This is a genomic window from Actinoplanes sp. NPDC051494 (assembly GCF_044454705.1).
Taxonomy (GTDB): Bacteria; Actinomycetota; Actinomycetes; order Mycobacteriales; family Micromonosporaceae; genus Actinoplanes.
Genome location: NZ_JBITDZ010000012.1, coordinates 234,718 through 283,274 on the forward strand (window position 1 = coordinate 234,718; position 48,557 = coordinate 283,274).

The 48,557-nt window shown below is 71.8% G+C and carries 46 protein-coding genes and 3 pseudogenes (1 of these 49 running past the window's edge); 25 read left to right on the forward strand and 24 right to left on the reverse strand.

All coding sequences use genetic code 11. The annotated features are described in order from the left end of the window. From ACIA6A_RS34060 to ACIA6A_RS34080, 5 genes are all read right to left on the reverse strand, one after another. A protein-coding gene (locus ACIA6A_RS34060) for a response regulator (RefSeq protein ID WP_396102084.1) crosses the window boundary here: on the reverse strand, positions 1–259 show its beginning. It extends 380 nt beyond the left edge of the window; 259 of the gene's 639 nt are visible here — the first part of the coding sequence; the start codon lies at positions 257–259; its stop codon lies off the left edge, out of view. Continuing rightward, positions 256–1,521 carry a sensor histidine kinase gene (locus ACIA6A_RS34065; RefSeq protein WP_396102085.1) on the reverse strand — a complete coding sequence of 422 codons (1,266 nt, stop codon included), beginning with the start codon at positions 1,519–1,521 and terminating at the stop codon, positions 256–258. Before ACIA6A_RS34065 ends, ACIA6A_RS34060 begins: the two co-directional genes overlap by 4 nt. 6 nt (positions 1,522–1,527) lie before the next feature. Next, entirely contained in the window at positions 1,528–2,268 is a 741-nt protein-coding gene (locus tag ACIA6A_RS34070) for an ABC transporter permease (protein ID WP_396102086.1), read from the reverse strand. 1 nt (position 2,269) lies between these two features. Next, positions 2,270–3,178, reverse strand: a complete 909-nt coding sequence (locus ACIA6A_RS34075) for an ABC transporter ATP-binding protein (protein WP_396102087.1) — start codon at positions 3,176–3,178, stop codon at positions 2,270–2,272. A gap of 83 nt (positions 3,179–3,261) precedes the next feature. Continuing rightward, positions 3,262–4,464, reverse strand: coding sequence for a glycosyltransferase (locus ACIA6A_RS34080; RefSeq protein WP_396102088.1), 1,203 nt, complete (start codon positions 4,462–4,464; stop codon positions 3,262–3,264). Between the two features lie 120 nt (positions 4,465–4,584). Here ACIA6A_RS34080 and ACIA6A_RS34085 point away from each other — a divergent pair, with 120 nt between their 5' ends. Together ACIA6A_RS34085 and ACIA6A_RS34090 are read left to right on the forward strand one after the other, a co-directional pair. Then, the gene (locus tag ACIA6A_RS34085; RefSeq protein WP_396102089.1) at positions 4,585–5,031 is read left to right on the forward strand and encodes an SRPBCC family protein; all 447 of its coding nucleotides are present in this window, start codon (positions 4,585–4,587) and stop codon (positions 5,029–5,031) included. After that, complete coding sequence (locus tag ACIA6A_RS34090) at positions 5,028–6,032, forward strand: SDR family oxidoreductase (RefSeq protein ID WP_396102090.1); 1,005 nt, start codon at positions 5,028–5,030, stop codon at positions 6,030–6,032. The genes ACIA6A_RS34085 and ACIA6A_RS34090 overlap by 4 nt, the downstream gene beginning before the upstream one ends. On the opposite strand, the gene ACIA6A_RS34095 is transcribed toward ACIA6A_RS34090, so the two are convergent. After that, positions 5,973–6,248: a Scr1 family TA system antitoxin-like transcriptional regulator gene (locus ACIA6A_RS34095; protein ID WP_396102140.1), complete on the reverse strand. Its 276-nt coding sequence runs from the start codon at positions 6,246–6,248 to the stop codon at positions 5,973–5,975. The genes ACIA6A_RS34090 and ACIA6A_RS34095 overlap by 60 nt on opposite strands. 52 nt (positions 6,249–6,300) lie before the next feature. After that, positions 6,301–7,890: a phytoene desaturase family protein gene (locus ACIA6A_RS34100; RefSeq protein WP_396102091.1), complete on the reverse strand. Its 1,590-nt coding sequence runs from the start codon at positions 7,888–7,890 to the stop codon at positions 6,301–6,303. Positions 7,891–7,973: 83 nt separating this feature from the next. Between ACIA6A_RS34100 and ACIA6A_RS34105 the strand changes: the two genes are divergently transcribed. The 3 genes from ACIA6A_RS34105 to ACIA6A_RS34115 all read left to right on the forward strand — a co-directional run bounded on the left by ACIA6A_RS34105 (position 7,974) and on the right by ACIA6A_RS34115 (position 9,702). Further along, positions 7,974–8,942, forward strand: coding sequence for a YihY/virulence factor BrkB family protein (locus ACIA6A_RS34105; protein ID WP_396102092.1), 969 nt, complete (start codon positions 7,974–7,976; stop codon positions 8,940–8,942). Continuing rightward, positions 8,939–9,403: an SRPBCC family protein gene (locus tag ACIA6A_RS34110; RefSeq protein WP_396102093.1), complete on the forward strand. Its 465-nt coding sequence runs from the start codon at positions 8,939–8,941 to the stop codon at positions 9,401–9,403. The genes ACIA6A_RS34105 and ACIA6A_RS34110 overlap by 4 nt, the downstream gene beginning before the upstream one ends. A 74-nt stretch (positions 9,404–9,477) precedes the next feature. Further along, positions 9,478–9,702, forward strand: coding sequence for a hypothetical protein (locus ACIA6A_RS34115; protein ID WP_396102094.1), 225 nt, complete (start codon positions 9,478–9,480; stop codon positions 9,700–9,702). 146 nt (positions 9,703–9,848) lie between these two features. On the opposite strand, the gene ACIA6A_RS34120 is transcribed toward ACIA6A_RS34115, so the two are convergent. Next, positions 9,849–10,646: a hypothetical protein gene (locus ACIA6A_RS34120; protein WP_396102095.1), complete on the reverse strand. Its 798-nt coding sequence runs from the start codon at positions 10,644–10,646 to the stop codon at positions 9,849–9,851. A 232-nt stretch (positions 10,647–10,878) separates the two neighbouring features. Between ACIA6A_RS34120 and ACIA6A_RS34125 the strand changes: the two genes are divergently transcribed. After that, entirely contained in the window at positions 10,879–11,097 is a 219-nt protein-coding gene (locus ACIA6A_RS34125) for a hypothetical protein (RefSeq protein ID WP_396102096.1), read from the forward strand. Positions 11,098–11,103: 6 nt separating this feature from the next. Here the strand turns inward: ACIA6A_RS34125 and ACIA6A_RS34130 are convergent, their stop codons facing one another. Further along, positions 11,104–11,520 carry a hypothetical protein gene (locus tag ACIA6A_RS34130; RefSeq protein WP_396102097.1) on the reverse strand — a complete coding sequence of 139 codons (417 nt, stop codon included), beginning with the start codon at positions 11,518–11,520 and terminating at the stop codon, positions 11,104–11,106. Between the two features lie 91 nt (positions 11,521–11,611). Here ACIA6A_RS34130 and ACIA6A_RS34135 point away from each other — a divergent pair, with 91 nt between their 5' ends. Then, complete coding sequence (locus ACIA6A_RS34135) at positions 11,612–11,968, forward strand: DUF6401 family natural product biosynthesis protein (RefSeq protein ID WP_396102098.1); 357 nt, start codon at positions 11,612–11,614, stop codon at positions 11,966–11,968. 1,178 nt (positions 11,969–13,146) lie between these two features. Here ACIA6A_RS34135 and ACIA6A_RS34140 read toward each other — a convergent pair. After that, a pseudogene (locus ACIA6A_RS34140) lies at positions 13,147–13,801 on the reverse strand (hypothetical protein); the annotation flags it as partial. A gap of 187 nt (positions 13,802–13,988) precedes the next feature. Between ACIA6A_RS34140 and ACIA6A_RS34145 the strand changes: the two are divergent. The 8 genes from ACIA6A_RS34145 (at position 13,989) to ACIA6A_RS34180 (ending at position 20,918) form a co-directional block, all read left to right on the forward strand. Further along, entirely contained in the window at positions 13,989–16,187 is a 2,199-nt protein-coding gene (locus ACIA6A_RS34145) for a SpoIIE family protein phosphatase (protein ID WP_396102099.1), read from the forward strand. Between the two features lie 16 nt (positions 16,188–16,203). Next, positions 16,204–16,866, forward strand: coding sequence for an HAD family hydrolase (locus tag ACIA6A_RS34150; RefSeq protein ID WP_396102100.1), 663 nt, complete (start codon positions 16,204–16,206; stop codon positions 16,864–16,866). Positions 16,867–17,023: 157 nt separating this feature from the next. Further along, positions 17,024–18,292, forward strand: a complete 1,269-nt coding sequence (locus ACIA6A_RS34155) for a cation:proton antiporter (RefSeq protein ID WP_396102101.1) — start codon at positions 17,024–17,026, stop codon at positions 18,290–18,292. Positions 18,293–18,461: 169 nt separating this feature from the next. Further along, positions 18,462–19,247, forward strand: a complete 786-nt coding sequence (locus ACIA6A_RS34160) for a VOC family protein (protein ID WP_396102102.1) — start codon at positions 18,462–18,464, stop codon at positions 19,245–19,247. Positions 19,248–19,288: 41 nt separating this feature from the next. Beyond that, entirely contained in the window at positions 19,289–19,498 is a 210-nt protein-coding gene (locus tag ACIA6A_RS34165; RefSeq protein WP_396102103.1) for a DUF3072 domain-containing protein, read from the forward strand. Between the two features lie 102 nt (positions 19,499–19,600). After that, a complete protein-coding gene (locus ACIA6A_RS34170) occupies positions 19,601–19,837 on the forward strand; it encodes a helix-turn-helix domain-containing protein (protein ID WP_396102104.1) in 237 nt (78 codons plus the stop codon). A gap of 1 nt (position 19,838) precedes the next feature. Continuing rightward, complete coding sequence (locus ACIA6A_RS34175) at positions 19,839–20,465, forward strand: Clp protease N-terminal domain-containing protein (protein ID WP_396102105.1); 627 nt, start codon at positions 19,839–19,841, stop codon at positions 20,463–20,465. A gap of 30 nt (positions 20,466–20,495) precedes the next feature. Then, positions 20,496–20,918: a hypothetical protein gene (locus ACIA6A_RS34180; RefSeq protein WP_396102106.1), complete on the forward strand. Its 423-nt coding sequence runs from the start codon at positions 20,496–20,498 to the stop codon at positions 20,916–20,918. Here the strand turns inward: ACIA6A_RS34180 and ACIA6A_RS34185 are convergent. Together ACIA6A_RS34185 and ACIA6A_RS34190 are read right to left on the reverse strand one after the other, a co-directional pair. Further along, positions 20,906–21,433 carry a GNAT family N-acetyltransferase gene (locus ACIA6A_RS34185; RefSeq protein ID WP_396102107.1) on the reverse strand — a complete coding sequence of 176 codons (528 nt, stop codon included), beginning with the start codon at positions 21,431–21,433 and terminating at the stop codon, positions 20,906–20,908. The two genes, ACIA6A_RS34180 and ACIA6A_RS34185, sit on opposite strands and share 13 nt — an antisense overlap. Continuing rightward, positions 21,424–22,593: an ROK family protein gene (locus ACIA6A_RS34190; protein ID WP_396102108.1), complete on the reverse strand. Its 1,170-nt coding sequence runs from the start codon at positions 22,591–22,593 to the stop codon at positions 21,424–21,426. Before ACIA6A_RS34190 ends, ACIA6A_RS34185 begins: the two co-directional genes overlap by 10 nt. Before the next feature lie 50 nt (positions 22,594–22,643). On the opposite strand from ACIA6A_RS34190, the gene ACIA6A_RS34195 reads away from it, so the two are divergent. Genes ACIA6A_RS34195 through ACIA6A_RS34210 form a run of 4 tightly spaced genes read left to right on the forward strand, consistent with a single transcriptional unit; the run spans position 22,644 to position 25,822 of the window. Further along, positions 22,644–23,249, forward strand: coding sequence for an HAD-IA family hydrolase (locus tag ACIA6A_RS34195; RefSeq protein ID WP_396102109.1), 606 nt, complete (start codon positions 22,644–22,646; stop codon positions 23,247–23,249). Further along, the gene (locus ACIA6A_RS34200) at positions 23,246–24,346 is read left to right on the forward strand and encodes an MFS transporter (protein WP_396102110.1); all 1,101 of its coding nucleotides are present in this window, start codon (positions 23,246–23,248) and stop codon (positions 24,344–24,346) included. The genes ACIA6A_RS34195 and ACIA6A_RS34200 overlap by 4 nt, the downstream gene beginning before the upstream one ends. 49 nt (positions 24,347–24,395) lie before the next feature. After that, positions 24,396–24,854 carry a MarR family winged helix-turn-helix transcriptional regulator gene (locus ACIA6A_RS34205; protein WP_396102111.1) on the forward strand — a complete coding sequence of 153 codons (459 nt, stop codon included), beginning with the start codon at positions 24,396–24,398 and terminating at the stop codon, positions 24,852–24,854. A gap of 11 nt (positions 24,855–24,865) precedes the next feature. Beyond that, positions 24,866–25,822, forward strand: a complete 957-nt coding sequence (locus ACIA6A_RS34210; protein ID WP_396102112.1) for a pirin family protein — start codon at positions 24,866–24,868, stop codon at positions 25,820–25,822. Positions 25,823–25,869: 47 nt separating this feature from the next. On the opposite strand, the gene ACIA6A_RS34215 is transcribed toward ACIA6A_RS34210, so the two are convergent. After that, positions 25,870–26,652, reverse strand: coding sequence for a transglutaminase family protein (locus ACIA6A_RS34215; RefSeq protein ID WP_396102113.1), 783 nt, complete (start codon positions 26,650–26,652; stop codon positions 25,870–25,872). A 59-nt stretch (positions 26,653–26,711) separates the two neighbouring features. On the opposite strand from ACIA6A_RS34215, the gene ACIA6A_RS34220 reads away from it, so the two are divergent. Next, positions 26,712–27,941 carry a phosphotransferase gene (locus tag ACIA6A_RS34220; RefSeq protein WP_396102114.1) on the forward strand — a complete coding sequence of 410 codons (1,230 nt, stop codon included), beginning with the start codon at positions 26,712–26,714 and terminating at the stop codon, positions 27,939–27,941. Then, positions 27,898–29,016 (forward strand): protein-L-isoaspartate O-methyltransferase, encoded by a 1,119-nt coding sequence (locus ACIA6A_RS34225; protein ID WP_396102115.1) that lies wholly within the window; start codon positions 27,898–27,900, stop codon positions 29,014–29,016. Before ACIA6A_RS34220 ends, ACIA6A_RS34225 begins: the two co-directional genes overlap by 44 nt. A gap of 3 nt (positions 29,017–29,019) precedes the next feature. On the opposite strand, the gene ACIA6A_RS34230 is transcribed toward ACIA6A_RS34225, so the two are convergent. Next, on the reverse strand, positions 29,020–30,285 hold the full coding sequence (locus ACIA6A_RS34230; RefSeq protein WP_396102116.1) for a hypothetical protein: 1,266 nt from the start codon (positions 30,283–30,285) through the stop codon (positions 29,020–29,022). A 55-nt stretch (positions 30,286–30,340) separates the two neighbouring features. After that, the gene (locus tag ACIA6A_RS34235) at positions 30,341–30,463 is read right to left on the reverse strand and encodes a hypothetical protein (RefSeq protein ID WP_396102117.1); all 123 of its coding nucleotides are present in this window, start codon (positions 30,461–30,463) and stop codon (positions 30,341–30,343) included. Positions 30,464–30,538: 75 nt separating this feature from the next. Between ACIA6A_RS34235 and ACIA6A_RS34240 the strand changes: the two genes are divergently transcribed. The 3 genes and pseudogenes from ACIA6A_RS34240 to ACIA6A_RS34250 all read left to right on the forward strand — a co-directional run. Then, the gene (locus ACIA6A_RS34240; protein ID WP_396102118.1) at positions 30,539–32,116 is read left to right on the forward strand and encodes a phospholipase D family protein; all 1,578 of its coding nucleotides are present in this window, start codon (positions 30,539–30,541) and stop codon (positions 32,114–32,116) included. A 70-nt stretch (positions 32,117–32,186) separates the two neighbouring features. Next, on the forward strand, positions 32,187–33,518 hold the full coding sequence (locus ACIA6A_RS34245) for a sensor histidine kinase (RefSeq protein ID WP_396102119.1): 1,332 nt from the start codon (positions 32,187–32,189) through the stop codon (positions 33,516–33,518). Beyond that, positions 33,515–34,179 (forward strand): annotated as a pseudogene (locus ACIA6A_RS34250) (response regulator); the annotation flags it as partial. The gene ACIA6A_RS34245 and the pseudogene ACIA6A_RS34250, both read left to right, overlap by 4 nt. 1,911 nt (positions 34,180–36,090) lie before the next feature. Here the strand turns inward: ACIA6A_RS34250 and alc are convergent. The 9 genes and pseudogenes from alc to uraD form a co-directional block, all read right to left on the reverse strand. Next, entirely contained in the window at positions 36,091–37,092 is a 1,002-nt protein-coding gene (gene alc, locus ACIA6A_RS34255) for an allantoicase (protein ID WP_396102120.1), read from the reverse strand. Then, positions 37,092–38,405: an allantoinase AllB gene (gene allB, locus ACIA6A_RS34260; protein WP_396102121.1), complete on the reverse strand. Its 1,314-nt coding sequence runs from the start codon at positions 38,403–38,405 to the stop codon at positions 37,092–37,094. Before allB ends, alc begins: the two co-directional genes overlap by 1 nt. 35 nt (positions 38,406–38,440) lie before the next feature. Further along, on the reverse strand, positions 38,441–39,595 hold the full coding sequence (locus tag ACIA6A_RS34265) for a DUF6986 family protein (protein WP_396102122.1): 1,155 nt from the start codon (positions 39,593–39,595) through the stop codon (positions 38,441–38,443). 2 nt (positions 39,596–39,597) lie between these two features. Further along, positions 39,598–41,139: pseudogene (gene aceB, locus ACIA6A_RS34270) on the reverse strand (malate synthase A); the annotation flags it as partial. A gap of 77 nt (positions 41,140–41,216) precedes the next feature. Further along, complete coding sequence (locus tag ACIA6A_RS34275) at positions 41,217–42,704, reverse strand: DUF1996 domain-containing protein (protein ID WP_396102123.1); 1,488 nt, start codon at positions 42,702–42,704, stop codon at positions 41,217–41,219. A gap of 165 nt (positions 42,705–42,869) precedes the next feature. Continuing rightward, positions 42,870–44,192, reverse strand: coding sequence for an 8-oxoguanine deaminase (locus ACIA6A_RS34280; RefSeq protein WP_396102124.1), 1,323 nt, complete (start codon positions 44,190–44,192; stop codon positions 42,870–42,872). Continuing rightward, on the reverse strand, positions 44,189–45,037 hold the full coding sequence (pucL, locus tag ACIA6A_RS34285; protein ID WP_396102125.1) for a factor-independent urate hydroxylase: 849 nt from the start codon (positions 45,035–45,037) through the stop codon (positions 44,189–44,191). Before pucL ends, ACIA6A_RS34280 begins: the two co-directional genes overlap by 4 nt. A 5-nt stretch (positions 45,038–45,042) precedes the next feature. Continuing rightward, positions 45,043–45,366 (reverse strand): hydroxyisourate hydrolase, encoded by a 324-nt coding sequence (gene uraH, locus ACIA6A_RS34290; RefSeq protein ID WP_396102126.1) that lies wholly within the window; start codon positions 45,364–45,366, stop codon positions 45,043–45,045. Then, positions 45,353–45,853 carry a 2-oxo-4-hydroxy-4-carboxy-5-ureidoimidazoline decarboxylase gene (gene uraD, locus ACIA6A_RS34295; RefSeq protein WP_396102127.1) on the reverse strand — a complete coding sequence of 167 codons (501 nt, stop codon included), beginning with the start codon at positions 45,851–45,853 and terminating at the stop codon, positions 45,353–45,355. The genes uraH and uraD overlap by 14 nt, the downstream gene beginning before the upstream one ends. An 86-nt stretch (positions 45,854–45,939) precedes the next feature. Between uraD and hrpB the strand changes: the two genes are divergently transcribed. Continuing rightward, on the forward strand, positions 45,940–48,414 hold the full coding sequence (hrpB, locus tag ACIA6A_RS34300) for an ATP-dependent helicase HrpB (protein ID WP_396102128.1): 2,475 nt from the start codon (positions 45,940–45,942) through the stop codon (positions 48,412–48,414). The last annotated feature ends 143 nt before the right edge of the window (positions 48,415–48,557 follow it).

The window sequence follows — 48,557 nt, forward strand, 5'->3', positions numbered from 1 at the left end:
CCCCGTCGTACGTGGTCAGCACCAGCACCCGGGCCCGGAAACCCTGGTCCCGCAGGGCCCTGATCGCGGTCACCCCGTCCGTCCCGGGCATCCGCAGGTCCATCAGCACCACGTCCGGGTCGACCGCACGCGCCACCACGAGCGCCTCGGCCCCGTCCGCCGCCTCGCCGAGCACCGCGAACCGCCCGTCCCCGGCGAACATGCCGCGCAGCCCGTCGCGCACCACCGGGTGGTCGTCGACGATCAGCAGCCCGATCACGCCGCCGCCTCGAGACGCAGCGCCGGCACGCACGCCGAGATCGCCGTCCCGGCCCCCGGCTCCGACTCGATCTCCAGGGTGCCCGCGATGCGCCGGACCCGTTCGCGCATGGCGGTCAGGCCGTAGCCACCGCCCCCGTGCGAAGCCGGGCCGCCTCGCGGGGCACCCGGGTCGAAACCGGCCCCGTCGTCGCGTACGTCCAGGGTCACCAGATCCTCCATGTACGACAAAGTGAGCGCGACCCGCCCGGCCGCCGCGTGCCGGGCCACGTTGGTGAGCGCCTCCTGCGCCGTGCGCAGCAGTGTCGCCTCGATCTCGGGCAGCAGCGGCCGCGGGTCGCCGGTGGTGATCAGCTCGGCCCGTACCCCGTGCCGGCCGGCCCAGCCGTCCACCACCTCGCGCAGTGCCTCCGGCAGCTCCGTCGTGTCGAGCTGCGCCGGCCGCATCGCCCGCACCGAGCGGCGGGCCTCGGTGAGGCTGTCCCGGGCCAGCCGCCGGGCCGCGCCGACGTGCCGCCGCCGGTCCGCGGGCCGGTCCTCCGCCTGCTCCGCGGCCTCGAGCTGGGTGACGATGCCGGTCAGGCCCTGCGCCAGCACGTCATGGATCTCCCCGGCCAGCCGCTGCCGCTCGTCCAGCACGCCCGCCTCCCGCGCCTGGACGAGCAGCTGGGTGTGCAGCCCGGCGTTCTCCTGCATCGCGGCGGCCAGCTTGCGGTTGGCCTCACCGAGCTCGTCGAGCATCGTGGCGCGGTGCGCGTGCCGCCGGTCGGTGCTGAGGCTCAGGAACGTCATCGACGTCCCGATCGCCAGGTTGAACGCCAGCACGATCGCGAACGAACCCCACTGCGTACCGGATGCCAGCGGCCCGAACCCACCCACCTGGGAGATCGCCGTGCAGGTGCCGGTCGCCGACGCGCCGAGCAGGACCCACCGGCCCCGCAGGGCGTACGGCGCGAGCAGGTATCCGGTCCAGGCGAAGAAGCCGTACAGCGGGTTGGTCCAGATCAGCAGCATCGCCAGCGCGACCAGGCCGGTGAAGAACACGGCCATCAGCCGGCGCCGGACCTGCCACCGGGGATGCAGCGTGACCAGCCACAGGATCCAGCCGGCCGTCACCGCGGCGACGACCAGCGAGAGCCCGAACGGCTGCCGCCGCAGCCCGCTCTCCCCCAGCGTGACCGCGGCCAGGACCGTCGCCGCCGCCAGCGCCGCGTGCGGCACCACCAGCCGGAGCCGGTCCACCAGTGTGGACCCCTCACCCATGACCCATCACTCCCAGCGGAACAGCTTGGCCGCGGTCAGGCCGAACACCGATGTGTACGCCACCAGGACGGTAACCGAACCCCACGCCGGCCACGACCCGGCGAGGGCGTCGTGCACGGCCCGTTCGGCGGCGCCCAACGGGCTGAGGTCGCTGATCCGGCGCAGCACCCCGGGGAAGACCTCCCGGGGCGTCCACAGGCCGGCGAAGAACATCAGCGGGAAGAAGAGCAACGTGCCGATCCCGTTGGCGGCCTTGCCGGTGCGGGCCCTCGCCGACACGAGCAGCCCGAGCGTGAACGCGACCCCGGCACACAGCAGGAAAGCCACCAGGAAACTCAGCGGCCGCCGCGGCAGCGCGACGTCGAAGACCAGCCGGGAAGCGCCCAGCATCAGGGCCACGGAGACGATCGCGACGAGCAGGTTCATCACCACCTGCGCGCCGAGCAACGCGACCGGCCGGACCGGCGTGGTGGCGATCCGCCGCAGGATCCCCCGCTCGCGATAGGTCACCAACGCCAGCGGCAGCACGTTCAGGCCGAGCGACGCGAGGGTGAAGACGACCGCGACGGCGGCGTAGACATCGACGACCCGCAGCCCACCCAGGCCGGGAGTGGGCTCCCGGAACGCCGGGACGCAGCCCAGGATCAGGACCAGGACGGTCGGGAACATCAGGCTGAAGAACACGAGCATCGGCTCCCGCAGGAACAGGCGCAGCTCGGACCGGGTCAGCGAGGTGAAGACGGTCATGTCAGCGCTCCTGTCCACGGCCACGGCCGGTCATCCGTACGAACGCCTCGTCCAGATCGGCCTGGTCGAAGCGCAGGTCGTTGGCGACGATGTGGTGCGCGGCGAGGACCGCGGTGACCGCCTGCAAGAGGTTCCCGGTGCCGGTCACCTCCACCTGCTCACCGCGCCGGGTGACCGTGGTGACGTCGTCCAGATCGGTCAGCAGCCGGTCGTCCAGGGGCGCGGAGGGGCGGAACCGCAGGCGTTGCTCCACCACCACCCGGGAGACCAGGCCGGCCGGGGTGTCCACCGCGACCACCACGCCGGCGTCGATCACGGCGAGCCGGTCGCAGAGCCGCTCGGCCTCCGCCATGAAGTGGGTGACCAGCACGATGGTGACCCCGCGGTCGCGGACCGACCCGATCAGGTCCCATGTGTCGCGGCGGGCCTGCGGGTCCAGGCCGGTGGTCAGCTCGTCGAGGATCGCGACGCGCGGATTGCCGACGAGCGCCAGCGCGATGGACAACCGCTGCTTCTGACCGCCGGAGAGCGAGCCGAAACGGTGCTTCAGCGTGCCGTCGAGCCCGAGATCACCGGCGAGCACCCGCCAGTCGGCCGGATCGCGGTAGAAGCCCGACCAGAGCTCGAGCGCTTCCCGTACGGTCATCTTCTCGGGCAGGTGACTCTCCTGCAGTTGCACCCCGACGAGGGCGCGCAACCCGGGGTCGCCGGGCTCGCGGCCCAGCACCCGGATCTCACCGCCGTCGGGGGCCCGCAGGCCGCAGACGCACTCGACGGTGGTGGTCTTGCCGGCCCCGTTGGGCCCCAGGATCCCGAAGATCTCCCCCGCGTCCACGGTGAAGGAGACATCCTCGACCGCGACGGTCGCGCCGTACCGTTTGTGGAGATGGGCGACGTCGATAACTGTCATGCACCGAGCCTGCCCGGCCGGCGTGGTGCACCGCGTCGACCGGTGGACGGTGCGGGGAGTCCACCAACCGGTGGACCCCTCGGCTACACCGTCGCCTCAGCCTCGTTGGTGCGCCGTCCCGCGACGGTGGAGTAGACCGAGCCCAGCTGCGACGCCACCCGCTTCCACGAGTAGGCCTGACGGGCCCGGTCCAGCGCCGCGGTCGCGTACGCGAATCGCCTGACCTTGTCGTTGACCAGGCGGCGCAGCGCGCTGCCGAGCGCGCGCGGGTCGCGGGCCGGGACCAGGTCGCCGGTCAGGCCGTCGACGACGGTCTCGGTCAGGCCGCCCACCGCGGTGCCGATGACCGGGACGCCGCAGGCCATCGCCTCCAGCGGGGCCAGCTCGAACTGCTCGTTCCACGACGCGGCGACCAGCAGGTCGGCGGAGCGGTACCAGCGGGGCATGTCCCCGGCCGGGACCGCGCCGACCAGCCGCACCCGGTCGGCGACCTTGTACTGCTCGGCCAGCGCCCGCAGCCGCTTGGCGTTCGGGTCCGTGGCGAGCTCGCCGGCCGGCGGTCCGCCGACCACGACGACCTCGGCGCCGGGCACGAACCGCATCGCCTGGATGACGTCGCCGAAGCCCTTGCGCTCGACCAGCCGGCCGACCGACAGGATGCGCGGGCGCTGCGGGTCCCGCTCGGCGGCGGGGCCCTCCGGGGTGAAGCGGATGCTGTCGACACCGGCCGGCACGACGGTGAGCCGGGCCCGTGGGACCCCGATCCGGACCAGGTCGTGCAGCTCGTCCTGGCTCTGCGCGACCACCCGGTCGACGGCCCGGCCGAGCGCCCGCTCGTAACCGTTGCGCGACGCGCCGGTGCCCACCGACACACCGTGCTCGGCCAGCTCGTGGAACGACTGGACGACCGGGATGCCGACCTGGCGGGCGGCGGTCACCGCGGCGAGGCCGCTGGTCCAGTAGTGCGCGTGGGCGACCTCGGGGAGCCAGTCCCCGTTGCACCATTCCGAACGCAGCCACTGCGCGAAGTCACCCATGTGCGGCAGCAGCAGATCGGGCGGCAGCACCCGGGCCGGACCGGCCGGCACGTGCACGACGAGCACCCCGTCCACCAGGCGCGCCATGGCCGGCAGCCCGGGGTTGTCACGGCGGACGTAGACCCGCACGTCATGCCCGAGTTCGGCCAGCGCTGTGGAGAGATCGGCGACATGCCGCTGCTGTGCACCGGCCGTACCACCCGGAACGGGCAGTGGGCTCGCGTGCTCGGAAATCATGGCGATCCGCACGTGGTCCTCCTCCGACAGCTTGGTTCCGGGAGAAAGACCGGAGTAGGGCTGGCGATACGCGGAGCAGCTTGCCCGTACCCCGGAAGCGTAAACATGCGGAGAGCGGGTATGGCTCAGCTCGTGGCTATCGTGCAGCGTATCGTCCCGGCCCCGCCGGATCAGGTTTTCGCGGTCCTGTCGGACGGGTGGACCTACAGCGACTGGGTGGTCGGCACCGTGCACATCCGCGACGTGGACGCGCACTGGCCGCGGCCCGGGGCGAAGCTGCATCACAAGGCCGGTCCCTGGCCCCTCTCGCTGCACGACTCGTCCGAGGTGCTGGCGATGGTCCCGGACCGCTCCCTGACGCTGAAGGCCGGCCTCTGGCCCGCCGGGGAAGCCACGATCAAGATCGATCTGGAGCCGGTGGGTACGGATTCCACCCGCGTCACGATGCTCGAGGAGTTCCACGCCGGCCCGCTCAACTGGGTGCACAACAAGCTAAACGACCTCGTCCTGCACCGGCGCAACATCGAGTCCCTGCGCCGCCTCACCGACATCGCCACCCGGGAGAAGAGCCACTCGTGAACCAGGTCGTCGTCATCACCGGAGCCAGCGCGGGGGTCGGCCGGGCGGTCGCCGTCGCCTACGCCCGCCGGGGCGCCCGCCTCGCCCTGCTCGCCCGCGGCGACGCCGGCCTGGAAGGAGCCTCCCTCGAGGCCCGGGCAGCCGGCGCGGCCGACGTCCGGACCTACCAGGTCGACGTGTCCGACGCCGACGCGGTCCAGCACGCCGCCGACGACGTGGCAGCCACCTGGGGCGGCATCGACGTGTGGATCAACGACGCCATGACCTCGGTGTTCGCCCCCGCCTGGGAGATCACCCCGGCCGAGTACCGCCGGGTCACCGAGGTCAACTACCTGGGCACGGTGCACGGCACGCTCGCGGCCCTGAGCCACATGCGCCCGGCCGGGCACGGCACGGTCCTGCAGGTCGGCTCCGCGCTGGCCTACCGGGGCATCCCGCTCCAGGCGCCGTACTGCGCGTCCAAGCACGCCATCCAGGGCTTCAACGACTCGCTGCGGGCCGAGCTGCTGCACGACGGCAACAAGGTCAAACTCTCGATGGTCCAGCTCCCCGCGGTCAACACCCCCCAGTTCACCTGGGTACGCACCCGGCTGCCCAACCACCCCCAGCCGGTGCCCCCGATCTACCAGCCGGAAGTCGTGGCCAAGGGCATCCTCTGGGCGGCCGACCACGGCAAACGCGAGCTCAACGTCGGCGGCCCGACCCTCAAGACCCGCCTCGGCAACATCGTGGCCCCGGCCTTCCTCGACTGGCTGCTCTCCCGCGACAAACAGGGATACCAGGGCCAGCAGACCGCCGACCCCATCGACCCGGCCGTCTGGCAGGACAACCTCGACAAACCGGTCGACGACACCCGCGACCACGGCGCCCACGGCATCTTCGACGAACAGGCCCGGACCAGCTCCTTCGCGCTCTGGGCGGCCACCCACAAACCCCTGGTCTCAGGCCTCCTCGGCCTCGGAGCGGGCCTGGCCGCCACCACCCTCCTGCGCCGGCGCTGACCGCTGCCGGGGCCGGGAAAGGTCGAGATAAAGCTCCTCGAACGGGACGATGCCCAACTGAACATTGCCCTGCCGGGCGACCTCCCGGATGCGCCGGATCTGCGCCGGCATCACCTCGGGCGGGCAGACCCGATTCGCCAGGGACGCCTCGGCCAGCCCGTGCCGGACCTGTCGCCAGTTTCGCGATGAGGCCGAGGTCCAGGGCCTTTGATTCAGTCACAGTTGCGGTTGTGGCCTGCTCTGCGGCTCGCGGTTCGGGCCCGGCGGGTCAGCGGTAGATCGCCCGGTGGGCCGCGTTGATCGCGCCCTGGTAGAGCGAACCCGTCAGCTTGCGGTCGCGGGCCAGGGCCGCGCGGGCCGCGTTCGCGCCCGGGGCTCCGTGGACGCCTCCGCCGGGGTGGGCCGAGGCGCTAGCTAGGAACAGGCGCTCGACCGGGGTGTCGGCCCGGCCGAGACCGGGGACCGGGCGCAGGAAGAGCTGCTGGAACGCGGCCGCCGTGCCTCCGCCCAGTGCGCCGCCGACCAGGGACGGGTTCTCCTTCTCCAGGTCGGCCGGGGAGAAGACGTTGCGACCCTCGACCATGCGGCCGAAGCCGGGGGCGGCCTCCTCGAGGACCGCCTCCATGCGCTCGACGTGGGCGGCGATGTCGTCCGCCTCCCAGTGCTTGCGGTGCGGGAGGTGGGTGTACGCCCACGCCGACTCCGTGCCCTCCGGCGAGTGCGCCGGGTCCGCCGTGGTCATCTGACCGAACAGCAGGAACGGGTGCGGCGGCAGCTCGTCGGTGGCGAGGTGGGCCGCGTACCGGGTGAGGCCGTTGAGGTCCGCGCCCAGGTGGATCGTGCCCGCGCCGGCCGCGGCCGGGTTCTTCCAGGGGATCTTGCCGTTGACCGCCCAGTCCACTTTGACCGTGGCACCGTCCCAGCGGAAGAATTCGAGGTCCTCGCGGAAACGGGAGGGCAGCCAGCGCTCACCGACCAGGTCCAGGTACAGCGCCGGGGCCGGGACGTCGGCCAGCACCGCCCGCAGCGCACGCCAGTGGCGGCCGTCGGCGGAGCGGACCCCCATCGCCTTGCCCCGGGCCACGAGAACGCCGGTGGCCGGGGTGTCGTATTCGATGCGGCCGCCACGGGACTCGAGACGGGATACCAGCGCGTCGGTGATGCGCTGGGCGCCGCCGACCGGCACCGGCCAGCCCACATCCTGGCCGAGCATCGCGAGCAGCCAGCCGTAGACGCCGCCGCCGGCCTCCTCCGGGGACAGGTCGGTGTGCAGGGCACTGCCGGCCAGCAGGAGCTTGGCCCCCTCCCCCCGGAAAAGTTCCGCGCCCAGTTCCCGTACCGAGAGAACCAGCCGGCGGGCAAGGCGCAGCGAACCCCCGACGCCCAGCGTGCGGGCAAGATCAAGCCCGGATCTGACCGGGGGGAAAGGCCGCAGGACCGCTTCCAGCATGGAATCGGAGACCTCGCGCCAATCGTCGTACGCGTGCAGCCAGCGCTCGCCGTCGCCGGGCGCGAACTGCTCCACGGAGGCCATGGTCGTCTCGAGATCGCGATTGACGGTGGCCGCGCGGCCGTCCGGCAGCAGATGCGTGAGCACGTCGGGGGCGTGCGTCCATTCCAGGCCGAAATCGTCGAGGCCCAGGTCGCGCAGCACCGGGGACGCGAAGCCCAGCGGATAGAACGAGCTGAACAGGTCGCTCAGATAACCGGGCGCGGTGACATAGCCCGACCGCACCGCCCCGCCCGGCTGGGGTGTCGCCTCGAGCACGATCACGCTCCAGCCGGCGTCGGCGAGCAGGTTCGCCGCGACCAGACCGTTGTGCCCCGCACCGATGACTATCGCGTCAGCTCGCTCCACGGGCCGACCGTACCCCTGACCGTTTGCCGCAAACGCCCGGCGGGTAGTGCGTCGTGCGCATGGTGTGACGAACGGGAGAGCCGATGACAGTTGCCACGACTCCACTGCCCAGCAAGGTCCGCCAACTGCACTGGTCGACGTGGCGCGGAGTGTTCAAGCGCAGCGTCATGGGCTACCTGGACCACGACTGCGGCGACCTGGCCGCGGCCCTCACCTACAACGCGGTCCTGGCCGTCTTTCCCGCGGTGATCGTCGTGGTCGCCCTGGTCAACCTCGTCACCGACGGGGGTACGGCGGTCAGCACGATCATCGGCATCCTGGAGGATCTCGGGGCCGGCGCGGTGGTCGGCAACGAGAGCTTCACCGCCGTACTGGACGCCATCATCGCCCAGGAGAGCTCGGCCAAGGTCCTGCTCAGCGTCGGCCTGCTCGGTGCACTGTGGTCCGCGTCAGGATATGTGGGGGTCTTCACCCGCGCCTCCAACCGCGTCTACGGCGTCACCGAGACCCGCCCGTTCTGGCGGCTCCGGCCCCTGCAGATCGGCCTGAGCGCGATCGGCCTGGTCCTCATGGCCGTCGTCGCCACCGGCCTGGTCATCAGCGGCCCGCTCGTGGACGCCGTCGGCGACGCCCTGCACGCCGGCGACACCGCGCGCCTCACCTGGTCGATCGGCCGCTGGCCGGTCCTGGTCCTCATCCTGATGCTGCTGCTGTCGATGCTGTTCTGGGTCGCACCCGACGTGCACCGCGCCCGGTTCCGCTGGCTCACCGTGGGCGGGGTGGTCGCGCTGCTGGTGTGGGCGATCGCGTCGTTCGGGTTCGGCCTCTACGTCGCCAACTTCGGTTCCTACGACAAGACGTACGGGAGCCTGGGCGCGATCATCGCCTTCCTGGTCTGGCTGTACCTGGCCAATTCCGCGCTGATGCTGGGCGTCGAACTCAACGCCGAGATCCAGCGCGGCCGAGCTCTTCAGGTGGGCCGCGGTTTAACCGAGGGCGAGCCGGGCACCCAGGAAGTACACGGAACGCAGATGAGGAGTGAGTCATCATGAGCACGGTCACCGAATCGGTTGACGTCAACGTCAACGTGCGCACCGCGTACAACCAGTGGACCCAGTTCGAGGAATTCCCGCACTTCATGAGCGGCGTGACGGAGATCCGTCAGCTCGACGCGACCACCACCCACTGGAAGACCGACATCGACGGCGTCAAGCGCGAATTCGACGCCAAGATCACCGAGCAGCTCCCGGACGAGCGGGTCGCCTGGACGTCCACCGAGGGCAGCAAGCAGGCCGGCGTGGTCACCTTCCACCGCCTCGACGACACCACCACGCGGGTGACCTGCCAGATGGACTTCACCCCGGACGGCATCGTCGAGCAGGCCGGTGACAAGCTCGGCTTCCTCGACCGCCAGGTCAAGGGTGACATGAAGCGCTTCAAGGAATACATCGAGCAGCGCGGCGGCGTGGAGAGCGGCGGCTGGCGCGGCCAGGTCGACCGGCCCCAGCCGTAAGTCACCGCAGTAGGTCACACGATCGGAGAAGCCGCCGGGGTTCCGGCGGCTTCTCCGTGGGTACCCCCACAGTCATGACAGATCGCGAAACCGACGGCGCGTGGCGCGACGAGGACAAACTCTCCGTACGAGACCTCTCCGAAGCCATGGCCACCTGGGACACCGACGGCCAGGGCGACCCGACCGGCAACGACGCGGGCGACACCCAGGCCGCCGACTCGACCGCCCAGGACAAACCCGGCCCGGGCACAACAGACCCTGACCGCGAATTCCGGCCCAGCACCACCGGCCGTTCCTGACGACGATGCCCGGGGCCGTGAGCCACTCACGGCCCCTTCGTCACGGCCGCCGCCTTGCCGTGGCCGCCTTGCCGTGGCCGCCTTGCCGCGACTTCTTGGTAGCACTCTTGTCGGCGCAGCCCCTGGCCGCCGCCCCTTTGGCACGGTCAGTGGCGTACGACCAGCTCACCGACCGTGGATCCGACGTCGATCTCATAATGGCGATCCGGGATCCGCCCGCCCGTGGAGCTGACGACCGAACCCCGCCCGGCCGGCCCCGGTGCCACCCCGGGCGCCGCGACGGAGCCGGCCCCACCGCGCAACCGCAAGCGGAACCCGGTCCCCGGGGGCACCGAGACCACCAGTTCCCCCACCGACCCGGTCACCCGGATCGGGACAATGCGGCGCGCCTTTCCCAGAACGAACGTTCTTTCTCGCAGCTGATCGAACGCTGCCATCTCCCGCGTCCCTCGCTCTCCCACCGGCAGAACGAACGTTCTTTCCAGCAGATGAGCCGCAGGCGCCGCCGCTCGCGACCTTCCCTCGGCCCTCGGTAGAACGAACGTTCTTTCCGGGGCCATCAGGGCGGGGGCGAACGAGGTTACCGGCGGGATGGTGGCCAAGCCCGGCAGACGGAGCCTGATCAGGCCCGCGCCGGAGCCGATGTCCAGCCGCCGGAGGTGACCTGCCGCCAGGTCGAGGTGCTGCTCACCGGCTCCGGCCGGGAGGCGCAGGTCCCAGCGGACCTTGCGATTGAGCAGAATGCGCACCGAATCCGGGCCACTCTCCCCGGTAGCGCCGAGATCGAGACGCACGGTGCCCGCGACATCGGTCACCCGCGGCGCCAGGCCGGAATCCGGTGGGGTGCTGATCCGGTAGAGCCGGTCCGGGAGCGCCACCAGTTTGATCTCGAGCACCGACGCGGGGTCGTCGACGAGCAGTGTCGCGGTGGTTTGGCCTCGCATATCGCCGACTACTACCCGTGCTGCTTCATTGACCGAGGGTGGTGGGCTGACGGGGTCGGGGGGACGCGCCGAGGGGGTGCAAGCGGCCAGGAGCAGGGTCGTTAATGGGATGAACAGGACTTGTGTACCGCGCGTGGGACGGCGGCGACGCTGCGCAGTAGGCACCATCGGACAACCCGAGATCGGCCGAAAGGGTGACGGCGCTGCGCCCGAATCGGGCAAGACTAGCCGGATGCGATCTGCTGCTGGTTTCCTCTCCGAGCGTCAGCGCCGACTTGCCTGGGTGGGCTTTCTGCTAGCCGCGTTCCAGGCCCCGCTCGCCGCATCGCTCATCGACGACGCCTCCTGGCTGTTCGCGGTCGTCGTGGCCCTCGTGGTCGCCACCGTGATCATGGCCGATGACGCCCAGCGTCAGCGGCCCGCCACCGACATCGAAGCCGAGACCGAGTAGGCGTTCTCACGGGCGGGCCTCATGGCCCGGCCGACCCGGAGTGCGCCGGCGTTCCTTGAGCTCCGCCTCCCACAGGTGCCGCCGGCCACCGGCGAGCTCGTCACGGGCATCCTTCTCCAGCGCGCGGAACTCGGCGTAATACCCGTCGTCGTACTCCTCGACCAGCTGGAACGTCCAGCGGCCGGCGAGCACGTTGCGGCCGATCAGCTCCGTCTCGATGCGGTCCGCCACGTGCGTGTGCCCGGCCTTGCGGAACAACGACACCGCGTCGTCGAGGTTGAAGTCGGCCTGCCCGGTGAGCTGATGCAGCGCGTACAGATGGCCCCTGATCCGCTCGACGGTCTCGAGCGACTCACTCAGCTTGCCCAGCGCCTCGACGGTCGTGTCGTCGACGCCCTCGGGCCTGCGGTGCTCATCGGTCATGGCCGCACGGGTACCCACCGGCGACGAGTTCAACCGAGCTGCACCGATCAGGCGAACCGTTGGCTACCTTTCGCTCTCTAACTTTTAGCTCATGAATGGCCTGTTCAGCGGCGCTGCCGCCCGTGCTGCCCTGCGTTCCGCCCACGCCTGCCTCGAGGAGCTGATGTCCTCCGTCGGAGCGACCGGCCTTGACGCGGCCACCCGCTCCCCCGGTCTGCTCGCCACCGTCGACCAGCACGAGGCGGGCATCCGCGACAGCCTGTCGACGGACGTCCGGCCGCTGACGCCGGTGATCCTGGCGGCCTACGCCGAGGGGGTCCGCGACGCCGCGTTCAAGCACGGCTGGCGCCCGCCGGCCGGCCCGATCGACTGGACCGGTAACGACTGGGTGCTCAACCGCCTGCTGGCGGTCTGCTCCCTGGCCCGCACGCTGCCCGCCCCGAGCTGACCGACCGCTTGCTGATCGACCGCTTGCTGATCGACCGCTTCCGGCACGACCGCTGCACGCACGACCGCCCGAGCTGACCGACCGCCCGAGAACGGGCCCGACCGCCCGAGACCGAGCAAGGCCCGCACCGCCACCAGGCCGTACACGACCCGGGGCCGGCACCTGATCAGGTGCCGGCCCCGCTTACTGTCAATCGTCGTCGCGGCGCGGAACCGGCTTGATGATCTGGGTCGGTTCGTCCTCGTCGTCATCATCAGAGCCGAATCCGGGTACGGGATTGTCGTCCCGGGGTCGCCGCTGCACCGGAATGATCTGGGTCTGCTCCCCCGCGGCGGCGTCGAGAAGCCGGCGCCGCTCCGCCTCGGCCCGCTCGTGCGCCGAATCCGTCCCCAGAACGCGCGTCCGCTCGTCGTCGTCCCGCGCTGACGACCGGGCTGCTCCACGAGGTTCGTCGTCATCCTCGACCAGCCGGGCCGCCCGTGCCGTCTCGGCCACCCGTGCTTCCTCGGCGACGCGGGCATCGTCAGCTACCTGGGAATCCTCGGTCCGACGGGCCTCGTCCGCACGGCGCGCCTCTTCGGCCCGGCTGTCTTCGTCGGCCCGCAGAGCGGCCTGCTGCCGAGCCGCCGCCTCGGCAACCCGGGATTCCTCAGCCCGGGATTCCTCAGCCCGGGATTCCTCGGCACGGGCGTCCTCGGCACGGCGAGCTTCCTCGGCGACGCGGGCCTCATCCGCAGCACGAGCTTCTGCAGCGCGGGCCTCCTCAGCACGGGCCTCCTCCGCAAGCCGGACTTCCTCGGCGTTACGCGCCTCCTCGGCAAGACGGGCTTCCTCAGCGACGCGAGCCTCTTCCGCGCGACGGGCTTCCTCAGCACGACGGGCTTCCTCAGCACGACGGGCTTCCTCAGCGACGCGCGCTTCCTCAGCGCGACGGGTCTCTTCCGCGACGCGAGCCTCTTCCGCGCGAGCCTCTTCCTCAGCGCGACGGGCCTCTTCCGCGAGGCGAGCCTCTTCCGCGCGACGGGCTTCCTCCGCGACGCGAGCGAGGCGGGCTTCCTCCGCAAGACGAGCCTCCTCAGCGCGACGGGCTTCCTCCGCAAGACGGGCTTCCTCGGCCTCGCGGGCGACGCGGGCTTTTTCGTCGGCGTAGCTGCGGGCGTGTTCGCGGATCACCACTGATTCCTCGCCCGCGCGTTCGAGCCAGGTTTCCCAGCGGCGCTGCATCGGGCGGATCAGGCCGCCTCCCACGCCGACGATCAGGACGCCGGCGATGGTGGCCAGGACCGCGATCAGGACCGGCTGGGTGACCGCGGTGGCGATGCGGACCTGGTCGAGGGCCGCGATCACGCCGAGGGCGACGATCAGCCAGTAGGCGGCCTGGGCCAGGATCCGGCCGTAGGTCAGGCCGCCGAGGGCGCTGCTGATGAGGTCGCGGGCCGCTCCGCCGATGGCCGCCGCCACCACGATGATCACGATGGCCACGAAGGCCCGGGGCAGCCAGGCCACGAGCGCGGTGAGCAGGTCGCTGACCGCGTTCGGGCCCCAGATGCCGAACGCCAGCTGCAGCGCGAACAGCAACACCGCGTAGAAGGCGATCTTGGCGCACAGGTCGCTCGGCTTGATCCGGTCGCCCAGGGCCCGGCCGATCGCTCCGCGTTCCACCGCGCGGTCGAAGCCGACGCGATGCAGAGCCTTGCCGACCACGGTACGGACCAGCCGGCCGAGGACGTACCCGATGATCAGAATTGCCAGGAAGGCCAGGGCCGCCGGTATGAAGAGCAGCACCGACCGCCACATGTCACTCAGCGCGTCGCTCAGTTCGGAACCGCTCATCCGCTCACTCCCACCATCGAGGAAACTCCAACGCGCAGCAGAGAGTAAATCGGCCGGCGTCAACCCGCACCCGCTCAGCCGACAGGGACGCACACCACACAGTCATCATCCGCACGTACCGGACAGATGAGGACGACCGGACAGTACCCCCATCGTCCGAACGGCCGAGCCGGGCTACGCTCATGGGATGGTCGGCATGGGGAGCCCTTCGGCGATGACGACGCTGCCTGAGCAGAGTGCCGGGGGTCCGGTCGCGGCTCGGGGCTGCGCCGAGCTGGTCGCTGCCCACCCGTGGCACACCACCGCCCTGGGCGCGGTCCACGAGTGGGACCCGGCCGTGCGCGCGGTGGTCGACATGATCCTGGCGTCGCCGGTGCCGATGGCGCTGGCCTGCGGCGAGTCCTTCATCCTGATCTACAACGACGCCTACGCCGACGTCATCGGCGCTCGGCATCCCGCGGCGCTGGGGCAGCCGGCGGCCGAGGTCTTCGGCGACGTCTGGGACACCGGGCTCGGCGGCATCATCGGTGACGTCTTCCGCAACGGTCAGGCGTTCCTCGAGGCGGAGACCCAGGTGGCGGTCCCGCGCGGCGGGCACGTCGAGCAGGCGTCGTTCACCAGGGGCCATTCTGTTGTACGCGATGAGCACGGCACCGTGGCAGCGGTGCTCACCGTGGCGGCGGAGACCACCCACGTCACCCGGCGGTTGCAGAGCCTCGGCGAGCTGACCGCCCGGCTCGCGTCGGTGCTGACCATCGACGACGTGGCGCGCGTGGTCCTGGCGTATGCCATGGCCTCGTTCGATGTGGATCACTGCGTGCTGTCCATCGACGACGGCGACGAGTTCCGGTACGTCCGGCGGATCCGTGGCGAGATGATGGACGAGGCCGACGAGCGCCTGCCCCCGTTGTGGAAAAGGATCCCGGCCGGCGCCGACACCCCGCTGGTGACCGCCGCGCAGACCGGGCGGGCGTCGTTCCAGTCCGACGGTTCGCCGCTGGCCCGGGTCGCGACCGACCGGCACGAGCGCCGGATCCGGGCGCTGGCCGCGATGCCGCTGCGCACGACGTCGGTGCGCGGCGCCCTGACCATGGGTTACCGCTCGGCGCACTCGTGGCTGCCGGCGGAACGAGCACTGTTGTACGCCGCCGCCGAGCTCGTCGCCCAGGCGGCCGAGCGGGCCCGCCGGTTCGAGGCCCAGCACGGCACTGCTCAGCTGCTGCAACGTTCGATGCTGCCGGAGCATCTGCCGGAGCTCGACCGGTTCCGCATCGCCGCCCGCTACGACGTCGGGGTCGACGGCAACGCGGCCGGCGGCGATTTCTACGACGCGTTCGAGCTGGCCGACGGCCGGCTGGCGATGGTGCTCGGCGACGTCGCCGGCCACGACGTGCGGGCCGCCGCGGTGATGGGCCAGGTCCGCGCGGCGCTACGGGCGCTGGCGCTGACCGATCCGGCCCCGGAGACGGTGCTGGCGGGCCTGGACCGGTTGGTCGGTTCGCTGGGCGCCGAGTCCCGCAACGAGGAGATCTTCGTCACCGTCGTCTACGGCGTGCTCGACCCGGCCGACGGCACGATCACCATGGCCAGCGCGGGTCATCCCCCGCCGGTGCTGCGTCGGGCCGGCCAGAGCAAAGGCCAGGGCGGTCAGGGCGGTCAGGGCGGTCAGGGCGGTCAGGGCGGTCAGGGCCAGGCTGGTCAGGGCCGGGCCACGGCGGCCCTGGTGCCGGTGCCGCCGGGCGCGCCGCTCGGGCTGGGCGGTCGCTGGCGCACCTGCACGATCGTGCTGGAGCCGGGCGACACCATCCTGATGTACAGCGACGGCGTCGTGGAGCGCCGGGACCGTCCGCTCAGCGACGGCCTCGACGCCCTGGTGGCGGCCGCCGCGGCGGCCGGCAGTGGGGACCCCCGGAATCTGTGCTCGCTGTCCACGGCAGCGGTCCCCGGCCGTACCGATGATGATGTCGCGGTCCTGGCGGTCGAGCGGGCGGTGGCACTGAGCCGGTCCGCGACGATGCTGGTCCCGGCGGAGCCGACCGGCCCGAGCCGGGTGCGGCAGTGGATGACCACCCGGTTGCGGGAGTGGGCGGTCCCCGAGCCGGTGATCGGGGCGGCGATCCTGTGCACGAGCGAGCTGACCACCAACGCGCTGCTGCATGCCGGCACCCCGGCGCAGGTGCACATCGACCTGAGTGCCGAGCGGCTGCTGGTGTCGGTGGCCGACACCGGCACCCGGGGCAGTGTCACCCGGGCCCGCACCGAGGCGCTGAGCAGCCGTGGGCGGGGCCTGGGCCTGATCGAGGAGCTCAGTGACACGTGGGGCACCGACCCCACGGTCCGCGGTTCGACGGTCTGGTTCGAGATGGTGATACCCCGCGCCGATTGAGGGTATGCCGCTGTATATGACAGCTACCCGAGGAGTGCTCTTCGACGTCGACGGCACCCTGGTCGACACCACGTACCTGCATGCGGTCACGTGGTGGGAGGCGATCCGGCAGGCCGGCCACGACGTGCCGATGGCCGAGGTCCATCGCGGCATCGGCATGGGCTCCGACAAGCTGGTCGGCCATCTGCTGGGCGACGACGGGGACCAGGAGGAGTTGTCGGCCGCCCATGACGTGCTCTTCTCCGCCTGGTGGGAGCGCCTGCGCCCGCTGCCCGGTGCCGCGGATCTGCTGCGCGGGTGCGCGGACCGTGGCCTGGCGGTGGTGCTCGCGTCGTCCGCCAAGGACGAGGAACTGGACAAGTTGCGCCGGATCATCGGCGCCGACGATGTGGTCACCGCGGCGACGTCGTCGTCCGACGCCGAGGGCAGCAAGCCGGAGCCGGACATCCTGCAAGCCGCCCTCGACCGGTCCGGCGTCGACCCGGCGCACAGCGTCTTCGTCGGCGACTCGGTCTGGGACGTCCAGGCCTCGGCCCGGCTGGACATCCCCTGCATCGGCCTGACCTGCGGCGGCACCGGCGCGGCCGAGCTGACAGCGGCCGGCGCGGTGGAGACCTACGAGAATCCGGCGGCTCTGCTGGCCGCCCTGGACCGATCCGCGATCAAGCGCCTGCTCTGACCGGCCGCACCCAAGCGCCGGGTCAGGACCACTGCCGCACCAAAACACCCACCCACGGCCGCGCCGGGAAGGGACCCGGGGCCGGGCCGCGATCGAGCAGCCGTGCCGGCAGCGGCCGTCGCGCATGGATTGGCACCATGCGGGGCAGTCATTGCGCGTGCAACTTTCTGACCTCCTCTTCGCGGTCTTCGGTGTGGGTGCGCTGCTGGCCGGGATCCTGCCGCGGGTGCTCGAGCGCCGGCCGGTGTCCATGCCGATCGTCTTCCTGGCCCTGGGCATGGTGTTGTTCGCGCTGCCACTAGGGCTTCCGGACGCCGACCCGTTCGCCCATCCGGTCCTGACGCAGCATCTCACCGAGGTCTGCGTGATCGTCGCGCTGATGGGCGCCGGACTCAAGATCGACCGGCCGCTCGCCGGGCGGCGGTGGACCTCGACGTGGCGGTTGCTGGTCATCGCCATGCCGATCACGATCGGTGTGGTCGCGCTGCTGGGCTGGTGGTGGGCCGGGCTGGTCCCGGCGGCCGCGCTGCTGCTGGGTGCGGCGCTGGCGCCCACCGATCCGGTGCTGGCCTCGGATGTGCAGGTCGGTGAGCCGACCGGCGAGGAGGATTCCGAGGACGAGGTGCGGTTCGCGCTGACCTCGGAGGCGGGGCTGAACGACGGCCTGGCGTTCCCGTTCGTGTACGCGGCGATCGCGATGGCCACCGCACTGGTGACCCACGAGAGCTGGCTGGGCGAGTGGGCGCTCAAGGACGTGCTCTACAAGATCGTGGCCGGGGTGGCCGGCGGGCTGATCGTGGGCCGGCTGCTCGGCAAGCTTTTCTTCCAGGCCCGCAACCAGAGCCTGCGTCTCGCCAAGCATTCGGAGGGGTTCCTCGCCCTGGCCGCGACGTTCCTGGCGTACGGCCTGGTCGAGGTCGCCGGCGGCTACGGTTTCCTGGCCGTGTTCATCGCCGCCCGGGGGATCCGGTCCGCACAGCGGTCGCACGAGTACCACCAGGTGCTGCATGACTTCTCGGAGCAGATCGAGCGCCTGTTGACCGTACTGCTGCTGCTGTTGTTCGGTGGGGCCGTGGTCGGCGGCCTGCTGGGTCCGCTGACCTGGCCCGCGGCGCTGGTCGGATTGGCCCTTGTCCTGGTGGTCCGTCCGGTGTCAGGATTCCTTTCGCTCCACGGCGCCCCGGGCCGTCCGGCGGAACACTGGGTAATCGCGATCTTCGGAATTCGGGGTATCGGATCGTTCTATTACTTGGCGTACGCAATGAGCCACGCAACGTTTCCGGCGATGAATGTCATATGGGCGACAGTGGGATTCGTCGTCTTGGTGAGCGTGGTGTTGCACGGTGTTGCCGTGACGCCCGTGATGCGGCTTCTGGACCGATCCAATGAGCGCTCCCGCACCCCGGAAGAGCGACACGCTCAGTAACCGGGTTCACGCTTGGTAATCACCAGTCCGCAAAACCGTAGTTTATTTAGGACATTGAACCCGGACATGGTGGCGGAGCGTATTCATACCTGTAAAGTGATCGGCACCTCCCCCAAGGCCGGTAATCCACGGTGGACGAAGAAACGATGGACGACGAAAGGTGCGGCCGATGCGTTTACGGGGCTTTGCGCCGGGGACACCCTGCTGGGTCGAGCTGGCAAGCGCGGATCCCGCCCGAGCGGCGGAGTTCTACGCCCGGCTCTTCGGCTGGGAGCCGGCTGGTGACCGATTCAAACTGAATGGACGCGCCGCGGCCGGACTCACCCGTACGCGCGCCGACCGGCCCCAGGGCTGGATGACATATCTGACCGAGCACAGCATCGAGGCCTCCCTGCTGCGCGTCCAGGAGGCCGGTGGCCGCCTGGTCAGCGAGCCGGTCGAGGGACACGGCGGCCGTTCCGCAGTCATCGCCGACCCGGCCGGCGCGACGCTCGGCATCTGGGAGCCCCGCGACTTCACCGGCGCCCAGGTCGGCGGTGAGCCCAGCACGATGACGTTCCCCGAGCTGCTCACCGACGACGCCGCGGCCGCCGCGCGCTTCTACGGCCAGGCGTTCGGCTGGCTGCTGCGCGACGAGTACGGCAGCGACGGCACCCGCGGCGAGTGGATCACCACGGCGCACGACGCGATGGCCGGGCTCGCCCCGAGCCGTGGCGGCAGCTGGTGGCGGGCCGCGTTCCAGGTGGCCGACTGCACCGAGACCCTCGAGGACTGCCGGGCGTACGGTGGCACCGTGGTCTCCGGCGTCGCCGAGACCGGCTTCGGCACCTACGCCGAGCTGCTCGACCCGTGGGGCGTCCCGTTCTCGATCGCGGCCCCGGCGGCGATCCCGATCGAGTTGACTATGCAGATGAACGCGGTGTCAGGCATGGAGTTGACGTTCGGCGGGTACTGATACGCCTGTACGAAACATCGGCTTCATCGAGGAGGCACGCCATGGCGACGAGCGAGCAGGATCCGGCATCGAACACGATCAAGGACCCGGCGGACTGGACGACCGGTGACGAGCCGGCCACCGGGGCGCAGGAGTCGTACCTGCACACCCTGGCCTCCGAGGCGCACGTGGACGTGCCCGAGGACCTGACCAAGGCCGAGGCCTCCCAGCAGATCGACGTGCTGCGCGAGAAGTCGGGCCGCGGCCTGTAAGGAACCGTCCGGAGAAGGGCCAGCCACACGGCTGGCCCTTTTTCCTGCCGTTGATGTCAACTCTGGTTGACACGGTCGGACTGTCAACGTAGGTTGACACTCATGACCGAAGCAACGGACCTCGCCGCCGCCGCGGGCAGCACCGACCCCCGGGTCGGGCTCCGCGCGGTCGTGGCGCTGCGCCGCCTCCTGGAGGGCCTCGAGCACCTTCAGGTGGCCAACGCCCGCCGCAAAGGGTGGTCCTGGCAGGAGATCGCGGACGCCCTCGAGGTGACCCGCCAGGGCGTACACAAGAAACACGCCAACCGAGTGCCGATGCAGGACCCACGGGAGAGCTGACATGTTCGAACGATTCACGCACGCCGCCCGGGACGTGGTCATCCGCGCCCAGGCCGAGGCCCGCGACCTGGGTCAGAAGCCGATCGGCACCGAGCACATGCTGCTGGCCCTGCTCGCCGACCCGGCGGGTCCGATTGCCACCACCGCGGCCCTGACCGAGAGGGGGGTCGATGCCCGCCATGTCCGCGCCGAGCTCATCCGCCGGGTCGGCACCGGCACCGCCGACCCGGCCGCGTTCGGGCAAGCGGACGCCGCGGACGCCGAGGACCGCGAGGCGCTCAAGGCCATCGGCATCGACCTCGACGCCGTGCGCCGCACCATCGAGGAGAACTTCGGCCCCGGCGCCCTGCGATTGCCCCGCGACACGAAGCCGAGGCGCAAGGGACTGCTGAGCCGCTTCTCCAGCAGCGGTCACTCACCGTTCTCCGACCGCAACAAGAAGGTGCTGGAGCTTTCGCTGCGTGAGGCGCTGCGTCTCAAGCACAACTACATCGCGCCGGAGCACATCATGCTCGGGCTGCTGCGTGAGGGTAACGGCCTCGGCGCCCGGATCCTGGCGGAGGCTGGGGTCGACGTCGGCCGGCTGCGCGAGCAGGTGACCCGGTCGCTCACCGCTAAAGCGGCTTGAGAAGGCCGGTTCCGGGGTAACCAGGGCGCCATGACGTACCGGGTCGAGTACAACGGCGAGGGCCTCGAGGTCGCCACGCTGGATTCCGCGCTGGACAACGCCAAGCACGCCATCGCCACCGACGTCGGCGCGATCAGCGGCTGGTCGGTCGAGCACGACGAGTCCATCAACGACTGGTTCGTGCAGGGCGTGCTCAACGGCGAGCCGGTCGGGCCGACCGCGGTGGTGACCGGCCCGGAGCCGATGCTCGCGGTCCAGGAGTTCCCCCGGCACGCGCCGGCCGCCGCCGAGCGGGAGTCGCTGCGGATGACGTTCACCGGGGCGACGCCCGCGGAGGCACTCGGTCAGGCGGCGACGTGGCTGGCCGGGCGCACCGAGGTCCGTGACGTCGACGACCTCGGCTGGCACCCCACCAGCAGCGGTTACGAGCTGCGGATGTATTACCGCGGCTGATCGGCGACCGCCGCGAACAGCAGACGGTCGCACCACCGGCCCCGGATCAGGTAATGGTGCCGCAGCAGGCCCTCCTCGACCATGCCGATCTTGCGCAGCACCCCCGCCGACCCGGCGTTCTCCGGGTCACAGGTCGCGGTGACCCGGTGCAGGCCGAGCCGGTCGAGACCGAGTTCGAGCAGGGCCCGCGCGGCCTCGGTCGCAAAGCCCTGACCCCAGTGCTCGCGGGCGATCAGATAGCCCATCGTCGCGCGGCGGTGTTCCGCGCTCTCGATGTGCAGTTCCGCCGAGCCGATGAGAACCGCACCGCGGACCACCGCGAACCGGTAGGCCCGGCGCGGTTGCTCGACGTCGGACTGCAGCGCGAGACCGAGGAAGATGGCGGTCTCCTCCGGGGTGTTCGGGCCCCAGTCCATCCAGCGCACGATCTCGGGGTCGGACGCGAAGGCGTGCACCGCGGCGTGGTCGCCGGCCCGGAACGGGCGCAGCGTCAGGCGTGGGGTCGTCAGCTCCATGCCGGTGATTCTGCCGCCCAGGCCGCCAGCGCCGCCGCCCCGGTGATCTCGTCCAGGCCGATGATGGCCGCGCCCTGCAACGGGCCGTCGTCGCCGTGCACCGCGGCCAGCACGGCCGGCGGGTGCCCCTTGTGGAAGGCCATCAGGGCACCGAGGTACGCCTGCTCGAACGCGTCCGGGGCGGCCGCGCGCAGCAGCGGGGCCAGGCCGCCCAGGGTCACCACCTCCGGGTCACCGATGTTGACCAGCGCACCGGCCCCGTCGCCGAGCGCCGCCGCCACCCGGGACAGCGCCTCCCGCGCGGCCGGCTCCGGGGACGCCAGCACCCGCCGCGCGTAGGCGTACGGGTCGTCCGGCTCGGCGTCACGCAGGTGCCGGGCCAGGGCACGGCCGTCCACCGCGAGGTCCCAGCAACCCCGCGCACCGCAGGGACATCTCAGGGCACGATCGGCGTACGGCTGGTGCCCGTACTCGCCGCCGGCCCCGTGCGAGCCCGTCGCGGGGCGTCCGCCGACCGTGACGGTGCCGCCGATCCCGACGGTGACCAGCAGGTGCAGCGCCGTCGACGCGCCGAGGGCCGCGCCGGTGCGGGCCTCGGCCACCCCGGCCAGCGTCGCGTCGTTGCCCAGCAGCAGCGGCACCGGGGCACCCACCAGCCCCAGATCCACGTCGTGCCAGCCGAGCGTGGCCGATTGCACGAGCCGGCCGTCGTACACGGTGCCGGCGACCGCGAGGGAAACGGCCCGGACCCTTTTCCCGTACGCCGAGAGCACCGTCGCCACCCGTGCCCGGATCGCCGCGAGCACCGCCGACGGGGTTCTCGATCCGTGCCGGACCTCGGTCACGTCGTGCAGGCTGCCGTCCAGCGCGACCACCGCCGAGCGCCACCCCTCGGTGCGCAGCACCACCGCCAGCAGCACCGGGCCCTCGGGATGCGCGCCCAGGACCGTGGTCGGCCGCCCCCGCCCGGCCCGCGGCGCCGGGGTCTCGTCGAGCAGCCGCACCGCCCGCAGCCGCGCGGTGACCTCGGTGGCGAGCCCGCTGGCCAGCCGCAGGTCCTGCGTCATCGCGGCCCGGGTGCCGCCGGGGTGCTCGCGCACCCAGGTCAGCACCTGATTGCCGGTGTGCCAGCGTGCCTCGTCCGCCCGAACTCTTGCCACCGACCCCGTCCCTCCGTTTATCCTCGCGGTACGAGAATATTGGAGGAACCGTGGATCTCACCACCATCCGGGCCGTCCTTTTCGACATGGACGGCACGCTGGTCGACTCGGACGCCGCCGTCGAGCGCGCCTGGACCGTCTGGTCCGGCGAACACGGCGCCGACCCGGCCGCGGTCCTGGCCGTGTCGCACGGCGCCCCGGCCGAGCGCACGGTCCGGCTGGTCCGCCCCGACCTCGACGACGACCGGGTCCGCGCCGCCGCCGACCGCCAGCTCGAGCTGCAGTACGACGACCTCTCCGACGTGGTCGCCTGTCCCGGCGCGCACGACCTGCTGGCCGCGCTCACCCTGCCCTGGGCGGTCGTGACCAGCGCCGACACCCGGCTCGCGAAGGCGCGGCTGGGTGCCGCCGGCATCGTGGCGCCGGTGCTGGTGACCGTCGACGACATCAGCGCGGGCAAGCCCGACCCCGAGGGTTACCTGCGCGGTGCCGAGCTGCTCGGCGTCGACCCCGCCCGGTGCCTGGTGGTGGAGGACGCCGCGGTGGGCGTGACGGCCGGGCGCGCGGCCGGGGCCACCGTCGCCGCGCTCAAGGGCGTCGACGGCGACCTGCGCATCCGTGACCTCGGCGAACTCGCCCGGCTGCTGCCGCGATGACGGCCGTCTCCGCGCCGCCCCGCGGCCTGGCGCCGGTGCTGCAGGCGGGCATCGCGCAGGCCGCGCTCGGGTACGCGATCACCGGTCTCGGCGCGTGCCTCGTGCTGCTCGCCGGCGACCTGAAGGTGGCCCCGGAGGACCTGGCCTGGCTCCCCGCGACGTTCGGGTTCGGTCTGCTGCTGATCGCGCCGGCCGGGCCGTACGTGCTGCGGCACGGACCACGGCTGGGCATGGTCGCCGGAGCGCTGGCGCTGGCCGCCGGGATGTCCCTGCTCGCGCTGAGCCCCACCCTGCCGCTGATCGGGGCCGGCGCGCTGTTCATCGGCATGGGCGGTGCGGCGATCGTGCTGGTCACGCCGGTGGTCATGGCCGGGGCGGCGGCGCAACTGACGAAGGTCATCGGGGTGTCGAGCGCCGCGTCGGTGCTGGCCCCGGCGGCCATCGGCGGACTGGACGCGAGCGGGATCGGCAACGGGAGGATCGCGCTGCTCATGGGCGTACCCCCCTTGTTGTTGCTGGCCGTCGCCACCCGCCCGGCCGCACCGGTCGTCCCCGGCGGGAGCACCGCGCGGCCCGCCGTGGGGGTGACCGCGCGACGCTGGACCGTGGTGCTGCTGGCCGTCGCGGTCGAGTTCTGCTTCACGATCTGGGCGGTCGCCCGGCTGACCGGGACCGGACTGCCGGCCTCGCGCGCCGCCCTGCTCAGCATCGCGTTCCCGATCGGCATGGCGATCGGCCGGCTCACCGGTCCGCTGCTCATCGACCGGATCCCGATCGTGACGACCGGCGCCGTGGTGACCGCGGCGGGCGCGGTCACGGTGATCGTCGCCGGCGGTCCGGGGCCGGTGACCGCGGGGCTCGTGGTGGCCGGGCTGGGCGTGGCGACGCTCTATCCGATGACACTGGCCGGCCTGGTCGCGACGCCGGGCCTGAGCGCCGCGCACGCCGCGTCACTGGGCGCGCTCGCTTCCGGTACGGCCATCGTGGCCGCCCCCGCCGCCCTCGCGCGCCTGGGCGACGTGGTGGAACTCCGGCTGGCGTACCTGATCACCTTGCCTCTCCTGGCGCTGCTGCTCCTCCTGCGTCATCGGCGGTGAACACCACACCCCCTGGTATTTCAGATTTGAAAGAGTTACTGTCTCTGTCATGGCCGAACCACTGGACGCCCGCCGACAGAGCATGTGGCGGGCCTACATCGACAGCTCGTGGGCGCTGCAGACCCTCCTCGAGGACGAGCTGCGCGCCGCGACCGGGCTGAGCATGGCCGATTACCACGTGCTGGTGGTGCTCTCCGAATCCCCCGGGCACCGGCTCCGGATGGGCGAGCTCGCCGGCCGGATGGTCTTCTCCCCCAGCCGGGTGACCTACCAGATCACCTCGATGATCAAGCGGGGCCTGGTCCGCAAGCAGAGCTGCCCGGACGACGGCCGCGGCCAGGAAGCCGTCCTCACCGACGCGGGGATGGCGGCGCTCGAGGCCGCCGCCCCGCAGCATCTGGCCACCGTCCGCGACTCCTTCGTCGACGACCTCGACGACACCGAGATCGCCGCCCTCACCAGCATCTTCACCCGGTTGGGCCACAACCTGCGCCCGGCCGCTCTCTAAGGGGAACGCCCATGCCCGCGATCACCGTCGACGACGTCCTGGTCCTGCCCCGCCTGCCGCGGCTCGACCCCGCCACCACGAAATACCGCCCGGTCCGCCGCCTGACCACCGCGCCGAGCGGTTACGAGGGCGAGGGCTTCCCGGTCCGGCGCGCGTTCGCCGGCGTGCCCGTCAACGAGCTCGACCCGTTCATCCACCTGGACCAGATGGGCGAGGTCGACTACGCGCCGGGCGAGCCCAAGGGCACCCCGTGGCACCCGCACCGCGGCTTCGAGACCGTCACGTACATGATCGACGGCACCATGGACCACCAGGACTCCCTCGGTGGCGGCGGCTCCATCACCAACGGCGACACCCAGTGGATGACCGCGGCCAGCGGCATCCTGCACATCGAGGCGCCGCCGGAGCAGCTCGTCACCAGCGGCGGCCTCTTCCACGGCATGCAGCTCTGGGTCAACCTGCCCCGTGCCGCCAAGATGATCACCCCGAAGTACCAGGACATCCGCGGCAAGGAGTCCTCCCTGCTCACCACCGCGGACGGCGGCAGCCTCATCCGGGTCATCGCGGGCGAGGTCGGCGGGCACTCCGGCCCCGGCTCCACGTTCACCCCGATCAACCTGGCGCACGTCACGCTGCAGCCGGGCGCCCAGCTCGACCTGCCGTGGCAGCCCGACTACAACGCGCTCGTCTACGTGATGGCCGGCCGGGGCACCGTCGGCGTCGAGAACCGCCCGATCCAGATCGGCCAGCTCGCCGCCCACGCGGCCGGCGACGCCCTGCGCGTCAACGCGGCGGCCACGCAGGACACCAACATCCCGGCGATGGAGCTGTTCATCATGGGCGGCCGCCCGATCCGCGAGCCGGTGGCCCACTACGGCCCGTTCGTGATGAACACCAAGGAAGAGCTCAAGCAGGCCTTCGAGGACTTCCAGAAGGGCCGGCTGGGCACGATCCCGCACACCAGCTGACCCGAGGCCGGCTGAGCTCAGGCCGGCTGAGCTCAGGCCGGCTGAGCTCAGGGCAGCTCGACCAGGCCGGTGTGGTCGTCGAACGGCAGATCGCCGCCGGCCACCGCGGTGATCATCAGCTCCGGCATGGTCAGCATGCCGGACAGCGTGGTCGCCAGCGCGGTGTCGGCGGCGTCGCGGCCGGTGGCGATCCGGATCAGGCTCTGCCGCGGCGCGAGCCGGGTCGCGTCCCACACCGTCCACCGGCCGTCGATCGCCGCCTCCACCACCAGATGGAAGTCCATCGGGGACAGACCCGGCGCGTACACGGCGGCGACCCGGGCCGGGATGTCGCGCGCCCGGCACAGCGTCGCGACCAGGTGCGCGTAGTCGCGGCAGACCCCCCTGCCGTCCAGCAGCGTGTCGGCGGCGTCGGTGCTCGGGCCGCTGCTCCCCACGGTGTAGACGACATGACGGTTAACCCAGGACGCGATCTCCCGTACGGTGTCAGCGGCGTCCTTTGTCATGAATTGCTGAATGGCGAACCCGGCGAGCCGGTCGGACGGGCAGTACCGGCTCGGGCGCAGCGCGACGACCCGCTCGATCGGCGTGACGTCGGCCGGTCGTGGCAGCGTGAGCGGCACCTGCGCCGCGTAGGTGACGGTGAGCGTCCCTTTCGGAGCGTGCACGAGGTGCTGACGCCCGGGCAGCTCAACCACCTCGACCTGCTGCCCGGCGTTCGACACCGTCAGGGTCTCGTGCAGCGGCGCCTGGGCGGCGATCTGCAGCACGATCTCCGCGGGCTCGGTCACGTCGAAACCGAGGGTGCTGCCGACCTGGGAGGTGTCCACGGCACCAGGTTATCCACCGGGCGCGCCGGAAAAACGTCGCAGGCGTTACGGTCCATCGCGTGAACCGGATCGTGACCGTCGTGCTCGCCGACACCTCGGGAGAGGTGCTCGGTGCGTTGCCCGCCTTCGAGACCGAGGTGCCGTGGTGGCAGGAGGTGGGTGACGTCGTCAGCGCCGTCCGGGCCCGGCACGGCCTCGACGTCACGGTGCTGCGCCTGCTCGGCGCCGGCCACGAAGCCCCACCGGGCGGGCCGGTCACCTACCTGGCCCAGGTCGCCGGGCCGGTGACCGTGGCGCTGACACCGTTCACGACCGACGCCTCGCCCGACCCGTCGCGCGCGCCGTGGGCGGTCCCCGGTGGCCCTGCCGCGTCGATGAGCTGGGCGCTGTCGGTCCTGCCCGACGTGGCCGCCACCCAGGTACGCACCTGGAACCTGTCGGCGCTCTGGCGGCTCGAGGCGGGCGGGCAGCCGGTGGCCTGGCTCAAGCAGATCCCGGCCTTCCTCACCCCCGAACCGGCCGTGCTGCGGTTGGTCGCCGGGTTCGCCCCCGCTCTGGTCCCCGAGGTGCTGGCCACCGGCGACGAGGGCCGCAGCCTGCTCACGCACGTGCCCGGCGAGGACGGGTACGGCGCCGGCACCGCGTTCCGGGCCGGGATCGCCGCCGACCTGCACCCGGTGCAGGATCACTTCGCCGGCCGGCTCGGCGAGCTGCTCCGGGCGGGCGTGCCGGACCGGCGCGCCGGCCTCGACCGGATCACCCGGGCCGCCGCGCCCTGGCTCGACCACGTCCGCGGCCTGGACGACCTGCTCGACGAACTCCCGGCCCGGCTCGCCGCCGTCGCGGCCTGCGGCCTGCCCCCGACCCTCGTCCACGGCGACCTGCACCCCGGCAACGTGCGCGCCCGGCCCGACGGAAGCCGCGTCATCGTCGACTGGGGAGACTCGTTCGTGGGCGACCCCGCGTTCGACATCCTGCGCCTGACCGAGGACGTTCCCGCGGAAGCACCCGAGCTCATCTCCGGGTGGGCGGCCCGGTGGCGGGAGTCGGTGCCCGGCTGCGACCCGCAGACCGCGGTCGAGCTGATCCGGCCGGTGGCCCGGTTGCGGGCGGCGGCGCAGTATCAGGACTTCCTGGACCACATCGAGGACGCCGAACGGCCCTACCACGAGAACGACGTGCCGGAATGCCTGCACGCCGCGGTCGAGGCCGCCCGCCCACGGCACACGTCCTACCGTGGGAGGCGTGACCGAACTGGGACGCCGCCTCGTGGGCGAGATCGAGCATGACGGCGTCACGCTGACGCCGGCCCTCGCGCGGGCGTTCGCCACCGTGCCCCGGGAGACGTTCGTCGCCGGGGGCTTCCACCGCCCGGACGGCACCTGGGCCGGCCCGGGGAGCACCGGGTTCCTCGACGCCGTCTACCGCGACGCCGTGCTCGTCACCAAGCTCGACGACGGGACCCCGGTCAGCTCCTCCAGCCAGCCCGCACTCATGGCCATCATGCTGGAGGCGCTCGGCGTGCGACCCGGCGACCGGGTCCTGGAGATCGGCACCGGTACCGGTTACAACGCCGCCCTGCTGGCCCGGCTCGGCGCGACGGTGACCAGCATCGACGTCCAGGACGACGTGGCCGCCCAGGCCCGGCTCGCCCTGGCCCGGGCCGGCGCCACCGGCGTCGAGGTCCGGGCCGGCGACGGCTACACCGGCGCCCCGGGCCACCACTTCGACCGGGTGATCGTCACCGTCGGCGTATCCGGCGTCTCCCCCCACTGGCTGTCACAGACCAGGGCCGGGCCGACCGGCCCGGTCGAGACCGGCGCGGTCGTTGTTCCCGTCGCGCATGGTGGGACCCATCCGGTGCTCGCCGTCCGGGGCTCCGCGGGCGGCCCGGTGACCGCGTCGGTGGTCTGCGCCGCGGGCTTCATGAGCGCGGCCGGCCCCCTGGCCGCACGGCACCCCGCGAGTCACCCGGCCCCCGCGGTGGTCGCCGGCCTCACCGAGGTCGCTCCGGCGCGCTGGACGGAGCCGCTGGACCCGGCGGGGTACCGCGACCTCTGGTACGCGGCCGGCGTCTGGAGCACCCGGGCCACCCAAGCGGCCCTGCCCGGCCGGCCGCAGAGCACCCTCGCCCTGATCGACCACGACGGCACCGGCGGCGGTGCGGCGATCCGGCCCGACGGCGGGATCGTCGCCGGCGGACCGCACGCCGGCCGGCTCGCCGCCGAGGCCGCCATGGTCCTCGACCGCTGGGAGTCCGCCGGCCGGCCGCCGATGCGGGCGTGGCACGTCACGCTCGAGCTCGCCGGCGACCACCGCGACCCGATCTGGGTCCCGGCCGGCTGGGCGCTCGCACCCCGGTAGGCGTTACGAGGGGAACGAATCCGGGTCCACGTCGCTGGTCGACGCGTTGCCGCCGATCACCGGGGTGAGCGTGATGGTCCAGATGGAGGACGAGGTCGACGTCGTCGAGAACTCGAACGTGTCGTCGAACTTGCTGAACGAGCAGTCCCGGGTGAAACCCTTCTTCGCGGCGTTCCAGTCCACACCCGACGCGGTGTAGATGCGGTACGTGCCGTCCCGGATGCCCTTGGCGGTGAACGACTTGCCGCTGCGGACGTACACGGTGAGGACCGGTTTGGGCTTCTTGCCCTTCGCCGGGACCAGCGAGATCGTGGTGTCGTCCGCGCCGTTCTCGACCTTCAGGTGACCGAGGCCGCCGCTGGAGGTCCGCTTGACGAAGTTGCCGTTCTTCAGGCGGCGCTTCTGGTCCTTGGGGGCGGCCGGCAGGAAGCTGCCGAACTTGTACTTGCCGTCGGCCGACGAGAGCTTCCTGGCGCCCTTGCGGATCCCGTCGGCCCAGCCGGACTGCAGCACCTCGGTGATCGGGGACGCCGCCGGGCATTCCGCCCGGGCGTCCGCGGTCTCCTCGACCATGTCACCGAGCCGTTCCAGGTCGCCGGCGAGCTGGGTGTTCACCCCGTCGGCGCCCGCCGGGGGTGCGGTCGCCCGCAGCTTGGCGGCCTCGGCGCGGATGCCGGCCACCGCCCCCGGTGCCGCTTTCGTGAACGCCTTCGCGTCGGCGTTGGTGAGCCGGCCGAACGTGCCCTTGAGCGCGGCGTCCGACCGGGCGAGGATCTGCGCGTACTGATCCGGGCTGGTCGCCGGCGCGGTGGTCGGCACCGTCGTGACCGGGGCGGCGGGCCCGGTGGTCGTGGTGGTGGTCGCGGGGGTCAGCGTGTCGGCCCGGGCGACGTCGTTCTTGTCGTCGTCGCCGGTCATCACGCGGATCACACCGCAGCAGCCGAGCACCAGCAGGGCGGCCACGCCGAGGCCGATGATCCGGTTACGCCGCCCGGACGTGGGCGCTGCCGAGGGACCGGTGGCCGCGAGCGGCGGATACTGCGGGGCGCCGGAGACCGGGGCCGGGAACGGAGCGGCCACCCGCACGGTGACCGCGACCGGGCCGGCCGTGGACTGCACCCACAACACGGCACCGTCCACCGTGCCCGCGGGCACGGTGATGGTCAGTGAACCGTGACTCGGTGACCAGAGTGCTCTTGTCGTGCCGGCCGCTGCTTCCGCCGGCGGGATCTCGATGAACGCGCTGCTGTAACCCGGCTCCCCCGTCATAGGGAAAAGTATGGATGAGGCGGCCCGGTGCGCGCTGCCCCCGATGTGTCAATTATCAGGCCATGAACAGCATGGCCCCGACGCCGAGGAGCACCAGCACCAGCATGGTGATCAGCAGCCCGCGCTCCGAGGCGTCGGCGGCGGGGGCGGCGGTCGTGATCATGGGCTCAGTGCTCATCGGGTGTGTCCTTCGGCGCGAGGGGGTAGGAACAGCTCCGGGTCGCCGCAGTGACGGCCGGGGGAGGTTGTCCGCATGACGCTGGAGGATTGGTTCCTGACCACCGGGGAGCGGGGCAACCCGGACTCCGAGATACCCACGTGGTGCGAAGGAAACACCGCTGAACCGTTGTTTCATGGCAAAAATTATTTCGACCGGCTGGTGGACGAGGTCGAACAGCTGAGTGAGGGCGACCACCTGTTCTTCACCGACTGGCGCGGCGACCCGGACGAACGGATGCGCGACGACGGCCCGACCATCGCCGAGCTGTTCGCGGCGGCCGCCAAACGCGGGGTCGTGGTCAAGGGCCTGCTGTGGCGTTCGCACGTCGACAAACTCGCCTACAGCGAGGAGGAGAACCGGGACCTCAGCGAGGACATCGCGGCCGCGGGTGGCGAGGTCCTGCTCGATCAGCGGGTACGCCGTGGTGGCTCGCACCACCAGAAGGTCGTCATCCTGCGGCACCCGGACGAGCCGGAGCGCGACATCGCCTTCGCCGGCGGCATCGACCTGTGTCACAGCCGCCGGGACGACGAGCGGCACCTCGGCGATCCGCAGGCGATCGCGATGGCCTCCGCGTACGGTGACCACCCGCCCTGGCACGACGTGCAGCTGGCACTGCGCGGACCGGTGGTCGGCGCCCTCGATCTGACGTTCCGGGAGCGGTGGACCGATCCGGTGCCGCTGGACCAGCACGGGCCGATCTCCACCGTGACGGACAAGCTCCGGCACGCCGACCTGCGCGCCGACCGGCTGCCGCCGAGGCCCGCCGACCCGCCCGCGACCGGGACGCACAACATCCAGGTCCTGCGCACCTATCCGGCGATGCGCCCGCCCTACGGTTTCGCGACGCTGGGTGAGCAGAGCATTGCCCGGGGTTACACTAAGGCCATCAAACGGGCACGGCGGCTGATCTATCTCGAGGATCAGTACCTGTGGTCGACCGAGGTCGCGCAGCTGTTCGCCGAGGCCCTCACCGACAACCCCGAGCTGAACCTGATCGCCGTCGTGCCCCGGCACCCCGACGTGGACGGCCGGTTCGCGCTGCCGCCCAACCAGATCGGCCGCCAGAAGGCCATCGACCTGTGCCGGAGCGCCGCCCCCGACCGGGTGCACATCTTCGACGTGGAGAACCATGTCGGCACCCCGGTATACGTACACGCCAAGATCTGTGTCATCGACGACGTGTGGGCGAGCGTCGGCAGCGATAACTTCAACCGCCGGTCCTGGACCCACGACAGCGAACTGTCCTGCGCCGTGCTGGACGACACCCGCGACGAACGGGCGCCGTCGGACCCGGCCGGGCTGGGCGACGGGGCCCGTGCCTACGCGCGGAACCTGCGGCTCTCCCTCATGCGCGAACACCTCGACCTCTCCGCGGACCAGGACCTTCTGGACCCCGACGCCGCGGTACGAACAGTGCGCACCGCCGCCGGAAAACTCCTCGACTGGCATCGTGACGGCGAGAAGGGCCCGCGCCCGCCGGGACGGTTGTCGCCCCACGACCCGGAGAAGCTCCCCTGGTACCAGCGATTCTGGGCGGCCCCGGCGTACCGGTTGATGTACGACCCGGACGGCCGTTCGTGGCGGGCCCGCAAGGCCGGCGAATGGTAGGGCTGGGTATACCCCGGGACTAGGTCTGGACGGCTGGTCCGGCCCGGTCCCGCTCGCCTACCGTGACGCTGTGTCCATAACAGAAGCCCCGTTCCGTGCCCTGCTGGACCGCCGGTACCTGCTCACCGGAGCACCGTGGCGGGCCCTGCTCTACACCGTGACCGCCCTGCCGTTCGCAGGACTCGCCGGCGCGGCCACTGGCCTGCTGACCCTGCCGTACCTGGCGGCGGTCACCCGGATGCGCGACGGTGCCGCACCGACCGGCGCCCTGGTGTTCCTGATGGCCGTCGCACTGGCCCTGGTCGCCGGTGCCGGCCCGCTGGTGGCGATCCCGCTCGCCGCGATCGAACGGGCCCGGCTCGCCCTGCTGGACCCGCGGCCGCTGACCTCGCCGCACCCGCCGGCCCCGGCCGGGCCGGCCGGGTGGCTCCGGGCCCGGTACACCGAGGCCGCCACCTGGCGCGAACTGCTCTTCGGGCTCTTCCTCGGCACGGTCGTCCCGGCCGCGTACTCGCTGGTGGCGTTCCTGCTGGTGATCGACGCGGGGCTGCTGCTCAGCCCGTTCCTCGCCGGCACGGACGCCCTCGGTCTCACGATCGGTTCCTTCACCGTACGCACCACCGCGCAGTCCGTACCGTTCGCGCTCGGCGGGATCATGCTCATCCCGGTCATCGGCTACCTCGTCGGAGCGATCGCGGCCGGCCAGGCCGCCGTCACCAGGGCCCTGCTCGGCGACCGCAACGCCGTCGCGCTGCGCGAGGTCGCCCGGTCCCGGGCCCGCCTCGCCGACGCGTTCGACCTGGAACGCCGCCGCATCGAACGCGACCTGCACGACGGCGCCCAGCACCGGCTCACCAGCCTCACCCTGCAACTGGGCATGGCCCGGCTGGACGTACCCGAGGACTCCCCGGCCGCCGTCCCGCTCAACCAGGCCCACGACCAGGCGAAGGAACTGATGGTGGTCATGCGCGACCTCATCCACGGCATCCGCCCGCAGGCGCTCACCGACCTGGGCCTGCCGGCCGCGCTGCGCGAACTGGCCGGCCGGTCACCGCTCCCGGTGCTCGTGACGGTCGCGGACGGCGTGCCCCGGCCCACCGAGCAGATCGAGGGTACGGCCTACTTCGCCGCCTCCGAGGCCCTCGCCAACGTCGTCAAGCACGCCGGCGCGACCCGGGCCGACCTGCTGCTGGCGCGGGCCGGCGAGGTGCTGGTCCTCGAGGTCCGCGACGACGGCCGGGGCGGCGCGGACCCGGCCGGCGGCACCGGACTGACCGGGCTCGCCGACCGGGTCGCGGCGGCCGGCGGGCGGCTCCTGCTCTCCAGCCCCGAAGGCGGCCCCACCCTCATACGTGTCGAACTTCCCTGGGCCGCGACGTCCCCCCGGAAGGTGCTCGCATGACGCGGGTGGTCCTGGCCGAGGACGGCGTACTCCTGCGCGAAGGTCTGTCCAGTGTGCTCGGCCGCTTCGGCTTCGAGGTGGTGGCAGCCGTCGGCGACGCCGAGGAACTCGTCGCGGTGGTCGGCGAACACAGCCCCGACCTGGTGGTGACGGACATCCGCATGCCCCCCGACTTCCGCGACGAGGGCCTCCGGGCCGCGGTGGCGATGCGCCGCATCCGCCCCAGCCTGCCCATCGTGGTCCTCAGCCAGTACGTCCAGGAGGAATACGCGACGGCCCTGCTGGCCAGCGGCACCGGCGAGGCGGTCGGCTACCTCCTCAAGGACCGGGTAGCCGACGTCCACGACTTCGTGGCATCCCTGCGAACGGTGGCAACCGGAGGCACCGTCGTAGACCCGGAGATCGTCCGCCGCCTCCTGCGCCGCCCCCCGGACCCCCTGGCCACCCTCTCACCCCGCGAACGGGAGGTCCTGTCCCTGCTGGCCGAAGGCCACTCCAACTCAGCCATCGCCGCACACCTCTTCGTAACCGAAGCCGCCATCGGCAAACACGTAGGCAACATCTTCGCCAAACTAAGCCTCCCCCCAGCCGACAACACCAACCGCCGCGTCCTGGCCGTCCTCACCTACCTCAGCGCCTGACCCCACCACCGCACCCCACCACCCGCTCACCGCCCCGCCGGCGACCCACCAACCGCACGCCTGCCATATCTGCCCACGCCCACACCTACCCACGCCTGCCCGTCCGCGCCTGCTGCCTGCTGCCTCCTGCGCCTGCCCTTCGTGCCTGGCAGCCGGGCTGCCCCGCCTGGCAATCCGCCGTCTGCCCTTAGACCAAAAGTCACACTTCCGAACCCCCCGACACCGCCACCAATTCCCTGCCGCGCCGGGCCGATCCAGATCGCACTCGACAGACCGAGACCATAACCGCCGACCGAGGCACTGTTCGAACATCGATCCGTCAAGCCAAGGATCTATACCACTGCCAAGAACCGATCCGAAAAGCCATTCTCACTTGATCAAAATTTCTCACCAAATAGGTGCACGGGCGGTCGACAGATCGCCCACTGACATCAACGTACGCCTCTCCAGCGCGACACGCCCAACGTAGCCACCCTCTTCTTCTGTCGCTCTTTCGTCAGTGAGCTTCAGCACGTCACGATGGCATATGTCCTTCATGGACCAATAAACTGAACACTGCTCCGATTGGTGTCCGCAGACGGGACGAGGCATCATTGAACGCATGGGGCAGTTGCAGATCTTCACACCGATGCAGGTCTCTAAAATGCGCGATCCAACCCTGTCGCGCAACTATTCCCCGTCCCGCGCAGAGTTCCGCCGAGACCATGCGGAGCGCCGCGCCTGGGGCAAATACCGACTCCACGTGGCGCGCGCTTGCGAGTTGCGCTCGCTACGCGGTGACGAGTGGGCGAAGTGCGCGATCAAACGTTTCTGGGCCGAATTGATGCGGGCCCTACAGGCACTTCCCGCGCCTGAGTCCACACGCGCATCCAGGCCCGCGCCAGCGCGTAACTCAACGGCTCCGGGCGAGGCTTCAGGCCCGGCCCGAACTCTCGCCTCTGATCCGGCTCGAACGCCAGCTCCCGCGGAGGTTCCTGTACCTACCCGGATTCCAGCCCCTGCCAAGGCACCCACTCCTGCCGGAACTCGGGGCCCCGCTCCTACTCGGGCCCCGTCCCTCACCCGGCCCTCCATCCCGGGCAAGACCCCGACTCCCACCCCGGCCGCGGCCTCCGCCAGGACCCCCGTTCCTGTCAGGACCAGAGGTCCCGCCCGAACCCGGACTCCAGCCCCGGCTCCGACCCCCGCTCGCGCCCGAGCACTCGACCCCGTTCCAGCCCCGCCCGCCGCTCTGCCTCCGCCCCCTGCCCTCGCTCCGACCCGGGCTTTCGATCCGCTCCGAGTCCTCGCTCTCGCCCGGAGTCCGCACCCCTTGTCGTCGGCGGCTCGGGGTGGGATCGAGAATGGGGCCCAGGTCGCCGCTGGGTCGAAGGCAACGGCGGCCGGCAGCGGGCTCAGGCGGCCATTCACCGGGGTGCCGAGATCGAGCCGAGGCCGGGGCCAGATCAGAGCCAGAGCCAGGCTCGGCGTCACGGCCAGGCTCGGCGTATGGCCAGGGACGGCGTCACGGCCAGGCTCGGCGTATGGCCGGGGACGAGGCCGGGTCCATGGCCAGGGCCAGGGCAGCCCCAGAGCCAGAGCCGTTTCGTCTGTGTGGCGGTCCGGGTTCAGCTGCTTGCCGCGGTCCGCGGGGGTGTCACAGCTGGCAGCGGGATCGTTTCATTGACTGAAAGGCCACTGTGGCGCGCTGCTCTTGTCCGGGCGCCTGTTGCTTCGGTATCGGACCGGGTGTTGCCGGCCAGGCGCAACCTGTCACGCGGAACCTGCCGTCGGTCCTGATTACGTCGGTGTGCGGGGTCGGGTGGGCATGACTGTGACGATGGATGGGGGCAGCCACCGGGTGCTTCGGACGCGTGCGGGGCACGCGCCGGGGAGCACGCAGCGGGTCGTATACGGGATCACCGGTTGGGCCGGGGGCAGCGACGGGGGGCTTATGTTGTCGCTTCGTAGCGGGCTCTCAGGACTGCTGCGTCCGGGTGGCCGTGGAGGCGGAGGCGGGCCATGCCGCCGTCCGGGAAGATGTCGAGGCGGACGTGGGTGGCTACCGGGACCACCGGGATCGGGAAGCGGTGGCGGGTGTCCGGGCTCAGGCGGATCTGGGGCAGCAGGTCGAACCAGTCGTCCGGGTCGTCGAGCAGGCCCACCCGGGCGTCGATGCCGCGCAGGGTGGCGCTGCCCGGGGCGTTGCCCTTGAAGTGGCTGGTGTCGAGTTCGGCGAGTTCGATCACGGCGGGGGCAACCAGTTGTACCAGGACCCAGTCGTTGCCGTCGTCTCGGCGGCGGGAGGTTTCCCAGCCGTCGCCCATGGAGCGGGCCAGACCCGGGTTGATCATGTGCTGGGGGTGGCCGTAGAACATGTTGCTGCAGCTGGCGATGCGGGCTCCGTGCTCGGCGGCGGCGACGTCGAACACGCTCGGCAGCAGGGCCGGGTCGGGGACCACCTCGCCGTGTACGCGCAGCCGGGCCACCCCGCCGTCCGGGAAGATGTTGAGGCGTACGTGGGTGAACCGTTGCCGGGAGTCGACGGTGAACAGGTTCTGGCTGTCGCCGGCGAGCGGGGACCTCGGCACGAGCGGCACCCACGTGGCGTCGGCGAGCTGGCCGGCGTCCGGGTAGCCCTCCATCGCGCAGCCCTCGAGCGAGGCGGCCGGCGGATAGTTGCCGGTGAAGAACGCGGTGTCGATGTCGACGCCGTGCACCACGCCGGGGGCGCCGAGCCGCACGATCACCGTGTCGTATCCGGGTTCGCGGCGCCGCCGGGTCTCCCACCCGTCGTACACCTGCCCCTTCTGCCCGAAGGTCTGGGGTGCGAAGACCGGGCTGCCCGGCTCGACCAGGTGGTCGGCGGCCGCGAAGAACTCGTCGTTGGCGAACACCACCCCGCCGCCGTAGACGCGCGACGCCAGGTCGGGCAGCATCGTGAACTCTTCCATCAGGAAACCTCCCGGGTGAGGAAGCGGCCCAGCGGCGACTGGCCGGTCACCGGCTGCCCGCGCAGCCAGGTCGTGCGGACAAGCCCGGTCAAGGTCTTCCCCGCGTACGGGGTGACCGGGTTGCGATGATGCAGCGCTTCCGGATCGACGACGAAGGTGCCGTCCGGGTCGAAGGCGACGAGGTCGGCGTCGGCGCCCACCGCGAGCCGGCCTTTGCCGGTGAGCCCGACCAGGTCGGCGGGCCGCCGGGCCATCCAGTCGACGACGGCGGCGAGCGAGTGGCCCCGGTCCCGGGCGGCGGTCCAGATGACCGGCAGCCCGAGCTGGACCGAGGCGATCCCGCCCCACGCGGCGGCGAAGTCCCCGGTGTCACGGCGTTTGAGGTCCGGCGTGCACGGCGAGTGGTCGCTGACGACGCAGGTGATCAGCCCGTCGGCGAGCGCCGCCCACAGCTGGTCGCGGTTGGCGGAGTCCCGGATGGGCGGGCAGCATTTGAACTCGGTGGCGCCCTCGGGGATCTCGTCCGCGTCGAGGGTCAGGTAGTGCGGGCAGGTCTCGGCGGTGACCCGCAGCCCGTCGGCTTTCGCGGCCGCGATCAGGGGCAGCGCCGACGCGGCGGACAGGTGCAGGATGTGCACCCGCGCCCCGGCGACCCGGGCCGCGGCGATCGCGGTGGCGACGGCGGCGTGTTCGGCGTCCGGGGGGCGGGAGGCGAGGAAGTCACGGTACGCCGCGGAGGACACCGCCGCGTGCAGGTGATCGGGGTCCTCGGCGTGGATCACGAACTGGGCGTCGACGGCCGCGAGGGCCTCGGCGAGCTGGTCCGGGTTCAGCGGCGGGAACTCGGGGACCCCGGAGTCGGCGAGGAACGCCTTGAACCCGTACACCCCGGCGTTGTGCAGTGCGGCCAGCGAGCCGGCGTTCCCGGGGATCGCCCCGCCCCAGAATCCCACGTCGACGTGGATCTGCCCGGCGGCGGCCCGCTGCTTGATCCGCAGCGCTTCCACGTTCACGGTCGGGGGCAGGCTGTTGAGCGGCATGTCCACGATGGCGGTGACCCCGCCGGCGGCGGCCGCCCGGGTGGCGCTGGCGAAGCCTTCCCATGCGGTGCGCCCGGGCTCGTTGACGTGCACGTGGGTGTCGACCAGCCCGGGCAGCAGGGCCACGTCGCCGAGGTCGATGTCCTCCCCCGCGTCCACCGCCGCGTCGTAGGCGCCGACCGCGACGATGCGGCCGGCCAGCACGCAGACGGACGCGGGCCGCTCCCCGTCGGGGGTGACAGCACGCCGGGACCGCAGCACGAGATCGACCATGGTCCCGAGCCTAACCGCCCAGCGTTGCCGGACGGCTACGTCGAGCGAAGCAGTTCCTCCCGGGTAAAGGCGACGTCGCCGGGGGCCAGGGCCCCGCAGTCGAGGCCGCGCAGCAGGTAGGTCGCCAGGGCCCGGGCGGTCGCCGGTTCGTCGAGGATGCCGCCGGCCTGGCGGTCGAGGTAGCGGCGCAGACGCAGGACCGCCGCGTCCGTGCCGTCGGCGAAGAAGGCGTAGGTGGCGGCGAAGCGGGTGGGCAGCTGCGCCGGGTGCAGGTCCCAGCCCTGGTAGTAGCCGCGTTCGAGGGAGCGGCGCACGAGCCGGTGGTGCAGGGCCCAGGCCTCGTGGACCGCCACGTCGGTGCCGACCGGGAGGATGTTGGTCGAGCCGTCGGAGAGCCGGACGCCGGTGCCGGCCGCCGCGGCCTGCATGACCGCTTTGGCGTAGTCGGCGACCGGGTGGTCCATGGCCTGGTGGGCGGCGGCGACGCCGGCGGCCGCGCTGTAGTCGTACGTCCCGTAGTGCAGGCCGGTGCAGCGTCCGGCCGCCGCGGTGATGAGGCGGGCGACGGTGGCGGTGCCGTCGGCGCCGAGGACCGCGGCGGGGAGCTCGATCTGGATCTCGAAGCGCAGCGTGCCGGCCGGCAGGGCGTGGGCCCGCTCGAGGCGGTCGCAGAGCGCGACCATCGCGGTGACCTGGTCGGGGCCGCTGACCTTGGGCAGGGTGATCACGAACGGGTCGGGGTAGTGCGTGAGCCACAGGTCGAGGGTGCGCAGGGCCCGGTGCCGGGTGGGGGCTTCCAGGGATTTGATCCGCAGGCCGAGGAACGGCGGCCGGGGGCCGTCGAGCAGCGTCGCCACGGCCTGTTTGACCGCGGCGTCCTCCTGGTCGTCGTCGCGGACCCCGTACCCGTCCTCGAAGTCGACGCGGAGGTCCTCGATGGGTTCGGTGGCGAGTTTGGCCCGGACGCGTTCCTCCAGGGCGGCGGGGAACGGCAGCGGCGGGTGCTCGTCGAGCGCCGCCAGGGCCCGGGGTCCCCACTCGCGGAAACCGGTGATCCGGTCGGCCGGGATGTACACGGTGTGCACCGGCTGGCGGCCGGGGCGCTCGCCCGGGTAGCGCGAGCGCAGGAACGCGTCGTGACCGGCGAGCGAGTCGTCGAGCGCCGCGTAGTCGTCGTCGGTGAGCCGCACGGTCAGTCGATCGCTTCGTAGGCGACGGTGGTCAGGAAGTCGGCGAAGTCGTCGGCCAGCGCGACCCGTTCGAACAGTTTGCGGGCCTCGTCGAACCGGTTGCCCGCCGGCTGGTCGATCTTCGCGAGCTCTTCGTCCTCAATCCGGGCGACCAGCTCGGCGGTGATCGGGGTGCCGTCGTCGAGCCGCACGTCGTTGTGGATCCACTGCCAGACCTGGGACCGGGAGATCTCGGCGGTGGCGGCGTCCTCCATGAGGTTGAAGATGGCCACCGCCCCGTTGCCACGCAGCCAGGCCTCCAGGTACTGCAGCGCGACGGAGACGTTGGACCGCAGGCCGGCCTCGGTCACCACGGCGCCGAGCGAGGCCACGTCGAGCAGCTGCTCCGCGGTGACGGTGACCTCGGAACGCGTACGGTCGAGCTGGTTGGTCTTCTGGAAAGCGTCGAAGCAGATGGGTACGAGGTCGGGGTGGGCCACCCATGATCCGTCGAAGCCGTCCCCGGCCTCGCGTTGCTTGTCCTCGCGGACCTTGGTCAGCGCGACCTCGTTGACCGCCGGGTCCCGGCGGCTGGGGATGAACGCGGCCATGCCCCCCATCGCGAACGCGCCGCGCCGGTGACAGGTCGAGACCAGCAGCTCCGAGTACGCCCGCATGAACGGCGCGGTCATCGTCACCGCGGCCCGGTCCGGCAGCACCATCGCCGGGTTGTCGCGGAAGTACTTGATGATGCTGAAGAGGTAGTCCCAGCGGCCGGCGTTGAGGCCGGAGATGTGCGGGCGCAGCGCCCAGAGGATCTCGTCCATCTCGAACGCGGCCGGGATCGTCTCGATCAGCACGGTGGCCCGGATCGTGCCGACCGGGATGCCGAGCGCCTCCTGGGCGTGGGTGAAGACGTCGTTCCAGAGCGCCGCCTCGTGGTACGACTCCATCTTGGGCAGGTAGAAGTAGGGGCCGCTGCCCCGGGCGACCAGCTCGGCCGCGTTGTGGAAGAAGTAGAGCCCGAAATCGACCAGGGCGGCGACCGCGGGGGTGCCGTCGACGGGCAGGTGCCGCTCGTCGAGGTGCCAGCCCCGCGGGCGCATGACGATCGTCGGGTACGGCCCGTCGCCGAGCTGGTACGTCTTGGCCGGGGTCTCCAGCGACACCGTGCGCCGGATCGCGTCGTACAGGTTCTGCTGGCCGTCGAGCACGTTCGCCCAGTGCGGGGTGTTGGCGTCCTCGAGGTCGGCGAGCCAGACCTTGGCGCCGGAGTTGAGCGCGTTGATGGTCATCTTGCGCTCGGTGGGGCCGGTGATCTCGACGCGGCGGTCGCTCAGGTCGGCGGGCGCCGCCGGGACGGTCCAGTCGCCGGCCCGGATCTCCGCGGTCTCGGGCCGGAAGCCGAGCGTCTCACCGGCGGCGATCTGTGCGCGGCGCTCGGCGCGGCGGGCGAGCAGCTCGTCGCGCCGGGGGCGGAAGCGCCTGGTCAGATCGGCGACGAACGCGACTGCCTCGGCGGACAGAATCTCGGTCACGGCGGACGACTCCCCTCGGCGAAGCGATACGCGAACACCGTATCGGGAAACCGGAACCGGCGGCCCCCGATGGGGACCGCCGGTTCACCGGGGAGGTGCGGTGCTCAGTTCCAGCCGGGGGTGGTGCCGCACTTGGCCTTCTGGGTCAGGCAGACCTTGACCAGGTCGGACAGCTTTTTCGGGTCCCAGGCGTTCATGAAGTCGCCGTGGATCGAGGAGGCCATGCCGGAGGACAGCTTCAGGCCGTCGCCGCCGAGCGTGTCGTAGCCGAGCATGAACGACAGGTTCGGGACCGCGACCGGGTAGTCACCCTGGCACTTGCCGTCGACCGCGTTGGCCATGTGCGACTTGTGGTCCGGCGAGTCGATGTTCTTGCCGTCCCAGCAGTCCTTGAACGTCAGCTGGTAGATCAGGTTGCCGCCGGCGGCGCACTTGGGCCAGTTGCCGTCGGCGCTGCGGCCGATCTCGGCGCTGCCGGCGCACCAGAACTGGCCGTTCTTGCCCTTGGGGGTGGCTTCCTGCAGCTTGGCGTCGCCCTGCACGATGCGCAGGCCGGGCGGGAACGGCTTGGTGACCGACGGGTCGGCGAGACGGGAGCCGTAGTAGACCCGGAAGCCCTGCATGGGTACGGTCTTGCCGTCCTGGGTCAGCGTCGGCGCCCAGTACGCGCTGAAGTCACCGGGGGCGTCACAGTTCGTCCTGGTGGTGAGCAGATCCTCGTTTGTCGTGCTCGCGTCGATCTTCTCCGGCCCGAAGAACGTGTGCATGTGCGATGCGCCCGGCATGTTCGGGAAGACGATCGGGTCGACCGGCGCCTCGACCGTGGCCTTGCAGTTGGTCTGGAACTCCGCCACCCGGACGATGTCGCCGGGGACCTTCTGCAGCGGCACCGAGTCGAAGTAGTCCAGCTCGGCCTGCCACTTCGCCTGGTCGACCGGAACGAACCCGGCCGGGGAGGTGGGCGCGGACGACGTAGGTGAGGACGAAGCGGGTGAGGACGAGGGAGCCGAAGAAGGAGCAGCCGACGACGGGGAGGGCGACGGGGACGCGGGAGAAGCCGGCCCGAGGGTGAACCAGTTGATGTTGACGAAGTCGCTCTGCTGGGTGCTCTTGGCGACCGCGAACACCGTCTGCTTGCCGCTGGGCACGGCCGACGCCCGCGCGGTGACCGTGGTCCACTTCTGCCAGCCGCCGGTCGAGGAGACCTTGAACGTGCCGAGCAGCTTGCCGGTCTGCGACCCGAGGTGCAGCTCGATGCTCCCGCCGGTCCTGTTGTCGGCGGCGACCCGGGCGGTCAGGTCGGTGCCGGTGATCGACACGTTGTCGAAGCGCAGCCAGTCACCGTTCGACACCCAGCCGACGTTCTTGCCGCCGTCCTTGTCGCCGGTGCCCTCGGTCTGGGTGCCGGACTGGGCCGCGAACGCCTCCGCCTGCAGCCGGCCCGGGACGACGACCTCGGCGGCGCTGGCGTTGGCGATGTAGACGCCGCTGCCACCCACCGTCACGGCCACCGCCGCCGCGAGCGCGAGGCGGGTGCGGCGGCGGCGCTTCTTCACCGGGTCCTGGGGTGCGACATGCAAGCTATTCCGCATTGCTTCAATCCTTCGGGTCTGCACGACACAGCGTTTCCGGGAAGGAGTATGCGGAGGTCAGAGCGCTTGTTTCAACTCACGAAAGAAGAATTAAGAGGGGCCGGAACAATGGCCCCTGGTCGCCGCCGGACGAGCTTTCGATAACATTTTCTCCGGCCCTGTTCCTTAAATCTTCCTTAAGAGGCGGGCGGTCAGGCCGGCGGCGTCCGCGTTGACCAGCGTGCCCCGCTCGACCACCGGGGCACCGTTCACCAGGGCCAGTTCCACCGGGGCGGCCGGGCCGAGCACCAGCGCCGCGACCTTGTCGCCGATGCCCGCGTGACCCAGCCCGTCGAGGCGCCAGAGCACGAGATCGGCCAGCTTACCCACCTCGATGCTGCCGATGTCGTCCTGCCGGCCCAGCAGGCGCGCGCCACCCAGCGTGCCGAGCCGCAGCGACTCCCGTGCGGTCAGCGCCGTCGGGCCGCCGCGCAGCCTCGCCACGTACAGTGCCTGGCGCAGCTCTTCGCCCAGGTGGGAGGCCTCCTGGGAGGCCGCGCCGTCCACCCCCAGCCCGACCGGGACGCCGGCGTCGAGCAGGTCCCGGACCCGGGCCAGACCCGCACCGAGGCGGGCGTTGGAACTCGGGCAGTGCGCGACCCCCGTACCCGTCGCGGCCAGTTTCGCCACCGACGCGTCGTCGAGGTGGACGCCGTGCGCGAGCCACACGTCCTCCCCCAGCCAGCCGAGTCGTTCGGCGTACTCCACCGGCGTGCAGTCGAACTTCTCCCGGCAGAAATCGTCCTCGTCGTCGGTCTCCGCGAGATGGGTGTGCAACCGCACGCCCTTGCGCCGGGCGAGCGCCGCGGCCTCGGTCATCAGCCGCTCGGTCACCGAGAACGGCGAGCACGGCGACACCCCGATCCGCAGCATCGACTCCGGCGACGGGTCGTGCCAGCGGTCGATCGCCGCCTCGGTGGCCGCGAGGGCCTCGTCGGTGTCCTCGACCACGTTGTCCGGCGGGAGCCCGCCCTGGGACTGCCCGAGGTCCATCGAACCGCGGGTCGGGTGGAACCGCAGCCCGATCTCGCGGGCCGCGAGGATCTCCGCCTCCAGCACGTCGCCACCGTCGCGAGGGAACACGTAGTGGTGGTCCATGCTGGTCGTGCAGCCGGACAGCGCCAGCCAGCCGAGCGCCGCCCCGGCCGCCGCGCCGACGGTCTCTGCGTCGATCCGGCCCCAGATCGGGTACAACGTCTGCAGCCAGCCGAACAGCGTGCTGTCGGTGGCCAGCCCCCGGGTGGCCCACTGGTACAGGTGGTGGTGCGTGTTGACCAGACCGGGAGTGATCAGGCAGCCGTCGCCGTCGACCCGCCGCCCCGCGCCGGCGTAGGACCCGGGGCCGACCGCGGCGATCCGGCCGTCGTCGCCGACCACCACGTGCCCGTCGGCGTACTCGGTGCCGGCCGCGTCCACGGTCGCGACGGCGCAGTTCTCGATGATGATCACAAATACCACTCCACCAGCGCCGGCGGCGCGTCGTCACGGGTCACGGTTCCCTCGATCAATCCGTACGGCCGGTCGCCCGCCATGAACACCTCACCCGGGTTCTCCAGGTCGAACCGGGACAGGTCGACCAGGTAGTGATGCTTGTTCGGCAGCGCCAGCCGGATCTCGGCGATCCCCGGGAAATCGGTGATCACCCGCTTGCCCATCGCGTACAGGGTCTGCTGCAGCGAATAGCTGTGGGTCGTCACGAACGCGTGCACCAGCGCGTCCTTGACCGCCTCGACATCGGCGACGCCGGCGCTGTGCCGCCAGGACGCGGTCACCGACGTGGCCAGGATGCGGTCGGTGGTCTCGGGAAGCGTCGTGTAGCGGTCCCGCGGGAAGCCGTGGAACTCCGAGTCGGTGGTGTTCATGACCACCAGGTCCCGCAGACCCGAGACGACCTGGGAACCGGAGGACGACACATCGACCACCGCCGTACGGACGAAGTCGCCCGCCCGCCGGAACGAATGCGGCCCGATCCGCTCCCACCCGAACGACTCGATGCCGATCCGGGCATGCGTGATCTGCGGCTGCGTCTGCACGAAGTGCCGCCCCAGCAGCAGAGCGAACTCCTCCGGCGAGGCGACACCGTGCTCCCGCGCGAACGCGTACACCGTGTTCTTCATCGTGTCGGTCGGCAGCACGCCGGCGTTGTCCCCGCTCAGATGCGTCGCCGACAGCTCCCCGGACAGCGCGACGCTCACGTTCAGGTCCGCCAGGCCGTGCGTGTCACCGTCCCGGGTGACCCGCACCAGCCGGGTCTCCGCCTTGCCGTAACGGTTCGGTCCCAGCACGATCGCCACGCGCGTCAGCTCCCTCGATAGGTGGTGTAGCCGTACCTGCTCAACAACAACGGCACGTGATAGTGCCGGTGCGGGTCGTGCACACGGAACGCCACGGAGATCTCGGGGAAGAACGCGTCCGCGCCGAGATAGGGCTCCACCGCGAACGTCAGCCGGTAGCCCCCGGCCGGCACCGCCACCGCGAACCGCACCCGCCCGTCTGCGTCGGTGCGACCGGAATCGGTCAGTCCTTCGCCGTCCAGGCGCACCGCCACGTCGCGGGCCGGCTCACCGGTCACCGTGTCCAGGATGTGCGTGGAGATCGTCGCGCCGCCGTCAGCCGAGCTCATCGAGCATCCTCTCCAGTCGCAGCACCGCGATCCGGGCCAGCTGGTCCGCCACGACCGTCCGCTCGGCCGCCTCGTCGTTGCCCAGCCGCTGTTTCGCCGCGGCCAGGATCTCCGCCTGCGACCGGCCACTCGCGAAGATCAGGAACACGTGCCCGAACTTCTCCTCGTACGCCCGGTTGACCGCGACCAGCTCCGCCTTCGTGGCGTCGTCCGCGGTGGACGCCGCCGTCGACTGCTCCCGCCGCGACCACGCCGCCTCCTTGGCAGCACCCTCGGCGCGCTCCCCGATCCGCGGGTGCGCGGACAGGCCCTTGAGGACCTCGTCCCAGCTCAACCCCCGCACGAGAGCGCCGGCCGCGTGCAGAAGAGCTTCCCGCGACGGGTACGGGCGCCCGGCCGTCACCGCCGCACCCCAGGCCGGCGCGGCACACACGGCCAGCAGCTCCGCCTCGAGCTCGGCCGCGGGAAGGGCGTCGAAGTCGTTCATCGAGCCAGTCAAGCAGCCCGGCAACGGATCTTCCACGCCTACGCGCCGATTTAACACACGCTCTGTTCGTGGGGGACGATGGGTTGATGTTGATCGCCGTGGACGACCTGCCGGACCTGCCGATCCGGTCCGTCCTGCCCGAGGTCACCGCGGCGCTCGCGGCACCCGGGGCCGCCGTGCTGGTGGCCCCGCCCGGCACCGGGAAGACGACGGTGGTCCCGCTGGTCCTGGCCGATCCCGGCAGCGGCCTCGTGGTGGTCGCCGAACCCCGCCGGGTCGCCGCCCGGGCGGCCGCCCGGCGGATGGCGTCCCTGCTCGGCGAGGAGGTGGGCGGCCTGGTCGGCTATTCAGTACGCGGAGACCGCCGCGTCTCCGCCCGGACCCGCGTGGAGGTCGTGACCACCGGGGTGCTCGTCCGCCGCCTGCACCGCGACCCGGAACTCGCCGGCACCACCGCGGTCGTCCTCGACGAGTGCCACGAACGCCACCTCGACACCGACCTCGCGCTCGCGTTCCTGATCGAGGTCCGGGCGGCGCTGCGCCCCGACCTCAGCCTGCTCGCCACGTCCGCGACCGCCGACTCCGACCGGCTGTCCCAGATCCTCGGCGACGCGCCCGTGGTGACCGCGTCCGCCGCGATCTTCCCGGTCGAGGTGCACTGGTGCCCGCCACCGAAACCGGTCAAGCCCGCACTCGGCCTGCGCGTCGACCCGCTGCTGCTCGACCACGTCGCCACCACGGTCCGGCGCGCGCTGGCCGACGGCGACGGCGACGTGCTCGTCTTCCTGCCCGGCGCCCGCGAGATCGAGACGGTGGCCGGCAGACTGCGCGGCGCCGGTGCCACCGTCGTCGCCCTGCACGGCCGCCTGACCGGCCTGGCCCAGGACGCCGCGCTGCGCCCCGGCCCGGAACGCCGCGTGGTGCTGGCCACCGCGGTCGCGGAGAGCAGCCTGACCGTCCCCGGTGTCCGCGCGGTCGTCGACGCCGGGCTCAGCCGGGTGCCGCGTACCGATCACAACCGCGGCCTGGGCACCCTCGTCACCGTCCCGGTGTCCCGCGCCGGAGCCGTCCAGCGGGCCGGCCGGGCCGGGCGTGAGGCCCCCGGGCGCGTCTACCGTTGCTGGTCGCAGGCTCAGCACGACCGGCTCCCGGCCCAGCCCGAACCGGAGGTCGCGGCGGCGGACCTCACCAGCTTCGCCCTCGATCTGGCCCTGTGGGGCCACCCGGACGGCACCGGTCTCGCCCTGCCCGACCAGCCCCCGGCCGGAGCGCTGCAGGCGGCCCGGTCCACCCTGCGCGACCTCGGCGCGACCGACGACAGCGGCCGGGTCACCCCGCGCGGCCGCTCCCTCGCCGACGCCGGCCTGCACCCCCGCCTGGCCCGGGCCCTGCTCGACGGCGCCCCCGAGGTCGGCAACCGGCGAGCGGCCGAGATCGTCGCGCTCCTCGACGGCGACCGCACCTCCGACGACGTGGCCGTAGCCTGGCGCCGGGCCCGCAACGACCGCGACGGCGCCTGGCAGTCCGAGGTCCGCCGCCTCACCGCCGCCCTGGACCGCAACACCGGCACCTCGACGCCACGTACCCACCTCACCGATGATCTCGCGGCTGGGCTGGTGGTCGGGCTCGCGTACCCGGAAAGGGTCGCTCGGGCACGGGAGGCCGGCTCCCGGTCGTACCTGATGGCCGGCGGGACCGAGGCGGAGCTGCACGGCGGCAGCAACCTCGCCGGGACGACCTGGCTCGCCGTCGCCGACGCGGACCGCGCACCGGGCGCACGCACCGCCCGCATCCGCAGCGCCGCCCCGCTCGACGAGGCCACCGCCCGCGAAGCCGCGTCGACCCTGGCCCGCACCGACACCGAGATCGGCTGGATCGACGGCGACGTGGTCGCCCGCCGCGCCGACCGCCTCGGCGCGATCACCCTGGTCGAACGCCGCATCGACAACCCGGATCCGGCCCTGGTGCAGCAGGCCCTGCGCGATGGCCTGCGCCGCGAAGGCCTCGGCCTGCTGACCTGGTCCCGCACCGCGACCGAGCTGCGGCAACGCCTGGCGTTCGCCCAGGCCGCCCTCGGCGACCCCTGGCCGGAGGTGTCGGATGAGGCCCTCGCCGAAACCGACTGGCTCGACCTGCGCCGTGCCCGCCGCCGCGCCGATCTCGCCAGACTCGACCTCGCGACCGCCCTGCGCGACCTGCTGCCCTGGCAGGTGGCCGGCCGCCTCGACGAGGTCGCCCCGGAACGCCTCCCGGTCCCCAGTGGATCCAAGATCCGCGTCGACTACACCGACCCGGACGCCCCGGTGCTCGCGGTCAAACTCCAGGAGACCTTCGGCTGGCAGAACGCCCCCCGCCTGGCCGACGGCCGCATCCCGGTACGCCTGCACCTGCTCTCCCCGGCGGGCCGCCCGCTGGCCGTGACCAGCGACCTGGCATCGTTCTGGGCCACCGGGTATCCCCAGGTCCGAGGCGAGATGCGCGGCCGATACCCCCGCCACCCCTGGCCCGAGAACCCGGCCGAGACCCCACCGACGCGCCGCCTCAACCCCCGCGCCCGCTGAACCCGCTCCCCATGGTCGAGGGCGGAGCCGGCCGAGGGTTGCCCTAGGTGTGATGTCCGGTGAGGTTGGTCAACCGTGTGATGGGTGGCAGGCCGCCGATGGCGGTGTGGGGTCGGTGATGGTTGTAATCGTGCAGGAAGGCC

Bases quoted from the DNA above. Each gene is read 5' to 3' on its own strand.
- ACIA6A_RS34120 (WP_396102095.1), bottom strand. From the start codon at position 10,646: ATGCGAGGCCAAACCACCGCGACACTGCTCGTCGACGACCCCGCGTCG.
- ACIA6A_RS34065 (WP_396102085.1), bottom strand. From the start codon at position 1,521: ATGGGTGAGGGGTCCACACTGGTGGACCGGCTCCGGCTGGTGGTGCCG.
- ACIA6A_RS34165 (WP_396102103.1), top strand. From the start codon at position 19,289: ATGGCGACGAGCGAGCAGGATCCGGCATCGAACACGATCAAGGACCCG.
- allB (WP_396102121.1), bottom strand. From the start codon at position 38,405: ATGGTCGATCTCGTGCTGCGGTCCCGGCGTGCTGTCACCCCCGACGGG.
- ACIA6A_RS34170 (WP_396102104.1), top strand. From the start codon at position 19,601: ATGACCGAAGCAACGGACCTCGCCGCCGCCGCGGGCAGCACCGACCCC.
- ACIA6A_RS34105 (WP_396102092.1), top strand. From the start codon at position 7,974: ATGACAGTTGCCACGACTCCACTGCCCAGCAAGGTCCGCCAACTGCAC.
- ACIA6A_RS34205 (WP_396102111.1), top strand. From the start codon at position 24,396: ATGGCCGAACCACTGGACGCCCGCCGACAGAGCATGTGGCGGGCCTAC.
- ACIA6A_RS34160 (WP_396102102.1), top strand. From the start codon at position 18,462: ATGCGTTTACGGGGCTTTGCGCCGGGGACACCCTGCTGGGTCGAGCTG.
- ACIA6A_RS34275 (WP_396102123.1), bottom strand. From the start codon at position 42,704: ATGCGGAATAGCTTGCATGTCGCACCCCAGGACCCGGTGAAGAAGCGC.
- ACIA6A_RS34115 (WP_396102094.1), top strand. From the start codon at position 9,478: ATGACAGATCGCGAAACCGACGGCGCGTGGCGCGACGAGGACAAACTC.
- ACIA6A_RS34240 (WP_396102118.1), top strand. From the start codon at position 30,539: ATGACGCTGGAGGATTGGTTCCTGACCACCGGGGAGCGGGGCAACCCG.
- ACIA6A_RS34175 (WP_396102105.1), top strand. From the start codon at position 19,839: ATGTTCGAACGATTCACGCACGCCGCCCGGGACGTGGTCATCCGCGCC.
- ACIA6A_RS34135 (WP_396102098.1), top strand. From the start codon at position 11,612: ATGAATGGCCTGTTCAGCGGCGCTGCCGCCCGTGCTGCCCTGCGTTCC.
- ACIA6A_RS34145 (WP_396102099.1), top strand. From the start codon at position 13,989: ATGGTCGGCATGGGGAGCCCTTCGGCGATGACGACGCTGCCTGAGCAG.
- uraD (WP_396102127.1), bottom strand. From the start codon at position 45,853: ATGAACGACTTCGACGCCCTTCCCGCGGCCGAGCTCGAGGCGGAGCTG.
- alc (WP_396102120.1), bottom strand. From the start codon at position 37,092: ATGGAAGAGTTCACGATGCTGCCCGACCTGGCGTCGCGCGTCTACGGC.
- ACIA6A_RS34130 (WP_396102097.1), bottom strand. From the start codon at position 11,520: ATGACCGATGAGCACCGCAGGCCCGAGGGCGTCGACGACACGACCGTC.
- ACIA6A_RS34235 (WP_396102117.1), bottom strand. From the start codon at position 30,463: ATGAGCACTGAGCCCATGATCACGACCGCCGCCCCCGCCGCCGACGCC.
- ACIA6A_RS34230 (WP_396102116.1), bottom strand. From the start codon at position 30,285: ATGACGGGGGAGCCGGGTTACAGCAGCGCGTTCATCGAGATCCCGCCG.
- ACIA6A_RS34185 (WP_396102107.1), bottom strand. From the start codon at position 21,433: ATGGAGCTGACGACCCCACGCCTGACGCTGCGCCCGTTCCGGGCCGGC.
- uraH (WP_396102126.1), bottom strand. From the start codon at position 45,366: ATGAGCTCGGCTGACGGCGGCGCGACGATCTCCACGCACATCCTGGAC.
- ACIA6A_RS34200 (WP_396102110.1), top strand. From the start codon at position 23,246: ATGACGGCCGTCTCCGCGCCGCCCCGCGGCCTGGCGCCGGTGCTGCAG.
- hrpB (WP_396102128.1), top strand. From the start codon at position 45,940: ATGTTGATCGCCGTGGACGACCTGCCGGACCTGCCGATCCGGTCCGTC.
- ACIA6A_RS34180 (WP_396102106.1), top strand. From the start codon at position 20,496: ATGACGTACCGGGTCGAGTACAACGGCGAGGGCCTCGAGGTCGCCACG.
- ACIA6A_RS34070 (WP_396102086.1), bottom strand. From the start codon at position 2,268: ATGACCGTCTTCACCTCGCTGACCCGGTCCGAGCTGCGCCTGTTCCTG.
- ACIA6A_RS34125 (WP_396102096.1), top strand. From the start codon at position 10,879: ATGCGATCTGCTGCTGGTTTCCTCTCCGAGCGTCAGCGCCGACTTGCC.
- ACIA6A_RS34150 (WP_396102100.1), top strand. From the start codon at position 16,204: ATGACAGCTACCCGAGGAGTGCTCTTCGACGTCGACGGCACCCTGGTC.
- ACIA6A_RS34110 (WP_396102093.1), top strand. From the start codon at position 8,939: ATGAGCACGGTCACCGAATCGGTTGACGTCAACGTCAACGTGCGCACC.
- ACIA6A_RS34210 (WP_396102112.1), top strand. From the start codon at position 24,866: ATGCCCGCGATCACCGTCGACGACGTCCTGGTCCTGCCCCGCCTGCCG.
- ACIA6A_RS34075 (WP_396102087.1), bottom strand. From the start codon at position 3,178: ATGACAGTTATCGACGTCGCCCATCTCCACAAACGGTACGGCGCGACC.